Here is a 56,970-nt window from a genome sequence, read left to right as displayed (position 1 = left end):
TCAGCCGGGAAGGTTACGTTTACTTCTACATCCTCACCGATGTTCTTGCCGATCAGCTGATCTTCAAAGGTATCGATGAAGGAATGGGAACCGATCACCAGAGTGTAGTCCTCAGCCTTGCCGCCCTCGAATGCCTTACCGTCTACAAAGCCCTCGAAGTCGATCACAGTCTGGTCGCCGTCTGCAACTGCGCGGTCCTCAACGGATACCAGTCTGGAGTTCTGCTCCTGAACCTTCTTTAACTCTGCCTCTACGTCAGCGTCGGTTACTTCTGGTTTTGCTTTTTCTACTTCAATACCCTTGTACTCGCCCAGGGTTACCTCCGGCTTGGTAGCTACGGTTGCAACGTAGATGAAGGATTTGCCTTTTTCTACCTGCTCGATGGAGATTTCCGGTCTGGAAACGATCTCAAGACCGCTCTCTTTTGCAGCATCCGGATAAGAAGCGTTGATTGCCTCATCTACAGCATCCTCGTAAAATACGCCGACACCGTACATCTTCTCGATCATTGCCTGCGGTGCTTTGCCCTTACGGAAGCCAGGAATGTTAAACTTGTTTTTATTCTTGTTATAGGAAGTTTTAAGAGCTGCCTCAAACTGCTCTGCCGGTACTTCTACGGTTAATTTCGCCATGTTTTTTTCTAATTTTTCTACCTGTAAACTCATAATATGGGTTCCTCCTTACATCTATGTATGGCCGTCCCGGCAGGGCGCCACACTTCAATTCACCATTATAGCATAGACTTTTTATAATTACCAGTCCTATTTTTGCAATAACTTACGCATTTTTTCGATCACATATGGGTTTACCGGACGGATTTCCAGCTCCGGCCGTCCGAAATAATAACCCTGGAAGAGATCAGCTCCCAGAAGCAGCATAGTGTGAACCTCCTCGATCCGCTCCACACCCTCTGCAAGTACCAGGATATTGCGCTCCTTGCAGTAGTGGATCAGGTTTGCGGCAAGCTCCTGCTTGTCACGGTTTTTGTCAATTCCGCTGACCAGTCCCATATCCAGCTTTACAATGTTCACCTCCATATTCAGGAGCGTTCCCTCACTGCTGTATCCGCTTCCGAAGTCATCCAGTGCGATCATGCTTCCGGTCCGGCGGATGGTCTCCATTTTGAATTCCATATCACGGCTGCTAATGGCCTCTCCCTCCGTGATCTCCACGACAACATGTTTCAGAAAATCCGGATATTTCCGGAGCAGTTCATTCATGCAATCCGGGTCAAGAGATACATTGGCAATGGAATTGATGAAGATATGGCAGTCGGATGGTATTTCAGCCTTGTGTGTAAAAAGCCACCGGAAGGCGCCAACCCAGGTCAGTCGTTCAAACTGCGGAAGCTTTGCCTGACGCTTGGCCAGATTCAAAACCTCCTGGATATTTTTGAAATTCCTGGTTTCCGGACGCATCAGCAGCTCATATCCATACAGACTTCCGTCACGGCAGACGATCGGCTGTGCCGCAAATGGGACATCATCCTGCTCGAGAAGACGGTTGATCTCCTCCTGCCCGGACAAAAGATAGGAATTCTTCTGATAGCTTTCCAGATCAAATTCCTGAAGTACGCCCTTGGTACTGTGCTTTGCCATGTACATGGCAAAATCGGCATACCGGACAAGCGTTTCAAAATCACGGGCCTGGCGCGGATACCAGGTAACCCCCGCTGAGGCGCGCAGCGGAAGCTCATACTGGTTGGACACCTTCAAGCTGGCTGCGCACGACCTGGTGCGCAGCTCACAAAGAATACCACGCAGTTCCTCCTCACTGTTTCCGCAGAGAAACGCCATAAATTCATCGCCGGAATGGCGCTCTACCACAGCACCGTACCGGTTCAGGGTTTTCAGCTGATCTGCGAACAGACGGATATAGCGGTCTCCCATCTCATGACCATAGTTATCGTTGACATATTTCAGATTATCCAAATCCCACATCAGCATGGCACCACAGCTGATCCTTCCGCTTTGCAGAAGCTTTAGCGTATTTCTGCGGAAGGCCGGCCGGTTATAAAGCTCTGTCAGCGGATCGTAGTCACGCTCCAGCTCCAGACGTTTCTGGTTTTCCAGTTCTTCCGTCACATCAAGCAGGACGCCTGTCTCATTGCCATTTTCCGCCCGGACGATCTTTAAGCGGAAATAGCGGTCCTTTCCGTTCGCCTGCAGATGATAAAGCCGGACATCCTGGTGTTCCTTAACCCCAGGCCCCAGGATCTGCATCATCTTCCGGAAGCCGGTCTCTTCCAGGTACGTATAATCACGATCCGTCTGTTCAAGTCCGAGAAGCTCAAACAGAGTCCGGCTGCAGAATACCTTTTTCCGGTCCGACAGATACTCAAATACGCCGATGGGAACACCGGAGCCTTCCAGGATCCTGGATATACGCAGGGCCGATTCCGCCACATCTGCGCTCAGATATTCGATCGCGTGGCTCAGCTCATCCAGCTCGCTGATATAGGTTGGCTGAAGATGGATCCGGGAATCATCCTCCGCAGAGCGCAGCTGGCAGATCAGCCTGCGGATCGGCAGGCTGAAGTACGTTCCATACATCAGGGCAAACAAAATCCCGGGGATCATGGCGAAAGCACAGCCGGAAAGAAGGCCGTTCAGAAGCTTTTGATAGAAGGAGCGCATCACGCTCTGACGCCTGAGCACCACGATCTGCCAGCTCGTTCTGTAAAACGCGGAATCGCGCCCATATACCGGAAGCTCCCTGGATGCAAGATACCACCAGTCTCCGTTCTGATCCTGTGTTTTCTGAATGTCATTCCACCTGGTGGCAGTCCCGCCGATTCCGTTCATGCCTTCAAAGGACCGGTGAAAGGACATGCCGTACGCCAGGACCGGAGTCAGGACCGTTTCATTTTCTCCCCTTTTCGCGAGCATCAGGATGGTGTCCTCATCTCTGTGAAGCAGTTCATTTTTCAGAAGCGAATAAATCTGCTCCTTCAGCATGGTTCCGCCGAGAACACCGATCACCGTGCCGTCTTCTGCTGTCAGCGGTATAGAGTAACTGACCCCGTCCGTATCTGCCTGCAGTGCGCCGGATATAGGCCCCAGGAAGGCAAAGCGAGCAATATTACCTTTGAGCTTCTGTCCCTTTGTCAGAAAATACGGATTGTAAAAGCCAGATCCTGTCTCTTCTGACATGTCAAAATCAAGCTTCCAGTCGCTGGCCAATGGAACCTTAAACTGCTTTGAGACAACAGCAGCGCCACGGCAAAGCTGGAGATCGGAATTATCCGCGGCAAAGCTGCTGCTGTCCGTATCCAACACGGAAATACCGGCCTGATGGCCTTCGGCACTCCGCTGTGCAGAGGGACCGTCCAGGACCACATAAATACTGTTGCCATAGCTTCGGTGGAGCAGTTCCAGGACATCCGGCATGATTTCCCCTATGATCCGCTCATTGAGTTCCCAGTCATGGGAAATGTCTGAGGCTTTTTTCCCCTCTTCCTTAAGGACATTCTGGATCGTTGTCTGGATCGTCACAGAGCTTCGGATGTCATTCATCCAGTGCTGCAGAACCTCCCGCTCCAGAAGAAGCTCACTGTTTTCCACATCCTTTTTCAGTGAACGGATTTCTGTCTGATAAAGGCTTTGGGCAACATTTCCAGTGGATAAAAATGCCATCATAAAAATAGTCTGAAAAATCAGGATCAGGCAAAATGGAATCACAAGCCTCCACTTCATAGACCGTGTTTTTTTCATACAATCGACCTCATCACTTCAGGTTTATAAGCTGTGCTTTCGTGTCTTCACACCAGCTTTCAAATGCCTCTTCTGTATTGCATTCCGAAACCGCAGCCTCCAGGGACATTCCGGAGCTTATGAGCTCCAGAACCTTTTCCCGGTCTGCCCTGGCACGTTCCGGCAGTGTAGAATCAATCACCTTTCTCGCATCCTGGGCGCCGGAAAACGGGGTCGTCGTGTAAAGACGATATTCCTTAACCTGCGGGATCGCTGTTTTCAGCATAGTCTCTACATTCGGGTCGAGTTTCAGGTTCTGCTCCTTCATGCAGGAAATGCATCGCTCCACATCACTGGCAGTTTTTGTTACCGGAAGATATCCGGATGCCATACAGAATGGGATATTGTTTTCTTCCCTGGTCAGCCATTTTAAAAATGTGACAACGGCTTTTTCTTTTTTCTCATCCGTGCGGAACATAACCGCGCCGGCTCCCTGCTGGACTGCGCAGGAAGACGCTCCCGCAAAGCCGGGCAGCGGGAGGATGTTACACCGGATTGTCTCGGTCGAGCCATCATCATAAGTCACCTGATCCGGCGCATAGACAGCTCCGCTGGAAGATCCGACATAGGCGATCAGCTTTCCTGTTTTCAGGTCATCGCTGCGGAATCTCCCCTCCTCCAGATAATAACCGCTGATGTAAGGCACATAGAAGTTATCCCAGAGGCGGCGCATAGTGTCCGGATCCACATCCACGGATATACTTCCGTTTTCACCGGAATAAATGGTATGTCCGAGCTGATGACTTCCAATGAGAATATAATTTGCGAAGGAATCGCGCCCAAAGAAGGCCTGGCCGTCATTGGGTGTCTCCGTCTTTGCATCGGTCCATTCATAATATGCTTTTGCTGTCTGAGCAAGTCCCTCCCAGGTGGAAAGCTCCTCCAGTGAAGCACCGGTCTCGCTGGCAAACGGTTCCCAGGCGGTACTGTTGAGCGTCAGCACTTCCGTTGATTTGGCCACCGGAAAAATCATCATGGCCGCATTGGTTCCAAAATTGCCTTCCTCCAGATAGCCTGAAATATAACTGTCATACTCCTCATCCGTCAGATAAGGACGAAAGTCCGAAATTTTATCCTTTTTCCAGAGGTCATATGCCGCGTCCGCATAGGCAGAACAGAAATCCGGAAGCGGATCACTTCCGGTCTTTTCGTCCGTACTGTCACGCACTGCATCCTCAAGTTCCGATACGCTGCCTTTACTGACAGACTCCACCACGATTTTCTGTTCCAATCCAACCGTATCGTTAAACTCCTGGACCAGTCGGTCCATCTCCTCTTTCTGTGTCCCATTGTAATAGTTCCACATCGTGATCTGTACCGGTGTGTTACTTTTCACCTTTTCTGCGCCGCTGCAGGCAGTAAGCACCGCCGTGCCAAGCAAAGCCGTACAGAAATAATGACTGATATGCTTCATGATCTGATTTTCGTCCTCTCTGGCCTGTATTTATATGATCACCACCATCCGGTGATATCTCGTTTCCAAACAGCTGCAGTCCGCTGATACAGCACTGACTGTAACAAAAACACTCTTATCATACCACATGCTCTTCCGCTTTCCAACATTTTCGTGTATACTTCATGTAAAACAAAGAAAGGAAATTACTGTATTTTTCATATATATCACAAAATACAGTCCGGGAAAGTATTCTTATGGAAATTGAACGAAAGTATCTGGTCACTGCACCGCCCTCAAACTACCACACCTGGGAGGCCGTTCAGATGGAGCAGGCTTATCTCTGCACCGAGCCGGTTGTACGCGTCCGCAGGGAAAATGATTCCTATGTGCTCACCTATAAATCAAAAGGGCTTCTTGCGCGGGAGGAGTACAATCTTCCGCTTACAAAGGATGCCTATGATCATCTGCTCTCAAAGGCCGATGGCATCATCATCACAAAGACACGCTATAAAAAGCCGATCAGCGGAACCGGGCTTGTGATCGAGCTCGATGTTTTTTCCGGGACCTATGAAGGGCTGATGCTGGCGGAGGTAGAATTTCCGAATATCGAAGCTGCGGAGCAATTTGTGCCTCCGTCCTGGTTCGGGGAAGATGTAACCTTCTCCGGAAAATACCAGAACAGCAGGCTGAGCCAGACGCGCTGAATGAACAACAAAAAAGAAGCAGGGAGTTCTGCTGCAAAACTGCAGAACTCCCTGCTTTTTTCGATACGTGATCATAAAAGATTACTTCTTCGCGATGTATTTGCGGATATCCAGTGCGATCGCTACGATGATAACGATACCCTGTACAATGTACTGATAGTTGGTCGGGATTCCAAGGAACTGCATGGAGGATTTCAGCAGCTCGAATACGAGAACACCGATGACAACACCGGAGATACGGCCGATACCACCGTTTACGGATACACCGCCGATGGTGCAGGCTGCGATTGCCTCCAGCTCGTAACCCTGACCCATGTTAACGCTGGCACCGCCGGCCTTTGCGCCGAGAAGGAAGCCTGCGATTGCATACAGAGCGGCTGCGGTTACGTAGATGATGATCTTGGTTTTCTTTACGTTAACGCCGGAAACCTCAGCAGCAGCCTCATTGCCGCCGATCGCGTACATGTATTTGCCATGACGGGTATAGTTAAATACGAACCACATGATCAGACCGATCACAAATGCAATGATGAACATATACGGAAGCTGTCCGAACAGCTTGCCGGTTGCGATTGCGGTATATGCCTTACGATAGCCGCCAAGCGGTGTTGCGTTGGTATAAACCAGGCAGATACCATAGACAGCCAGCTGCATGCCCAGGGTACCGATGAAAGCCGGTACATTCAGGTAAGCGATTACGATACCGTTGATCAGGCCAAAGATGGCACAGATCAGGATACATAACAGCAGGACTCCAAATACCGGCATATCGCCCAGGTTCGGGAAAAACTTACCGCTGTAGTCTGCGGTCTGAAGTAAGGTACCTGCGATACAGGAAGCAAGACCTACCATACGTCCTGCGGAAAGGTCCGTACCTTTCGTGATCAGACAGCCGCTGACACCGAATGCAATGATGACGCGGGCTGCTGTGTTTACGGAAATATTGGATAAGTTGTTCCAGGAGAAGAAATTATCCTTCGTGATGCCGGTGAGCAGTACCAGCAGAAGCAGTACAATGATGATTCCATTGTCCAGCAGTGTTTTCTTAATATCGATATTTTTCTTATTCATGCTCGTATCCTCCTTAATTAAACTGAGTAGCCATACTCATGATATTCTCCTGAGTTGCTTCCTCTCCGGATACCTCACCGGTCAGCTTGCCGGCACACATTACCAGGATCCGGTGTGACATACCGATCAACTCCGGCATTTCGGAGGAGATCATGATGATCGATTTGCCCTGTCTGGTCAGCTCGATCATGATCTGGTAGATCTCATACTTAGCGCCGACATCGATACCACGGGTCGGCTCATCCATGATCAGCACGTCCGGATTGTTGGCCAGCCAGCGGGCAATGATGACCTTCTGCTGGTTTCCTCCGGAAAGAGACTGGATCAGCGTTTTGCTGCTCGGCGTCTTGATTCTCAGTTTTGCGACATTATCCTTTACAAGATCCTCGATCTTTTTGGTGTCAAGCATCGGGCCGATCTTCAGATAATTGTTCAGAGAGGAGATGGATACGTTATCTGCAATGGAAAGGCATCCAAGGATACCGGTTCCGCGGCGGTCCTCCGTGATCATTCCGATACCATCGCCGATCGCATCACGCGGTCTGGAAACCTGGATCGGTTTTCCGTGAACAAGCACCTCTCCACTCTTGATATGCCGCATTCCGAAAATAGCCTCCATCAGCTCGGTTCTCTGCGCTCCGACCAGTCCGCCAAAGCCCAGGATCTCCCCCTTCTTTAACTGGAAGCTGATATGCTGGAAGGATCGCTCGTGGATGCTGCACAGATCCTTCACTTCAAGGATCACATCATCCTTGATGGTATCTTCCTTAGGCGGATATACATTGGTCAGCTCACGTCCTACCATCTGGCGGACGATCTCATCATCACTGATGTCTTTTACTTCCCAGGTACCAACATACGTGCCATCACGCATGATGGTAATATCATCGGCGATCTCACGGATCTCAGCCATCTTATGGGAGATGTAGATCATGGATACGCCTCTGGATCTAAGATCCCGGACAATACGGAACAGAGCGTCTACCTCGTTATCCGTAAGGGAAGACGTCGGCTCGTCCAGGATCACTACTTTCGCATTCATGGATACGGCCTTTGCGATCTCGACAGACTGCATCTGAGCAATAGAAAGCGTGCCAAGCTTTGCTTTCGGATCGTAAGGCATTTTGATATTTTCCAGCCATTTGGCTGCTTCTTCATTCATGGTCTTATGGTCAATGTACTTGAGCGGTCCGACCGATTTCAGCGGATAGCGGCCAAGATACATATTCTCCGCGATCGTCCGCTCCGGGATCGGCTGCAGTTCCTGATGAACCATAGCCAGTCCTTTGTGTAATGCATCATCCGGATTCAGGATCGTCATCTTTTCGCCATCCAGATAGATTTCACCTTCATCCATTTTATAAATTCCAAACAGGCATTTCATCAACGTTGATTTTCCGGCTCCGTTCTCTCCCATCAGTGCGTGAACAGTACCGGGACGGACTCTTAAGTTGATCCCGTCAAGGGCTTTGACACCCGGGAAGCTTTTGCAGATTCCCTTCATTTCCAACCTGTACTCTGCCATCCCATTCTCTCCTTTCTGATTCCAGACCAGATTCAAAGCCGGTCTCTTTAAAAATCGGGTGTGTCAGACGACACACCCGAAGCATGAATCACTGTAAATCACAGGTCAGAGTCTGACTATTTGATGATGTCAAGAATATCCTTTGCATTGTCAGGAGTAACCTTTACATAGTCAACCATGTTAACCGGATCAACAGTCTCGCCGTTTAAGAACTTCACAGCCATGTCTGCTGCGGTCTTTGCCTGGCCCATGTAATCGTTGAATACGGTACCGGTCATCTTGCCCTCGGTGATATCCTGAACAGCCTCAGTCAGAGCGTCAACACCTACCAGATAGATATCCTCATTTACTTTTCTGCCTGCTGCATCGATCGCCTGCAGTGCGCCAAGTGCCATTGCATCGTTGTTACAGAAAACAACCTCGATCTTGTCGCCGAACTGGGTTAAAGCATCCTGAACGATCTGCTGGCCCTTTGCCTGATCCCAGTCACCTCTCTGAAGGAGAAGTTCTTCAACTTCCAGACCTGCATCGGTCAGTGCCTTTACAGAGAACTCGGTTCTGTACTGTGCATCTACGTTCTCCGGATCGCCCTGAACCATGATGTAGCTTACTTTGCCATCGCCGTTGATATCGCCCTTGTTAGCGGTCTCAACGATCTCTTCACCCTGATAGGTACCGGACTGTCTTGCATCTGCACCAACATAGGTTGCGCTGATGCCGTCAGAAGCCCATCTGTCTTCCTCTGCGGTATCCGGCTCACGGTTGATGTAAACAACCGGGATACCTGCATCCTTACACATATCGGTTACCTGCGGTGCGGAGGAAGCCTGTACCAGGTTCAGGATCATAACGTCAACGCCGGAAGCGATGAAGTTCTGGATCTGGTTTGTCTGCTCTGCCTGATCGCCCTTACCATCCTGGATGGTGATGTTTTCTTTCTTGAAGCCAAGCTCCTCGGTTAAATATCTCTCCAGCTCGGTACGGTACAGAGTCATGAAGTTATCATCGAATTTATAAATGGAAATGCCGACTTTCTTATCGGAAAAATCGCCGCCTGCTGCCTCTTTCACTTCTGCTGCGGTGGTCTCTGCCTCTTTTGCCGCCTCAGTAGTAGCGGCCTCGGTAGCTGCTGCGGTGGTCTCAGCCGGTTTGCTTCCGCCACATGCTGTCATGGACAGGATCATGCAGGATGCCATTGCCATTGCGGTTACTTTTTTAGTTAATTTCATAATGTAAATCCTCCCTTAAATAAAATTGTCATGTTTGTAAGCTTTTGTTTACTTTCTCCATCTGACAAGCTTATTATAATGGTGGATTGTGCATTTTTCCATAGGATTTTCTTTCCTGGATTATTGAATTTTTTCGATTATACAATTTTTTATGGATTTATTTTCTCTTTTACGACATTATTCTGCCGGCTCCAGTAATATTTTCCTTTGTCCAGCGTAATTTCGCCCGGAATTGGTTCACCCATTCCGGCTGCAGCGGCAATCGTAAAGATAGCATTCGCATAGCCGGTTTTATCCGATGACACAGTTCCCAGCATCTTTCCGCTCTGCACGGCATCCTGTCCCTGCGTAGTTCCGTCAATCCCCACAACGCTGATTTTCTTTCCTCCGGCACGGTCCAGGGCATCGATCGCTCCCAGAGCCATATCGTCGTTGTTGCTGAGAACCAGCTCAATCGTATCCGGATACAGCTCCAGCCACTGCTCCATCAGGGCCGAGGCCTGAGAGCGCTCCCAGTTGGCAATGCCTCCGGTGATTTTTTCAATAGGGACGCCCCGGTCCTTTAACGTCTGGACAGACCACTCTGTCCGGATCAGGGAATCCTGGTGATTGCTTTCTCCTTCCAGCAGTACATAGCTGATAACACCGTCCCCGTTTTTGTCCAGGGAAGCCGGATCCTTTTCATACTGGTCCGCCACGATTTCCGCCTCCAGTACCGCGGATTCTTTGGCATCCGCACCAACATAGTAAAGCCTGTCCCAGCGATCCATATCCTCCTCGACGGGCTGACGGTTAAAAAACACTACCGGTATATCAGCAGCCGCTGCCGCATCTATGATCCCAGAGGAGGTTGTGCGGTCCACCGGATTGACACAGAGCGTATCACAGCCCAGCGATATAAAGCGTTCCACCTGCTTATTCTGGACGTACTGATTTCCCTTGGCATCCTGAATGTCCAGTGTCACCTTGATGCCCGTCTCCTGTTCATATTCCTTTGCCCTCTTTTCCAGCTCCGACCGGATATTACCGATAAAGGTATCATCTGCCCGGTACAGGCTTACTCCGATGCGGATCGCATGCTTCTTCTCCGAGACTGCTCCCGCACGGCAGCCGGAAAGCAATATGCAGGCCAGGGCCATGCAGGCCGCAGAAACTATCTTCCGGTCACATTTTTTCTTATTCCTGTGTTTTTTCATTACGAACCGCCTCCTACTCAATGGGATAAAGCATTTTCTCGAATTCCGGGCTGCGCAGGTCTTCTTTCCGGATATAATAGCTCTCCAGCACCGTTGCCTCTTCCGTTTTCTGATTGGACAAAATCTCCACGGCACGCCGGACGCTTAAGTATCCGGTACTGAAATCATCTGTCACACTAAGCCCGCTTATCACGCCGCGGTCCAGATAATTCAAAAGCGGCGTGGCAGTCCCGCGGCCGTACAGACCGCTGACATGCTCCGGATATACACTGCTGTCGGCCAGGATCTGTGCCGTCTCAAGAAGCGTTTCCGCATCCAGGGCAATGATCACTGCCTGGGCGGATTCCGGGTAAACCAGCTCTTCCACGATCTTGCGGATGCTTCCGTCACCGTGACGCTCAAATTTCTTGATTTCACAGCCGCCCCCACGCAGAACCGATTCCACGCCATCCTGAAAATGCCGTCGGGCCGCCGATTTTCTGGAGCTGTAAAACAGATAATAAGGAATCTGGTTTCCATGCTCATTCAGAGCCTGTCTGGCAAGATTCTGTCCCATGGCATCGTAATCGGTGGAAACCACTGCTGATACCTTATCCCGCGGAAGCTCAGCATTGACAAGCACCAGCGGGATCTGTACCCGTTTATCCGCCAGGGCGGATTCCAGGGCAGATTCCTCCACAGGCATCACGATCAGTGCCCTCGCACCGTCCTGCTGTTCTCTTGCCATCCGCTCGATCTGCTGGGAAGAATCACCGCCCTCATACAGCGTGATCATGCTTACATCCGCATTCAGCTCAATGGCTGCCCGGTCCACGCCCTTCTTAAAATTCTGGTAAGACTCATCCGTCGTGTCATCCAGGATCACCGAAACCGGATAAATTTCGTTTTTCCGCTCCTTGATCAGAAGATCCGTAGAAGAAATCAGATACAGAAAGAGCAGTACGAACCCATAAATGACCCAGAGCCATGTATCCCGTTTTCTCATACCGCTTTCTCCTTTTCCTGAATTTCCCGGTAATCCACCGCCGGAAGATGGATGCGGATCGTGGTGCCCTCATCCGGCTCCGACTCAATAAACAGTCCGTATTCATTTCCGAAATACAGTCTTATCCGCTCATTCACATTTTTAACGCCGATCCCGGAGCCGCGCTTTGAAGAAACATGCGCGTGATCCGTCAACAGATTTTCTACCTGTTCCTCCGTCATGCCAAGACCGTTATCCAGCACGGTAAACCAAAGTCCGTCTTCCTTTTGTTCTGCTTTTATTTCAATGATGCCGTCCCCGTCCTTAAATTCCATGCCATGATAGATTGCGTTTTCCACAAGCGGCTGCAGCATCAGCTTCAGACTTGCATACCCCAGAACCTCCGGCGCCGCGTCAATGGTATAGGTGAACTTGTTCTTAAAACGCATCTGCTGGATCATCAGATAGTTGCGCACATGCTCTAATTCATCCCGCACGGGAATGATACTCTTTCCCTTGCTTAAGCTGATGCGGAAGAAACGGGCCAGGGCCGTAACCACCCGGACCGCCTCCGACTTCTGTTCGTTCTCAATCATCCACACGATGATATCCAGGGTATTGTAAAGAAAATGCGGATTGATCTGGGACTGGAGCGTGTCAAATTCGCTTTTGCGCTTGGATTCATGCTCTGCCACAATGTCCTGCATCAGCACCTTGATCTGGCGCGCCATGTCACCTATGGAACGCCCCAGATGCCGGATCTCATAGGATCCGCCCTGATAAACCTCCACATCCAGGTTCCCGTTCTCCAGCGCGTTGACTGATTTTTCCAGCTCCCGGATCGGGATGGTAATGCGGGAGGAAATCGATGCATTGATGATCATCAGCATAAACAGGAACAGCGCGATCAGAAATACCATAAACAGTTTGGTCTTTAACGTATTCAGATAGCTTTCTTTTTCAGGTGTAACGCCCACCAGCTTCCAGCCTGTATAGCCCACCGATTTGACCGTCACATCCCGGATCTCGCCCTGATAAGACTCCCGGCAGTTGCCATCGCGGTAACCGGCAGCAGCCCGGAAATTTTCCTGCATCTGCCCCGCGTCGATCAGCTGCATCTGCGGGTGGTAGATCAGCTGTCCGCCCGGACTCACCAGATAAAGGTAGCCGTGATTTCCCATGGTGATGCTGTCTAACAGCTGCTTTAAGCTTCCATAGGTAATGTCGATCAGTAAAATACCCTGCTCGGCCGAAACGCCCTTCGTGATCTCCACCGCACGGGTCATGGTAATGACCCAGGTATACTGGTTTTCATCACTGTCAAAAATATACTGTACATGCGGCGTCGTAAAGTGCAGATTTTCCGTGCGCTCCAGCGTATCCGTAAACCAGTCCTCCGCTGTCACATCCAGCCCGGTCTTTAAGCGTGCTGCCGGAAAGGTATCGATCAGCTCTCCCTGCCTTGAAAACAGCGCAATATTAGACACACAGTCCCGGTTGTTATCGTAAAGAAGGTTCAGCTCGTTATGGATACTCTCCGTGGAAAGATCCGCATTCTTTATGACGTCATAATAGAGGGAATCCGACAGCTTCATAATGGTACGCAGGTAGGAATCTACCGAATGGTTTACCTGAGCCAGCATCGTCTGGTTTTCCTCCTGGATGGCCGCCGTCATCTGCCCTACCAGACGCCCGTAGAACGAAATCCCCATCAGGATCAGGGCCGTCAGCGCACTGATGGTGAAATACAGATAGATGGTAGAGCGGATGCTGACACGGCTGAAAAATTCCGTCAGTTTTTTCTTTGCCATAGCGCCTCCTCATCAGCCATTCTGGGTGCCGCGGTATTTCGTCGGTGAAATACCGAAGCGCTTCTTGAACACGTAGCTGAAATAATTCTGCTCCTGATATCCCACCTTCTGGGCAATCACATAGGTCTTGTCATCAGTCTCATTTAAGAGCTCCACTGCCTTCTGCAGACGCACCTCCGTCAGGTAGGCAATGTACGTCTGGCCCGTTACCTTGCGGAACATCGTGGAAAAATAAGCCGGACTCATATGAAGCTCCCGGCAGATCATTTCCACAGAAAGAGAGGGATCCTGATAATGGTTTTCAACGTAGCGCCGCGCTTCCAGGATCACCTTCTTGGTGGTATTGTCACGTTCCCGGTTTATGCCCTCATGGATCCTGAAAGATACACCCAGGATCCACGATTCAAATTCCTCCGGCTTTCCAATGGCTGCCTGGATATCCAGATACTGTTTTTCCGTATCAAAAATCTCACGGGTGGTGAGATCATACTGCTGCATCAGACGGGTCACGCAGTTAAACAGAGAAAGCATGTACAGCTGCTGCTGTCTGACATGTACCCGGGCATCATCCATGCGTGTCATCAGACTGTGTATGGTTTCCCGGATTTTTTCCTCCGGGCCGAATTTCACCGCTGTGATGAAATCATTTTCATCCGCATTGTCAAATTTCAGTTTGCCGCGGCTTACCGGTTCTACATCATTGATATAAATCGTCTGGCCCACACCGACAATACTCCGGTAGCCCAGTGCATCCACCGCAGACTGATACACCCGGCTGAGTTCGGAAAGCTTCTGGCAGCTGTGTCCCACCGCAATGGTCACCGTGACCTCCAGAACTCTCCGGCACTCCTTGCAGATATCTCCCAGGTGATCCAGAAGACCGGTCTGGGAATTGTTCTCATCAATGGCCGCGATCAGAGTAATGCCGGCCGACGAGTTAAAGATGGTAAACCGGCAGTAATCTCTTAAATGGTCCTCCGCGATCTGCCGCACGGAGATCGGGATCAGCTCCTTTTGCAGGGCGTTCGGTCCTTCCGCGTTATCTGCCTCAATATGGATCAGCGCCGTCAGCCATTTTTTTGCATGAAGAATGTCTACACTGTATTCCTTAAGCTTCTCTTCGATCATACCGGCATCGGCAGTTCCCCTCATCAGATCGTTTAAGAATACCGCACGGAGGATCGGCAGACTTTTCTGATAGCTCTCCCGCAGAAGAGCCGCATCGCGCCGCTGGCTGATCTCCTCATCCAAATTTTTTCTGACCCGGGTGAGGATTTCAGAAAGCTCCTCCACGTTCACCGGTTTTAAAATATACTCCGTCACGTTCAGCTTAATGGCCTGCTGCGCATACTCAAAGTCATCGAAGCCGGAAAAGATCAGCACCTTCATGGACGGGTACTTCTGCCGGATCCGTTCTGTCAGCGCCAGACCGTCCATAAACGGCATACGGATATCCGTCATGACTACCTCCGGCTCCAGCTGTTCAATCTTTTCCAATGCCTCTGCTCCGTTCTCTGCATCTCCGACCACCTCAAACCCCAGGTGATTCCAGTCAATCTTTCGTATGATGCCCTTGCGCACTTCCTCCTCATCGTCCACAAGGATGATCCGATATAAGTTCATGATCTGCCTTCTCCTTTGATTATTTTCCTGTTTCCTCCAGAATCTGCTCCAGAGTATGGACCAGGATCTGGTTTTCCTTCTGTCCGCTTACGCAGATCCGGTAATATCCACAGGCAAGTCCCGTAAAATTGCTGCAGTCCCGCAGCAGGATCCCCCGCTTTAAACATGCCTCATACAAGTGGAGAGGCCTTGGCTCTTGCCCGTAAAAAAACAAAATAAAATTGATATCGGAATCGTAAACCAGAAATCCCATTCTGCGAAGCTCCCGGGTAAGATATACCCTTCCTGCTTTTAAAAGCTCCCTTGCTTCGTTTAAATAGACGCTTTCCCGCAGTGCCGCGCATCCTGCCTCCTGGGCCGGCACGGAAATGCTCCAGGGCTGGCGTCCTGCAGAAAGCCTGCGCAAAAGCCCGCGGTCCGCACAGATCCCGTAGCCCAGTCTCAGCCCCGCCATTGCATAGGTTTTGGTAAACGCTCTCAGAATAAACAGCCCCGGAAAATGCTCTGCTTCCGGTACAACACTGTATGCTTCCGGGTGATCCAGAAGGTCACAGAAGCATTCATCCAGGATCAGCCTGGTTGCGGTCTCCTCACAGCGCTTTGCGATCTGCAGGATCTGCTCCCTGGGAACGGCATGCCCGGTCGGATTATTGGGATTGCAGAAAAAGATGAGGTCCGTATCCGGCGTGATCTGCTCACAAAGCTGCTGCACATCCAGAAGAAAACCGGTTTCCGGGTAAAGACGGCTGTAGCGGATCTCACAGCCTGACCGGGCAAGTGCCTGCTCGTACTCTGCAAATCCCGGTGAAAGCAAAAGTGCCTGCCTTGGCTTTATAGTCTGCACCAGCCCGTAAATGAGATCGGCCGCACCGTTGGAGCAAAGGATCCTGTCTGCCGCAATCTGATGATAATCGGCAAGTGCTCTCGTAAGCGCTTCACACTGCGGATCCGGATAGCGTCCCCAGTCCTCCACGGTTTCTTTCAGCCTCCGTTTCACCCCCTCCGGCATGCCAAGGGGATTCAAATTGATGGAGAAATCATACCGGACCGGATTTCGGTAAATATCTCCGCCGTGCCGGACCGCCTTGTCCGGCTGACAGGTGGTTATCTGCTGTTTTTTCATAGTTCCATACCTCCCGGTGCGAACATACAACAGATCAGCGCCACTGCCGCCGCACAGACTACCAGAGTCAGAACCGAGGCCACATACATCAGGCGGTTGGCTCTCGGGATATCCTCCGGTTCTATCGGGCGTAGGGCATCGCCGATGGTAGGCTTATGATACAGCTCGCCAAAATACCAGGCATCCCCCGCCAGCTGCACGCCCAGTGCCCCGGCGCAGGCCGATTCACTCTGGGCCGAATTCGGGCTCTTATGGTTTCTGCGGTCCCGTCTCCAGATTTTAAATGCGTTTTTGCCGCTCATTCCGGGGATCAGGCAGGCCGCCGCCGCAAAGGCCAGGCCGGTAAGCCTCGCCGGAATATAATTGACCAGGTCATCCAGCTTCGCCGCCGCGCGGCCGAAATACAGGTACTTCTCGTTTTTATACCCAACCATGGAATCCATGGTGTTGACTGCCTTATAAAAGAAGCCCCCAACCGGACCGAAAAAGAGCAGAAATAACAGAGGGGCAATGACACCGTCCGACGCATTTTCCGCCACAGTCTCCACCGCCGCCCTGGTGACGCCCTCTGCCGTCAGTCTCTCTGTATCACGCCCAACGATCATGGATACCGCATAGCGGGCGCCGTTTAAATCCTTCTCCTTCAGTCGCCGGTATACCTTCATGCTCTCCGTTTTCAACGAGCGGGCCGCAAGGATCCAGCCATCCAGCACACACATGAGGACAAAACGGAGATAAGGATGGATGAAGCCTGCTGCCAGCAGAAGCACTGCCGTGATCACCACCGTCATACAGGGAATGGTCACGGCCAGCGCCGCCCCGGCCAGAAGCAGATTCTGCGGGGTATCTGCCGTATTCTTTCGAAGCTTCTTTTCCATACGGGAGATCAGGCTGCCGATCCCGCAGACCGGGTGCCAGAGTCCCTGCGGATCTCCCACGATAAAGTCGATCAGAAAGCCAATACAGGCTGCTGCCGCATATTCCATCCAAAGCTGTGTTAATCTCATGCTGCTTTACATTCCTTTTTTCTTTTATTTGATCCGGACTGCAATGCCGCACTGCATCCGGTAAACCTCTGCTGCCGCTGCCGCTAACATCTGTCCGGCATGGCCCACGGCCTCGCGGTAGTTCCGCTCTGACTTCTCCAGCGGGACTATGCCGCAGCCCACCTCATCCAGCGTGATCACCGCGGGCGGGTCTGTGAGAAGCTGTCGAGTAAACGCTTCCGGATCTTCCCCGGCTTCCAGTACCGCGCGGATGCGGTCCTGAAAATCGGCAAGGATCCTTCCGTCTTTGCAGATCTGTGCTGCATATGCTTTCTTTCCCTGAAAGCTTCCTCCGATAATCAGAATCATGCTATGTAAACTCCTTACTGTAGTTTCCTTTTTCGCGGCAGGCCCTGTACATCTCACCGAATTCATGTCGGAGCACTGCCAACGTCATGCCTGCCTACAGGCGGCCGCACACGGCCAGTGCCGCAACCATCACCAGCTCTGCGGTCTGTAAAAAGTATCCGGCCAGATCACCGGTGGTTCCGCCAAATTCATGCATGGCCATGTGATGATACCAGAGAAACACTGCCGCTGCTGCCACTGTCAGGACCACTGCCGTGACGGTACCGGATACCAGAAATACAAACGCAATTCCCAGCAGAAGCCAGACTGCCAGCACTGCTTTGACTGCCGGTGCTCCGTTTCCGGTTCCTTTGGCAAACGTAGCTGCCAGTCCATCCTTTCTTGCCTTTGGGAAACAGAGAACCGAAAGACCGCTCAGGGCCCGTGTCATCACATAGATTCCGCCAATGGCCGGAAAGGCCTCCAGACGAAGCTCTGAAAAGGCTGCCGTGTACAGCAGCAGATAGACACCGCACCCGGCAATGGCAAAGGCTCCGGCGTGGGGATCCTTTAAGATTTCCAGCTTTCGTTCCCGGCTCTGGAAGGAACTTCTGGCATCCGTCACATCCAGAAATCCATCCATGTGAATGCCTCCGGTGATGAGCAGCGGGACAGCCGTTCCCAGAAGGGAAAAAGCCAGAATACCAAGCCCGGCCTGCACGGACAGCCAGCAAAAGGCGCAGACACACGCGCCGATCACCGCACCGATCAGCGGGAAAAAGCAGAAGGCGTACTTCATACCGCACTCACTCCACTCCACAAAGGGCATAGGGATGCGGGAATACATGGAAAACGCGATCACAAAGCTTTCCAGAATTGAAGGCAGTTTTTTCTCATTGCTGCTCATTCGCATCTTCTCCTTTCCGGCGGATGGGAATTCCATACACAACTTCTGTTACGGCATCCGCCTCCTCTGCCATCCGGATATTAAGATTTCCGAGAAGTCTTATGTAGCGGAAGGTCTCTGCGTCATAACGGCATCCGTCTGAAAAAATCTCGTTCGTCACGATGATCAGATCTTCGGTCTGTTCCTTTAAATTCTGAATGCCCTGTTGGATCCGGTCCAGGATTTCCGCATCTGTTCCGCCAAGCTCAAACTGCTCATTGGCTAACAGGTTGGACATGCACTCCAGCATCAGGCTTCCCTTTTCCGGCAGGCGTAAAGCATCCAGTGTGTGGAAGGCTTCGATGGTCTGAAAACCCTTTCCCTCCCGCATGGCACGGTGCTTTTTAACCCGTGCCGCTCCTTCCGCGCCCCAGGGATGCATGGTGGCGATATAATATTTTTCTGCGCTCTTTGCAGGTACAAGCAGATCTTCCGCGTAGGCGGATTTTCCGCTGGCGGAAGCGCCGGTCACAAGATGCATCATGTTGTTTCCTCTCCCTCAGGACCGGATAAAAAGCTCAGGATCAGATCCGGTCCGGATAAATAATAAAGATGCGGAAAGCCCGCTAGCAGACTGTCCGTCCGGTACATACAGTCCCAGCCGCGGTCCGACTGCGGTTTTTCTGCCCGAAACGCTGATCCCGGTGCGGTGCTCTCCCAGTAGTGGAATTCATGCCCTTTGATCCGTACTGCGCCATTCTGCGTCAGAGAAATATATCCGAAACGGCCAAGTTTTTCTGTGCGGAACCCGTCTGCGTGGATCAGTCCGGCCATAGGCCAGCAGTTTCCTATTTCATCCTCCAGGTGCTCCTGAAGATACAGAAATCCGCCGCACTCCGCCAGAATTTTGATGCCCTCTGCATGAGCGTTTCGGATGGCCGCAAGCATCGGCTCATTGGCAGACAGCTCCTTTGCGTAGAGCTCCGGGTATCCGCCGCCCAGTAAGATGGCATGAATCTGCTCTGGCAATGCCGCATCGCGGAGCGGGGAAAATGGGATCAACTCCCATCCCTGCTGTCTTAAAAAGTCCAGATTTTCCTGATAGTAAAAGCAGAAGGCCTCGTCCATAGCCACCGCCATGCGGCGGGTAGGAGGTTCACTCTCCGAGTCTATGGGGCGGATCTCATCCTGTTTTGTTTCTTCCTGGTTCAAATCTGTCTGGTTGGATTGCTCAGTTTTTCCGGCTTCCGGCAGTTTCTCTCCGGAGTATCCCGCCAGCTCCAGAATCCCATCGACATCCAGATACTCCTCCAGCTGTTTCGCAAAGGCATTCAGATGCCCGCGCAGTTCACTCTGCTCCTGCGGCATCGTGAGTCCCAGATGGCGGCTCTTGATGTCCATGGTCTCACAGACCGGCACCGCGCCAAGATAACGCACGCCCAGCTTTTCAATCTCCGGACGCAGGCGTTCGCCTACCATTTTGTTCGTTTTATTTAAGATCACACCGCAAATATGGCTGTCCTTCCGATAGTCCAGAAATCCTTTGATTTGCGCCGCCAGAGAAAGGCTGCTGCCTTTTCCATTCACCACAAGAATGGCCGGAGTATCGGTTATTGTTGCCACCTCATAGGTGCTGGCAGAAGTAGAATTGCCGCCAATCCCGTCATAATAGCCCATCACGCCTTCCAGAACGGAAAGCTCCGCGTCTGCCGCCCGTTTTCGAAACAGCGCCCACAGCTCCTCTTGCGAAAGAAAGAAGCTGTCCAGGTTGCAGCTGTCGATACCCAGAACGTATTTGTGAAACATCGGGTCGATGTAGTCCGGGCCGCATTTGAAAGAACGGCAGCGGATGCCGCGGTTCTGAAACAGGGTCAGAAGGCCGGTGGTAAGAAGAGTCTTGCCGCTGCCGCTTCCCGGAGCTGCCAACAGGATACGGGGAAAATCTGCATCTTGCTGCGCGCGTCCGTTCTGTCCGGGCGCTACCGGCACGTTCTGTGATTGCTGTGTCTGTTGCCCCTGTGCCGCAAGGATATAGATCGGATTCTGCGCCTGCATCATGTGGTACGGGCCGCGCTTTGCCGCCCGGGATACCTGCATGCAGACCACCTCCGGCTCCCATCCCTTTTTCTGAAACCATGCCATGGCCTGATTCAGGCTCTCCAGGGCGATCACATTGATCACGAGCTGAACTGCCGGGTTTAATTCCGTCACCAGATCCAGGATTTCCTCCATATTGCCGCTGCTTCCGCCAAGGAACACCCGGTCCGGGGCCGGGTATCCAGCCAGTGACTCTGGTGCTTTTCCCGGAACCACGGTAAGATTGGTTAAGCCCGCCTTTTCCGCGTTTGCCCGGATCAACGCGCAGCCCTCTTCCTTCTGTTCAAAGGCATACACATGGCCCTTCGGCACCTTAAGTGCCGCCTCCACGGAAACAGATCCCGTGCCTGCCCCAATATCATATACAATGCTGTTCGTCTGCAGTTCCAGCCTGGAAACGGAAACTGCCCGTACTTCACTTTTTGTCATGGGGATCTCTCCCCGGATAAACCATTCATCTCTCATCTTTTTCCCGCTCCAGAAATACAGCCGTCAGACTGTTCGTCTCAATATCTGTCATTTCTTCTGCTGTTCCGTAGATTTTACGTTCGTCCTCATATCCCATACGGACACCCGCGTAAATTCTGGTATTTCCCATGTCAGCATCCTTCAGGATCCGGCAGATCTGTCTCAAATTCATACTGCTGTCCAACAGCAGAAATACTTTTTCATGCTCCTTGAGGAGTGCCGCCGCATCGCAGTCCCGCCCATGGGCACTGGCGAGACAAGCATCGTCCCAGGATATCCCAAAACGCGCCGCAAGGGCCGATACAGAAGAAATGCCCGGATAAACCGTTACCTCATAAGGACTGGATTCCACTTCATCAAAACGCGCTTTCAGTTCCCGCATCAAGCCGCGGCTTCCGCTGTAGAATCCGGTATCCCCGGAGCAAACCACCACGGCATGCTGACAGGCTCTATTTTTTTCCAGCCAGTCCAGAATCTTTTCCGGCTGGTAATAGGTTTCCTGATGTTTTTCGCGGATCCACGGTGCCAGGTCTGCGAGCATCCGGGACGCACCGAACACAATATCACTGCGCTCCAGCACTTCACAAGCTTCCAGGGTAAGCTGCTTTGCGCCGCCCATGCCCATGCCGATCATACTGAGAAAACGTCTGCCCGTGCCATCTGCTTCGCTGTCTTCCGGCGGCCTGGCCGTCCGGTACGCATCCATCTGTCTCTTTGCCTCTTCCAGCGAGATTCCTTCCTCGTGGACCGGCCGCCGGATCACGACCACGGAAACGCCGCACTGCCTTGCAGCCTCTATTTTCTCCGCAAAGCCGCCGCGCTTTCCGGCTTCCTTTGTGACAAGCCACCCTGCCTGCACGGTACGCAGCAGCGCATAATTCAGTTCCACCGAAAACGGTCCCTGCATGGCAATGATGTGGGCGCCGTGAAGGCCAAGATCCTCACATTTTTTAAGGACCTGACTGTCCGGAAGGACCCGTGCAAAGATGCGTTCCCGCAAAACCGGATCCCCGGCAAACGCTTCCAGTTCCTTGCTTCCGGTGGTAAGGAGAACCGGGCGGCCATCCTGTTTCAGACACGCAGCTGCCTCACTTACAGAATCCACCACAAATACAGGCGCCAAATCCTGTCTGTCTTCCTGCATCCCTGAGTCCTGTCCTGCAGCTTTCTCAGTCTCTGATCCCCTTAAAATCCGCTGATAAGAAATTGCAAGCTCCCGGCACAGCGCTGCCACCTGCTCCGTCACCACTCTGGCATAGGGATGGGTGGCATCCAGCACAAGCTTCGGAGCTGCTTCCAGCAAAAACTGCCGCATGGCAGCTTCATCCAGCGCTCCGGTATGTACCTGAACCAGATCACTTTCTCTCAGCAGACTTTCCCCGTAACCGGATACCACACTGACCAGAACCGGAATGTGACGCGCCTCAGCATACTCTGCCAGCTCCCGTCCCTCGGATGTCCCTCCAAATATCACAACAGATGCATGTCTCTGCATGGTCATTCTCCTCCTGTATTTTCTGCCACAGCCACCGTCACGCCGTTGTGTACCTGTTTTTTCACGATCAGGCGTCCGCCTGTTCCCGCACAGCAAAGAGCCGACCGCTCACAGACATTTCCGACTCCGGTCACCTGACGCACAAACCCGGACTCCGAAAAGTCTCCCTGCACAGCCGCCAGTTCTTCACTGCTGTATGTAGAAAAAGGAATGCCAAGACCAGTTGCTGTTTCCAAAAGTCCGGCCTCGTCCTTCTTTAAATCAATGCTCGCTACCCCGGACACTCCGTGTATGTCCAGATGATGCTCTTCGAGAGTTTCCCGCACTGCTGTTTCTATGACATCTCCTGGCGTACCCCTGCGGCAGCCAATACCAAGTACCAGCTTCTTAGGAATCAGACGCAGAAATATGCCCGGCGCCTCCTGCCTGCGGCAGGTTACCCAGACATTAAGCCGGTGAACCACGTCTGCCTCATACCCGGTTCCCTCCGGCTGCGGAATCGGATAATCGCTGAAATATCCGATCGTTTCTCCCTCCAGGATCGCCGCCGCAATCTCCTTTGCCAGTATCCGGTCTGTCAGCACAAGGCCGTGATCCGCTGCCCAGACATCAATCGCAGTGCGCCCCCGCACGTCGGAGGCCGTCGTCACAACCGGTACTGCATTCAGGATTTCTGCCGTCCATTCCGTCAGACGGTTTGCTCCGCCCACATGCCCAGAAAGAAGGGAAATGGCAAACTGTCCGGCCTCATCCACCACAATCACAGCCGGATCAGTCAGCTTATCTTTCAAGTATGGAGCAATCAGCCGCACCGCAATCCCGGCTGCCCCGATAAAGATCAGTCCGTCACATGCGGCAAACTGCTGACCGGTCCATTCAGAGAGCGAACCTGAGACAGTCTGTAACGCCAAATTCGTATTTCCTGTTTTTCTTCCAGTATATCCCCGGCATTCCACTCCGGCGACGTTCATCGCGTCCATCAGTTTTTCGCAGACGTTCTCGCCTCTCATGGTAAAGCTGATCACTGCAAGTTTCATAAAGAGTCCTTTCCCCGGCCGGATGTCTTCAGCCAGGCATCAAATGCTTTCTGCCAGTTTTCTGTCGCTCCGAGCAGCTGATGTGCAGTGGAAAAGGTAACTGCTTCCACTGTAATATGACCGCCGCTCCAGGTTTCCATCCAGTGCTTAACACAGAGAGCAGTCCGGTCAAGAAGCGGCTTTGCAAGCTCCTGTTCTTTTAACAGCGCCAGCGCGTCATCTGTGGTATTGCAGGCACGGATCTGTCCCTGCAGCTTAGGATGCCCCAGTTCTTTCGTCAGCAGCGCCATCTGTTCCATGCGGCCGTCTCCATACCTGGAATGGGTATTTTCCACACCTGCAGACACCTTGATCAGCTTACCGATGTGCCCCACAAACAGCAGCTTCCGAAAGCCCTCCATCTCTGCCATCAGCACCGCTTCCTTTACAAAGTTGCTGCAAAGAACGGCGCTTCCCATCGGAACACCCAGCTCCTTCTTTAAAAATTCTTCGCCATAGTTTCCGGGCGCCATCAAAAGCACCTTTGCCCCGTTCACTGCTTTCATGTGAATTTCCAGACGAATGGTTTCCAGCAGTGCCTCCTCGCTCATAGGCTTTACAATTCCGGTAGTGCCAAGAACCGAGATACCGCCCTGAATTCCCAGCTTGGGATTGAAGGTCTGGAGTGCCAGCTGCTCCCCTTCCGGGATCCAGATGGTAACGATCAGATATTCCTCAAAGGCAGCTGTTTGCACAACATCCGCCACCGCCCCCAGGATCATGCTGCGCGGTACCGGGTTGATGGCATAATGTCCCACCGGACAGCTAAGCCCCGGCTTTGTCACCATGCCGATACCCCGGCCGCCGTTTAAATAGAGCTGTGGGTATTCCTTCAGATAATATCCGGCACCCGCATGGCACAGGGATTCAAACTCATTCCGGTCCACCTGACGCACGCTGGCATAAATGTTTGTTCCGTTCGTCACATCCGGATCATCCCCGGAATCCTTCTGCACAAAAAAGCAGAACGCCGGAGACTCCGTTTTCTGCTCCGGCTCATACCGTGTTACCGGGATCCGGCAGACAGTTCCGCCCGGAAGGGTAAGTTCCGAATAGTCCGAATCCGCTTTTCCACATAACAAAAAAGCGGCCGCCGCCTTCGCCGCAGCCGCCGCACAGGTCCCGGTTGTATATCCATTCCTCAGTCTTTTCTCTGCCACTTGTTTTCTCCGTTTCAGCATACGCTTTTTTGTACACTGTAATCGGTTTTTATTATACTTGCTTTTGCGTGGTTTGACAAGCATCAGACCTGGGCGTTTCTCTCAGTTTCCTTCTGCATCTGCTTCTTCCTTTTTGTGATGAGGCCGCCGATCCTGCCGCTTTCCTTGGAGGTCAGGCAGCGCCAGCCATCCTTCAGGACCCGGTCTCCCAGGCCAAGCTCCTCCGCAATCTCAAATTTCAGCTGTTCCTCCGGGGTCATATGTTCCGGATCAAAGGGCTTCTTCTCTTTTTTCTTAGACATAACGGGCACACTCCTTTTCTCTGGAAGTGTGCCCGTTTCGCTGCGCTTTATTCATAAATTGTAAAAACCTATTCTTCATCCGGGTTCAGCGGCATAATGACCGCTGCAATAATATAGGCAATCAAGCCTGTTCCGGAGCAGGCAATCAATACCCATATCAAACGCACAACGGTCGGATCCACACCAAAATATTCTCCAAGACCGCCGCAAACGCCGCATATTACTCTGTTTGTACTGGAACGATACAGTTTTTTATTCATATCCATCTTTCATTCCTCCCAGCATATTCACACCTAATACTCTATATAATCATCCAGATGTTCCTCAATCTCTTCTGCATGATGGTAATACTCTCTCAAATAGCTATTCGCATTCCTGGCTCCGCCCTTCATAAGACCGGCTGTAATGATTCCCGTGCCGAAAAGGCAGAACAGGATGCCCACCACTAAAAACCACTTAACGCAATTTTTCATAAGCTTTCTTTCCTCCCCGAAGCAGTCCCTTCAGAATGTTTACAATCGTCCGAATGCACCATGGCACAAATTTTCCGTATGTAAGAATCGATAACGCAATTCCGATCAGCACACAGCCAAACGTGAATACTGCAAATCCAACAACGGTAATACCGCCCCATAAGTCGGAGACCAGGATAGCTGCACCCATTACCGTCAGAATCACAGTGCCAAAGCAGGCCGCTATGGTCAGGAAGCCGATTCCAAGCACTGCTATGGCGATAAGAGCAAGCAGCGTGGAGATCGCGGCAATGGCTCCGCTTCCCATGCCGAGGATAACCGGAAACAAAACTAAGACCAGAAGCAGCGGAAGAAGAATTCTCCGGCGTGTTCCTTCTTTTTTTCGTGACCGTCCATGTTCATACTCTGTCCGTTCCCGTCCCGCTGTCTGTGCATGACCGTCATCATTTCTTTGTCTGTTTTCCTCCAGCACCTCCGGAAGATCTTTCCGTTTTACCACCTGGTACCCAGGCTCCCGGAAACGCTCATCCTCAAACCCATTCTCGCTAAAAATGCCGCCGTCTTCCAGATCCACTTGTAAATTGCTCCGGATGATGGAGGCGATCCGTTCCGGGCTTCCGAATTCCCGCAGTACTTCCTGCTCCCGCTCCGTTCCGGCCTCATCGAGATAATCACGGTAAAAGGCTATTCCGTCTTCCCGGTCTTCTTGCGAAAGATCCTGCAGCAGATATTCCAGCTTTTCCATAAACTCCGCTCTACTCATGTTTTATGACCTCCTCAAGTATTCTGGATATCTTCTGTGCGTAAGTATTCCATTCTCCACGGTAAAGATTCAGCTGAAGCCTTCCGCTCTCCGTGATCCGGTAGTACCGCCGGTTTCTTCCGTCGATTGCCAGATCATAGCTTTCGAGACATCCGTCCTTTAAAAGACGCCGCAGCACCGGATAAAGGGTAGACTCTGAAATGTCCAGCACCTCACGCACCTCCTGGGTGATGCGGTAGCCGTAGGTTCCATTCTGATCCCTGGAGGCAACGGACAGCACAATGGCATCCAGAAGTGCCGCGCCCGTATTAAAAACCATATGATCCCGCCTTTCCTTATAGTGTAATATTGTAAAATTCCATATATTATACAATGTATAATATTACTGATGGATATACTATATAGCATATAATATTATTTGTCAAGTGGTTATTTTTATAAAGAAAAGCAGGTACGCTCTGGTTTTGCCCGGCCGTACCTGCTTTCTTTTTGTTCGTCCTTATCTGGAGAAGGCATCAGCCCTCCAAAAAAGTCAGAATGTCTTCCGGAGTTTTGCGCTTCGGCTTTTCCGGGTCAATGTCACGGTAGCCGACAGCGATCACAGCTACTATCTGCTCTGTCTCTGGAATCTGAAGCATCTCATGGATCTTCTCTGCGTCACGGATTCCCATGATCAGGGTGTCCAGACCAAGCTCTTTTGCCTTTAAGATCAGGTTCTCATTCTGCAGGCCAAGGTCGTAATAGCCCCAGCCGTTTCCGCATTCATTATCCGGCGCTCCGGTCTCTCGGTTATAACCTGCCCGGTTTTTGACAAATGTAGTCACAAGATAAGAAGCACCTTTGGAACTGTCCCGGTTAAACTGCGGCAGGCAGCTTTCAGAAAATTCCTCACACTTTGCTTCCTCTAAAATGGCGTAATAACGTGCAGTCTGGCTGTTTTTCCAGGATGGTGCCTGAATCGCAGCCTGTACCATAGCGGTGATCTGCTCCTTCGTTGCACGTCTACTGCTGTCATATTTACGGATGCTTCTGCGCTCTTCGATCAGTTTTTCAAATTCCATTGTCATATCCTCCTGCTCATTTTTTTACCATCATAAGTAACTGTTCAGTACCTTCACAGTCACGAGCAAAAATCCATGAAAAATTGCCTGCGGCAATGGGATTTTTGCCTACCCGCCTATGTTTTCTTACGGTCAGCGCAGTAAATGCGCAGACCTACTGAACAGTTACCATCATAACACATTTAGAGCAGTTCTTGTAGAAAAAACGTTTTTTTCGATCAATGCAGAATCCGAAAATGTCCAATAAGCGGAAGTTCTTTTGCTTTTCCTGTAACAGCATTTGCCACTCCCATGCAAAACAGCACCAGAATCAGCAGATATCCTACTCCGGACAGTGAAAGCAGGAAGCGAAACTGCCACCAGTATCGGTCAAATACCAGATTCAGCATTGCAGATATAAACTGCCATCCCATCGACATAAGCAGTAACATAAGTCCCTGGTTTGCATGAAATCTGGCGTACTTTGAGTCCTTCGCGCACAGGATTGGCAGCAGCACCAGGAGCGAGAAATACGAAAGCACAGCCATGAGCTTGTTTTGTTCTACATCGCTCTCCTGAAATTCTCTGCTCAGATCACGCATCTGACCTGCCTGATCCCACGAAAATGTACCGGAACTGCCGCCTCCTGATTGCGAAACGGAAGTACCCGCGCCTCCCTGCTCTCCAACCGGTGTGCCGCACCTGGGGCAAAACCTCGCCCCCTCATTCAGTTTTTTTCCACACTTTGCGCAAAATACCATACTCCTTCTCCTTTCTGTGGATTTCTCTATGGCAATCGTTATAGACTCTGCGCTGCGGAAATTCTGTTACATTACAGCGTTTCCGCACTTTGCGCAAAAGTCTTTATGCCCGTATAACAGATAAAACTGGGAAAATACATAGAATGTATGTAAGAGAATGAAAAGACACTGTCTGAAAAACAGACTGTACATAGATTGAAACCAAGTATAACATGAGAACCTGTTTATCACAATCAAAACAAGAAAGCTCTCATCGCAAAAAACTACAAAATTCTCCTTCCGATCCCGATACAGCAGAAATATTCCGTAAAAGACACACGTAACATTTCTGCTGTGCCAGTGTTATTATATTTATTTTTTCTCCGCCGTAAATACAATGTCCTTCAGTTTACGTTTCGGCACATAATGAACATCCTGTTCATCACGGTAGTAATTCGTACTTTCTTCTGGCTCCACATCTTCCAGGACAATTTTTTCTTCCGGTTCGCCAATTGCCACCACCAGCACCGGCACGTAAGATTTATCCAGGTTCAGGATTTCCCTGATATTCTGCGCATGAAAGCTTCCGATCATGCAGCCGCCAAGCCCCTTCTCCGCGGCTGCCAAAAGCATAGTCTGTGCTACAATTCCGACATCCTTTTGGAACCGTGTCATAGAATCATTAATCTTTGTATCCTGCAGAATCACAATAAAAGCAGGTGGTTCCATGCCGGGATGCGGCAGCTTCATATGTGTAATTGCGCCGGCCCAACGGGTCTGTTCCTGAATCCTTGCCACTTCATCCGGTTCCCATGCGAGATAATAACAAAGAGGCTGAATATTGGCCGAAGAAGGACAAAGTCTTGCAATGTCCACCAGTTCCATAAGTTCCTCTTTTGTTACTTTACGACTTTTGTTGTATCCACGATAACTACGATTTTTAAGCACCAAATCTGTTAACATGATATAGCTCCTTTCCAATTCTGTCTCCTGTCACATCCATTTGCAGTGATTCCGAAGCACCATTTTCTCCATAGTAGCACGATTGTTTTCACATTTCCAGCACTTGAAAAAAGATGCTGGAGACACATGTGTGCCCAGTAACAAAAAAGCACCATGACACGGAACTTTTCATTCCACGTCATAGTGCTTTAAAATTTTATTTAATTCAGATTACTCAGCGTCTGCCTCGTTCTGCTCAGCCGGAGCCTGCAGAGCTTTCATGCTTAAGCTGATCTTTCTGTCTTCGCCGTTGAAATCAACAACCTTAGCCTCGATCTCCTGACCGATGGTCAGAGCATCTGCCGGTTTGTCAACGTGATCTCTGGAGATCTGGGATACGTGAAGCAGAGCGTCTACGCCCGGCTCTAACTCAACGAATGCGCCAAAGTCAGTCATACGAGCAACACGACCGGTTACTACGTTGCCTACAGCGTACTTCTCAGCTGCGTCAGCCCACGGATTCTGCTCCGGGAACTTTAAGCTCAGAGCGATCTTCTCGCCGTTGATATCTTTGATGAGAGCCTTTACATGATCGCCGGTCTTGAATACCTTCTTCGGATTCTCAACACGGCCCCAGGACATCTCGGAAATATGAAGCAGGCCGTCAGCGCCGCCCAGGTCTACGAATGCACCGAAATCGGTAACGTTCTTAACAGTACCCTCTACGGTGTCACCTGCATGGATGCGCTCGAAGAGCTCTTTCTGAAGCTCAGCCTTCTTAGCAACCATAAGCTGCTTTCTGTCACCGATGACTCTTCTTCTCTTCGGGTTGAACTCAGTGATAACAAAATCGATATCCTGACCTGCGTATTTGGTTAAATCTTTCTCATAAGTGTCAGATACCAGGCTTGCCGGGATGAAGACTCTAGCCTCATCAACAACAACGCTTAAGCCGCCGTCCAGTACCTGTGCAACCTTTGCGGTAAGAACCTCGTGGTTTTCGAAAGCCTCTTCCAGTCTCTTGTTGCCCTTGTCTGCAGCCAGTCTCTTGTAAGACAGTGCAACCTGGCCCTCGCCATCGTTTACCTTAACAACTTTTGCTTCCATCTCGTCGCCAACCTGAACCTGGGTTCTGAGATCTACGTTTGCTTCGTTGGTGTACTCACTTCTCGGGATGATACCATCAGACTTGTATCCGATGTTCAGGACGATCTCGTCCTCTTTCACATCAATGACTTTACCAGTGACGATCTCTCCCGTACGTATTGTCTTTAATGATTCCTCCAACATTTGTTCAAAACTTAATTCTGACATTAGTATGAACCTCCTCAATAATTTGATTCGGGGTGGATGCCCCCGCTGTAATACCTACGCTGCGCACAGAATTCACACATTCAGGGTTGAAATCGCCGAGTGACTGGATAAAGTAAGTATTCTTACATTCCTTTTGGCATATCTCGTAGAGTTTCTGTGTGTTGGAACTATGCCTGCCGCCTATGACAATCATAGCATCCACTTCAGAAGCAATACGTCTAGCTTCCACTTGTCTTTCCTGTGTTGCATTGCAAATCGTATTTAAAACAAGTATATCATAACCCTTTTTCTCGAATTTTTCAACTAAATCTTGAAATTTCTTGTAATTAAATGTCGTTTGTGATACGACACACAGCTTTTCTCCGATCCCCACCGGAAGATTCTCGATCTGCTCCGGCTTTTCCACCACCAGAGTGGTGTCATTGCCCCATCCGCGGATGCCCTGCACCTCCGGATGCTCCGGGCTTCCGATGATGATGACACGGCGTCCTTCTGCCGTCTGCTGCTCCACGATCCGGTGGATCTTTTTCACAAACGGACAGGTTGCGTCCACCACCGTGATATGGTGTGCCTCAAGCAGCTCATAAATATGCTTCCCGACACCATGGGAGCGGATGATGACAATTCCGTCCTTCAGGGCGGCAAGCTCTTCCTCGGTGTTCAGCACCCGCACGCCCTTCTCCTCGAGATCCTTTACTACAAACTCGTTGTGAATGATGGGACCGTAGGTGTAGACCGGCTTTTTTGCCTTTTCGATCTGCTCATAGACCTGCTCTACCGCACGCTTCACACCGAAGCAGAACCCGGCTGTCTTCGCAACGATAACCTCCATCAGGCTTCCTCCTTCAGTCCGCGTGCTTTTGCGGTATCGATGATGGCCTGCACCACCTGCTCCAGGGTCATCTCGGAGCTGTCAAGAAGCACTGCATCCTCCGCCTGCTTAAGCGGCGCAGTCTCCCTGGTCATGTCGCGGTGGTCTCTCTCAATGATATCTTGCTCAATTTCTTCCAGATTACACATGGTACCTTTTTCTGTTAATTCTTTGTAACGGCGCATGGCACGGACCCGGCTGCTGGCCGTTAAGTAGATCTTGGCCTCTGCGTCCGGAAGAATGCAGGTGCCGATATCACGGCCGTCCATGATCACGTTGCGGCTGGCCGCAAGGCTTCTCTGCAGCTCTAACAGATGGGCGCGCACGGCCGGATACACACTGACAGCCGAAGCGGTATTGCCCACCTCCTCCGTGCGGATCAGGCCGGATACATCCTCACCGTTTAAGATGACCTGCTGTGCTCCGTCCCGGTAGCAGATGGTGATGTCCGCGTTCTTTACAGCCTCACTGACTGCCGCCTCATCGGCAGTATCCACGCCGCTGCGCAGCAGATACAGCGCGATGGCACGGTACATGGCACCGGTATCCACATAGATAAAATCAAGTTTCTTTGCCACCAGCTTTGCGATGGTGCTCTTTCCGGCACCGGCCGGGCCGTCGATCGCGATATTAAATGCATGTTTTTCCATAGCTTTTTCGTCTCCTTGTTTCTATCGTTTCATTCCTTACTGTGGAATGGAAATTCCTGCCAGGTATCCGGTAGACCAGGCAATCTGCAGATTAAACCCGCCGGTCACCGCGTCAAGATCCAGCACCTCGCCCGCAAAATAAAGTCCTGCCGTCTTTTTTGACTCCATGGTGGACGGATTTACCTCCCGCACGGACACGCCTCCCTGGGTGATGATGGCCTCCTTATAATCCCGCAGTCCCACCAGAGTGATACAGAAATCCTTCACAGCACGCACCAGCTGATGGCGCTCCTCCCTGGTGATCTCGTTCACCTTTTTCTCCGCGGGAATGCCGCTTCTTTCAAGGATAACCGGAACCAGCTTGGCCGGAAGCAGATGGTTTAAGGAATTCTTGTACTGCTTATTCTTAGCCTCCTCAAAATCCCGCAGGATCCTGGCATCCAGCTGTTCCTCGGACAGCGCCGGCTTTAGGTCAATGGAAAGGGTAAGCGGTCCTTTTTTCAGCGTGGAGGCAACATAGCTGCTGGCAGAAAGAAGTACCGGTCCGCTGACTCCGAAATGGGTGAAGAGCATCTCGCCAAACTCCTCATACAATACCTTCTTTCCGTTCCGGATCTGTACGCTGATGTTGCGCAGGGACAGGCCCTGCAAATCCTTACAGACTGCTTCCTTTGCCTCAAAGGGCACCAGGGCCGGGGAAAGCTCGGTAATGGTATGTCCCAGCTCCGTCGCGAAACGGTATCCGTCGCCGGTAGAGCCCGTAGACGGATAGGACAGTCCGCCGGTGGTCACGATCACGGCATCGGCCGGGACCACCTTCTGTCCGCGTTTTAAGCGCACGCCGGACACATGCCCGTCCTCTGCAAGGACCCCGGACACCTCCTCATGAAGCTCCACCTCCACGCCCAGTTCCCGAAGCGCCACCGTCAGCGCGTGGATGACATCGGAGGACTTATCCGAAACCGGGAACACGCGGCCTCCGCGCTCCGTTTTTAACGGGCAGCCATGCTTCTCGATCAGGTCCATGACATCGGTATTGGTAAAGGTGTAAAAGCTGCTGTATAAAAACTTGGCATTGTGGACCACATTCCGGAACAGCTCCTCCGTATCGCAGGCGTTGGTCACATTGCAGCGGCCCTTTCCTGTGATGTAGATTTTCTTACCAAGCTTTTCATTTTTTTCATAGATGCAGACCTTATGGCCCGCACCGGCTGCGGCGATCGCCGCCATCATGCCTGCGGCACCGCCGCCGACGATGATCACATGACTCATACTGATTATTCCTCCGTCTGCAGTCCCAGAGCAATTCTCACGGCACTGCGGTATGTATTCAGTTCTTCAAACTGATAAAAATAGCGTACGCATTCCTGATAGCTTCCGGGGCTGTCCACAGGCATCTCTGCCAGAACGTACATGGCAAACGCATCCGCAAGCTCCGGCAGGGTTTCCTGCGTCCGGGTGATGCTGCTTCCGGGCTCTGCCTCCATGATCCCCCGTGTTCTGGCTTCCAGGCTTTTTACAAGAGCATCATATCCGGCTGCGTAGTGCTCCGGCTCTGCTGCGGCAAGAAGCTGTCCATAGGTCCGCTCCAGCGTTATCAGCGTTCCGGTGCGGTCCCTCATGCCGCCGTCTGCCCGAACGAAATCCGCCGGGTCAATGTGTACTTCCCAGATGTCAGAAGTCTCCGCGTCTTTCACCACCGAAGCCGTGCTGCCGCCTTCGCCGTCTGACTCGAACACCAGCTGTGCGGCCGGGCAGGCTTCCTCCTGCGGGCAGAACATGGTACTGCACAGATCCTTCAGGGACTTTAATTCCGGCGTAAGGGCCTGTTCTCCCTCCGGCTGCGTTCCATCCGGGTTAAAACGCGCGATCGGTTTCAGCTGCGGCGTATAAGCGCAGATTTCAATTTCAAAGCTTTCTTTTCCGGGGATCAGCTCCAGCTGCATTCCCCTCTGCTCATCCAGCCAGACGCAGTCCAGGCCATACGGGCCAAGATTCTTTTTGTGCGGCTCTCCGTACAGCAAGGAAAGCTGCTCCTGCATTTCCTTCGCAGTCAGCCGGTTCCCGCCGGGTATCAGGCTGACCAGATCAAGCTGCTCATCCGTAAAATAGCAGCTGGTCTTAAACGGCTGATCCATGTCAAACCAGTTCATGGAAAACTGATATCTCTCAATGGGACGGTTCTTCGCATCCCGGGTTACCACAGCCATCTTTCCCGGAATACCAAACAAAGCCTGAAGCCGGTCCGGCGATACCCCGAACGGAATTCTCTGTCCCGGATCCTGGGAATAGATAAAATCATTCCAGTTATTCTCAAAATGTGCCTTTGCGCGCATGGACGGGGTATCCAGGCTCATGATCCCGGATACCGACTGACACAACGTATCCACGATCTGCGACAGACACTCCGCGTCCACCGTGTCTACGGTATCGAGCGGCGTCCCAAAATCAAAGCTGTCGAAGCGCTGTCCTACCTGGACAGCCGGGATCCCGTAAGAGGCAAAGATACCATTCTCCTGCCCCGCCTGCTCCGCAAACTCCCACTCCCGTCCGGTGACTCCGCCTGCAGCCTCCCGGATCAGTTCTCCCAGCATGGTCCCTCTGCCATCCTGGGTAGCCAGAACCGTGTCCTGGGTATCAACCGCGCCGCACGGACCAATGGTGATCACGCCGATGAGCCGTTCCCGCTCCCGCTTGCTCAGGCTTTTGGCATACATCCGCGCTCCCAGCGCGTCCCTCTCATGGGCCGACAGACTGACGAAACGGAGCTCCGTATCCGTAGGAAGGCCGGAAAGGAGACGGGCTGTCTCCAGAAATACCGAAACACCGGATGCATTCTTTCCGGCACCCGGACTGTCCGGAAGCGAGTCATGCCAGGTACAGACCAGCAGAATATCCGCATCCGGATCCTCCGCCTCACGCACCGCCGTCACATTGGTGCCGATGATCTCCGCATGCTCCGTCTTCTGGCGGAAGCGCTGACGGCTTACCGCATAACCGTAGTCCTTTAAAAGCTTCTGGATATAGCGGGCAGCACTGTCCTCCTCCCGGCTTCCGGCCGGACGCGCAGAAGCGGAAAGGATGCCCAGCGATTCCTGCAGATAAAAGGAATTTACCTCCTCCACCACCGGGATCTCATCCGGAACCTCCTGCATGGTTCCGCCCTGCCGCTGCGGCAGCACTCTGGTAGACGGACCGGCGCAGCCGGACAACAGCGCAGCAGTCAAAAGCAGCAGGCCCTGTTTCGGGACCTGGCATCTTGTTCTGTTCATGAAACTCCCCTCTTTGTTCTTATCTTTCCTGATTCCCGTAAAACACCGGTCCGCAGGTCAAAACTTAACATCCAGTATAGCACATTTTCTCCCACAACGAAAGAGGGAACCGCGCGCCGGCAAATGTCCTGCGTGAGATTCCCTCATGTTTCGGAGCCGGATCAAATATCCGGCATATCGTTTAGATTGCTGCGGTGATGAAGATGTCGTAAATAGCCTTGATGGCGGTCTCAAAATCAGAATTCTTCACACCAATGATGATGTTGAGTTCACTGGAGCCCTGGTCGATCATCTTTACATTGATGCGGGCATGTGCCAGTGCGGAGAAGATTCTTCCGACTGTACCACGGGTGCCCTTCATACCTCTGCCAACCACTGCGATGAGAGCAAGGTCTGCTTCCAGATCTACCAGATCCGGCTCTACCGCGCGGTGGATACCGGCAATCACAGACTGCTCGTACTCTTCAAATTCGTCCTGGTGTACCATAATGGTCATGGTGTCGATCCCTGACGGCATATGCTCAAAGGAGATTCCGTACTTCTCGAACACACCAAGAACTTTCCTCCCAAACCCAACTTCGGAATTCATCATGGCCTTCTCAATGTTGATCGCGCAAAAGCCCTTTCTTCCGGCAATACCGGTGATGGTGTAGCGCGGCTTTCTGCAGGTGCTCTCTACGATCAGAGTGCCCTTGTCCTCCGGACGGTTGGTGTTGCGGATGTTGATCGGGATACCCTCTTTTCTTACCGGGAAGATAGCGTCCTCATGCAGCACGCCTGCGCCCATGTAAGCCAGCTCGCGGAGCTCCTTGTAGGTGATGGTCTCGATGACCTCCGGATTTTCCACGATGTGCGGGTCGGTAACCAGGAAACCGGAAACATCGGTCCAGTTCTCGTACAGGTCTGCGTGGATCGCGCGGGCCACGATGGAACCGGTCACATCGGAACCGCCGCGGGAGAAGGTCTTGATGCTGCCGTCGTGCTTTGAACCATAGAAGCCCGGGATAACGGCACGATCAACATGCTCCAGACGCTCGGAAAGTTCCTTGTTGGTGAGTTCTGCCTCAAAGTTGCCATGCTCATCAAAGAAAATGACCTCTGCCGCGTCAATGAACTCGTAGCCGAGATAATTTGCCATCACAATGCCGTTTAAGTACTCGCCGCGGGAAGCTGCGTAGTCTTTGCCGATTCCCTTTACGAAATTCTCCTCGATGGTAGCAAACTCATGATCCAGATTTAAGTTCAGCTCCAGGCCGTCAATGATCTCCTGGTAGCGTGCCTTGATCGCCTCCAGGATCTTTTTGTAGGATGCTCCGGCAGATGCAGCCGCATAGCACTCATACAGCATATCCGTAACCTTGGTATCCTTGCTGTTTCTCTTGCCCGGTGCGGACGGGATCACATATCTTCTAGTCTTATCTGCACGGATGATATCTCCGACTTTTTTGAACTGACGGGCACTCGCCAGAGAACTGCCGCCAAACTTCACAACCTTCTTCATATCGCTGTCTCTCCTCATAATGTTCCCGGATCTTTCCGGGGCAGTTATTCCAAATAATACTTTAAATCGCACTTTCTGTCAATACCCGACAAACCGAAAAACGGGGCGCCGCCATCTATGCTGCACCCCGTCAGGATCTATCGCTTATTACTTAAAATACTTCACGCCGCTCTCAAAGATCTTCATATCCTGCTCACCGTAGATGTTCATGGCTACCGCCTCACCGCGGCGCTCAGAATGAGCCATCTTACCCAGGATACGTCCATCCGGGCTGGTAATGCCCTCGATAGCCATATAAGAGCCGTTCGGGTTCCAGAACTCATCCATGGTAGCGTTTCCGTTTTCATCCACGTACTGGGTAGCGATCTGGCCGTTTGCTGCCAGCTTCTTTAACCACTCATCGTTTGCGACGAAACGGCCCTCACCGTGAGATGCCGGATTGCAGTATACGCCGCCAAGCTCAGCGCCGGCAAGCCACGGGGACTTGTTGGTGACAACCTTGGTGTATACCATTTTGGAAATATGGCGTCCGATGGTGTTCATGGCCAGAGTCGGAGACTCAGCGGTCTGCTCACAGATACGTCCCTCCGGAACCAGGCCAAGCTTGATGAGAGCCTGGAAGCCGTTGCAGATACCGAGCATCAGACCGTCACGCTCGTTTAAGAGCTTCTCGATCTCCTCACGGATGACTGCGTTGCGGAATACCGTCGCGAAGAACTTCGCGCTGCCCTCCGGCTCATCGCCGGCAGAGAAGCCGCCCGGGAACATCACGATCTGGGCTTTCGCGATCTCCTTCTTATATTCCTCTACGGAATCACGGATATCCTCCGCGCTTAAGTTCTTAAATACCTTCGTTACAACCTTTGCGCCGGCACGCTCAAAGGCCTTTGTGCTGTCGTACTCACAGTTGGTGCCCGGGAATACCGGAATGAATACAGTCGGCTGTGCCAGCTTGTGGCTGCATACATAGAGCTTGTCTGCCTTAAACAGCTCAGACTTCACCTCAGTCTGCTTTACACCGGAGGTGGTCGGGAATACATTCTCCAGGGTCTTAGTCCAGGAGCCTAAGGCCTCATCCATGGAAATGGATACCGGGCCGTACTCGAAGACTGCCTTGTCGGTCACCTCACCAATCACGGTATAGCGGATGGAAAGCTCACTCACCTTGCCGTCCGGAACCTCGCAGACGATATTGCCCCAGCCTGCGGCAAAGAAATCTCTCGGATCTACGTTATGCTCGATCTTCACGCCAAGCTTGTTGCCAAAGGCCATCTTGCTGACAGCCTCAGCCAGTCCGTGCCCCTCTACCGCATAAGCGGAAAGAATGCGTCCAGCCTTGATATCTGCGTTTAATTTCTCATAGCCATCCATGATCTGCGCGTAATCCGGCAGGTCATACTGGTCTTTTTCGATCTGGAATACAACGATCTTGCTGCCTGGCTTCTTAAACTCCGGAGTGATGATATTCGGATAATGGTCCACATCCACCGCAAAGGAAACCAGAGTCGGCGGAACGTTGATCTCTCCGTGCTTCTCATCGTTGAAGGTACCGGACATGCTGTCCTTGCCGCCGATGGACGGAAGGCCGAAGCCAAGCTGTGCGTTGTAAGCACCAAGCAGGGCTGCAAACGGAGCGCCCCAGCGGGTCGGATCCTCAGTCATGCGCTTGAAGTACTCCTGGAAGGTGAAGCGGATCTTTCTGAAATCACCGCCGCTTGCCACGATCTTCGCTACGGAAGAAAGCACGGCATAAACAGAACCGTGATACGGGCTCCAGCTGGACAGATACGGATCATAGCCGTAGCTCATCATGGTAACGGTATCGGTTTTTCCCTTCAGTACCGGAAGCTTCGCAACCATAGTCTGGGTCTCGGTCAGCTGGTACTTGCCGCCAAACGGCATAAATACGCTGCCTGCGCCGATGGAGCCGTCAAAACGCTCCACCAGACCCTTCTGGGAACATACATTTAAGTCGGATAAGACGTTCAGCCAGGTGGCCTTCACATCTGCTACTTCTTTCTTAACAAACGGATTGCCCTCTTTGACCGGAGTCTCCAAAACAACCTTTGCCTCCTGATGGGCACCGTTGGTGTCCAGGAACGCGCGGCTTACATCTACGATGGTCTTGCCTCTCCAGTTCATGACAAGGCGCGGCTCACTGGTAACCACTGCAACCGGGATAGCCTCCAGGTTTTCCTCGGCAGCAAAGCCCAGGAATTTGTCTACGTCAGACGGATCCAGGACCACAGCCATACGCTCCTGGGACTCGGAGATAGCAATCTCGGTACCGTCCAGGCCGGCATACTTCTTCGGAACCTTGTCCAGATCGATCTGCAGGCCTGCCGCGAGCTCACCGATCGCTACAGAAACACCGCCCGCACCAAAGTCGTTGCACTTTTTAATGATCTCACTGACCTCCGGACGGCGGAACATACGCTGGATCTTGCGCTCAGTCGGAGCATTACCCTTCTGGACCTCTGCACCGCAGACCTCAATGGAAGCCTCGGTATGTACCTTGGAGGAGCCGGTAGCACCGCCAATACCGTCACGGCCGGTACGGCCTCCTAACAGAACGATGATATCGCCCGGGTCAGAATTCAGACGCTTCACGTATTTTCTCGGAGCAGCGCCCATGACAGCACCGATCTCCATACGCTTTGCGACATAATCCGGATGATAGATTTCTTTTACATAGCCGGTGGCAAGACCGATCTGGTTGCCGTAGGAGCTGTAGCCATTTGCCGCGCTGTTGACCAGCTTTCTCTGCGGCAGCTTGCCCTTTAAGGTCTCAGACAGCGGGCGGGTCGGATCTGCAGCACCGGTCACGCGCATAGCCTGGTATACATAGGTACGGCCGGAAAGCGGGTCACGGATAGCGCCGCCCAGACAGGTTGCGGCACCACCGAAAGGCTCAATCTCAGTCGGGTGGTTGTGGGTCTCGTTCTTGAAGTTAACCAGCCACTCCTCGGTCACGCCGTCAATCTCAACCGGAACTACAATACTGCAGGCATTGATCTCGTCAGATACCTCCAGATCCTCAAGCTTGCCCTCTGCACGCAGCTTCTTCATGGCAAGCAGTGCCAGATCCATCAGGCAGACAAATTTGTCATCACGGCCCTTGTAGAGCACCTCGCGGTCAGCCAGGTAATTTTTATAGGTAGCCTCGATCGGAGCCTTGTAATCTCCGTCGGTGATGGTCACGTCCTTTAATTCCGTGGAGAAGGTGGTGTGACGGCAGTGATCAGACCAGTAGGTATCCAGCACCCGGATCTCGGTCACGGTCGGGTCACGATGTTCCTCCCCTGCATAGTATTTCTGGATATGCTCAAAGTCACGGAAGGTCATAGCCAGGTTTAAGGAATCGTAAAGCTCCTTTAACTGCGCAGTATCAAAATCAGTAAAGCCCTCGAAGGAAGCTACATCTGCCGGGGTCTCAAATACCGTCACCAGAGTCTGCGGCTTCCTGCTTCCTGCCTCACGGGAATCGACCGGGTTGATGCAGAATGCCTTGATGGCAGCAGTCTGCTCCTCAGTCAGCTTACCGGAAAGCACATAGGTGGTCGCAGTTCTGATGACCGGCTCCTCGGTCTCCTTTAACAGCTTCACGCACTGCTCTGCGGAGTCTGCTCTCTGGTCGAACTGGCCTGGCAGGTACTCTACGGAAAATACGGTATCGCCCTCTTCCTTCGGGAAGTCCTCTTCATATACATAGTCTACCGGCGGCTCGGAAAAAATGGTAACGAGCGCCTGCTTATAGGTCTCCTCAGACAGATTTTCAATATCGTAGCGGATCAATACACGGACCCCTGTCACGGTGTCTATGCTCAGATAGCTGCCGATCTCCTCGCGAAGTTCTCCGGCCTTTACGGCAAACTCCGGTTTTTTCTCTACATACACGCGTTTTACACTCATGTGGTTCCTCCTGTACTGTATTTCTCCTTTTTTGTTTGCGATTCATAACAGAGACTGATAAATCTCATTCAAATAAATAATACCACAAGATATATTATAAATAAAATTAATATATCTTATGGCATTTATCATTGTAGCTAATCAATTATATCCTGTAAGACTACACTTCCGCATCCGGGCTGACACTCATGGCGTCCAGGGTCAGCTTCATGATGTCCCTGATCTCATCCTCGGTCATCTTCATCTTTTCCGCAAGCTCCGCTACCGTAGCCTCCCGTCCAAGCTCCTCGGCCATGCGCTTTGAAACCTCTTTTAAGACATTCACGCGGGCAAGCATCTCCTCTTCCACCTTAGTCTCAAGTCCCTGCTCCTCAAGGGCTGCCCGGATCATCTCATCCGCAAGGGCTTTGACCTGGCTTTTGAAATCGCCCTCCCGGTACTGGTCGGCCGCCATGATCAGCGCCATGTTCGCCTCCTGCACCAGATCTCCCATCGGAAGGCCCTGGTCCGCGTAAGCCTTTGCAGTCTCCGCGATAAACGGAAGATAGCCCTCCATCAGACGAGTGCGGACCGTGGTGTCTCCACTCTTAAGCTTTTCTAAAAGCAGGCTTTCCTCCTCTGTGTCCATAGGACGGATGGCTGCGATCTCATCTAAATATAACTGGTATACATCATCATGCATTGCCCGACATCTCCTTTTGTCTGATAAACTTTTTGCGAAACAATTCCTCCGGCAGCGGACGGCTGAAATAATATCCCTGAATGCGGTCCGGCTCCAGCATAAGTATCCGCTCCAGCTCTTCTTGGGTCTCAATCCCTTCAATACATACATAGATCCCAAGACGCTTAGACATCTGGATCATCTGGGCCAACAGATTGAACTCATAGGAATCAGCCAGAGCCTTCCGGGTGAAGGACCGGTCAATCTTAAGTCCATTCGGTGTCAGGTCTCCCAGACAGTGGAAGTTGGAATATCTGGTTCCGAAATCATCCAGAAGCACCTTCACGCCAAGAGCCTTTAAGCCCTGCCATACCTTCCGGAAATGCCCGCCCGGATCCAGATAGCCGCTCTCTGTCAGCTCCACGCCCATGCACTCTGCCGGAAGCCCGGATTCTTCCAGCGCCTCCCGGACCTCCCGAAGTACATTGGCCTTTGCCACCTGAACATAAGATACATTCACCTGTACCCGCATACCAGGGCAATCCTTCTGCCATTTTTTGCAATCCGCAGCTGCTTTGTGGAGCAGCCACCGTCCTGCCGGAATAATGAGTCCGCTCTCCTCCAGGATCGGAATGAATTCCGCCGGTGAAACCATCCTCTGCTCCTTCTCACTGCTGTCATGTGGACTGACTGCCTCAGCCGGAATGTAAAAGCGCATCAGTGCCTCAGCTGAGACCAGGTGATGCTCCGGGGCATTCATCACCGGCTGATAATAAACCTCAAAACCCTCATAGCCGTTGTTCACCGCATATAAAAGCTGCTTTGCCAGCCTCTGGCGACGCCTCCAGGCCTCATAATCGTGCTCCGCGAACACATATGACTCATTCTTTCCGGCCCGTTTTGCCTGATTCAGGGCAAACTCCAGATATTTGAGGAGCTGGTCATAATCATTAGCACGGCCCCCTGTCCCGATGATCCCGGCCGATACCGTAAACAATATCTGATACTGGTGGGCTTCCACCCAGCTGCTGATTTCCGTGCGGATCCGTTCATAAAGCTGCTTTGCATCCCGGATGCTCCGCCCGCTTAAGTCCGCAATGATGAACTGGTCCGAAACCAGCCGGAACAGCCTCTGCTCCGGCTCCATGACCCTCTGGATGCAATCTGCAGTTTCCTTTAACAGGTAATCTCCGAAATTCATGCCAAAGCTGCTGTTTACCACACCCAGATCATCCATTCCCAGACGCATGACAAAGCCGTCCGGAAGAAAAGCCGGAAACTCCTGGGCATACTGCCAGAGTCCGCCTGCACCCAGAAGGCCGCTGACATTATCTGCCTTCTGCTTTTTGCCGATCTCATTGATGCATCCGATCAGATACCTGGGGGAGCCATCCTGCTCATAAAGCACCAGACCCCTGCAGTTAATCCAGACCGGATCTCCATGCCGGTCCAGCCAGCGGTAATCCATGTTGTGGTCACTCTTCTCACCGGACCGGATCCGGTCCAGATCTTCCCACAAAGCCGGCAGATCCTCCGGATATACAAACTGCCGGTGCAGTTCCCGAGAGTTAAAAAAATGATCTGCAGGCAGCCGGAAACGCTGTACCGCCGTGGAAGCTATAAGGAAAGAATCCTCCTTCAGATCCAGCACATAGGGATAATCATCCATGGTCGGGCTGAACAGCTGAAGGATATATTCGATAGTTTTCTTTGATATGCCGCGTATTACTTTTCTCATTCGATCTCAGCCTTTTCTTAATCTTGCGGATAGGTCAGCCTGCTGTCATCTATGTTGTCCATTACCTCCCGCAGGAAACGGTCTGCAAGCCATTTTGCCATGGAAAGGTTCATATCGAGGTAATTGCCGCAGTCCCTTGCGCTGGCTCCCGGCACCTCGCCCTCAAAATCACGGATGAACGCAAACATTTCCCGCATAAGCGGAACGATGTCGCAGGACTGGTAATCGCCGGTCAGCAGAAGATAAAAGCCGGTGCGGCAGCCCATTGGGCCAAAATAGATCACGCGGTCCTTAATTCCGTCGTGATTGCGCAGAAACGTAGCTGCCAGATGCTCTATTGTATGAATCTCCGCGGTATTCATGACCGGTTCAAAATTGGGTCTGGTCATGCGAATATCAAAGGTCGTGATGATGCCATCCCCGGCCTTGTCCTTTCTGGACACATAAATTCCCGGAAGAAGTTTTAAATGATTGATGGTAAAACTTGTGATTTTTTCCATGATGCAATCTCCTTATGCATGTTCTCAGCGCAGATCCTCCATGCCCGCAGATAAAAACGCAATATCTGCCACACACAGAGGCGCATATGTATTGTAATAAAAACCGGCCGTAAAATCAACAAAAATCCCGATGCTGTTTCCTGATTTTTTTTACACGGGACGGAAGCTTTCGCAGCCTCCAGAGACACCAGCCCACCAGCGCTCCCGCCGTATTCGTGACCACATCATCCAGCTGACAATACCCCCGATGGGTAAGCAGCTGGATCCATTCCAGAAGCACTGAGCTTGCAAATGCCGTCAGCACACAGACCCAGGGCCGTTCCAGCTTCCGAAAGCAGGCAGGCGCCAGGATTCCGAAAGGCAGGTACATCAGGATATTTTCGATAAAATATGCACGGCTGACTGCCGAGCGGCCCCAGGTCTCAAACAGGGTAAGGTCCAGGGAATAGCGGCTGCCCGGCTCCCGGGAAAAAAGAGCCGTCTGCAGCAAAACCAGCAGATACACCAGCAAAAGGACCCGGCACAGACCATTTGCTGAAATCTGAAACCGGATCCTCCATCCTGTCACCCTCCGGATCCCCAGGAAAAATCCCGCTGCCAGCACGCCCGCAGCGAAAATAAGCAGTAAATAGGAAACCGGCTCAAAGAAATCTATGATAATACAACGCAAAACATCAAAAAACATTCTATTCTCCAATCGAAGCACAAACTCTCATGCTCTATCTGCCGGAGTCCGCATGACCTCTTAAGATTTCTCCGGCCAGTGCGCTCAGGCCCTTTGCCACATCCACAACCCTCTCTTCATCCTGCTGCCTGTATGCTTCCTCCAGCTGACTTCTCATTTTTTTCCGTTTTTCCTGAATCATCGTCATATTTTCCATGACCGAACACCTCACAAAATTTATGATAATATGCTGAAATTGTAACAGCGCAGGCCTGTATTCTCAACTGAAAAGGCATAATTATGCAGATGAATGACGATATTTTAATTGCGTCATTTATTGCTTCGAGCATTTTAAGTTATAATATAGGGATGCCCAATCTTCTCTTTTACCTTGTCCGGCACATCGATCAGTCCGAACCGATAGAACATCCCGTAGATGTAAGTCACTCCCCGGATATCCCCCAGCGCTTTCGGGCGGTCTACCACCTCTCCCACCTTTTTCATATTCCGTAGTGCCAGCAGCACCGAACTCCACGCCAGGCTTTTACTGTTCTCCCGGCGGTCGATCCACAGCTCTTTTGTGTATTGTCCATTCCGACCCTTCCGTATTTCATAGGTAAAGGGTAAGCCGGAATAGGTTGTAAAACGCACACCCGAATACAGCAAGACCGTCTCCCACAGGTGCTCCTCTGTTGGCTCTGATCTCAGTTTTCTTATTGCTCTGTATCTCCGCTGCCGCTCTGCTCCAACACTAATCTTCTCTTTTTCTGCTGTACTCGAAAAGTACACGCCTTTCTGATATGGTAGGTACGAGGTAACAGAAGCTTTAGAAAGATTCATAATATTTGCGGTTGAGCGGATTGCTTCTTTATAGTTCTGTGTTTCTCGATACTCCTCAAAGGTATCCTGTACCTTCTCCGCTGCTTCCGATTGATAGACACCGGCCGTAATGAGCAGCTTTCTTACTTTGATTGGATTCAGAGTTAGCACATCTGCAATGGCTCGGAGGGAGCAGTCCTTCTCATAAAGCGCCACAGCCGCATCCATCTGTTCTTTCAGATTCTCCCCGGCATCATACTCCGGCTTTTGTTTTTTTCGGCCGCCGCCAGGCTTTCTGGCTTTATATGTTCTTTTCTCTCCCATAGCTCACAGCACCAGTTCATACAATTTGAACGTCATCTCTCCGACCACATCATAATAAAGGGTCTTGGTATGAATATATCGAAAGCCCAGTTTCTGATACAGCCTTTCGGCCGTTGTGTTGTTCTCGATCACATCAAGTCGCAATGCCATCTTGCCAGCTTTTCTTTCCTGTTCAATCACATTCTCTACTAATCTCCGCGCCAGTCCTTTTCCACGATGATCCGGATGAACTGCCAAAACATGAAGAACAATTATATCATCCGAATCAACCTGCCACGGAGCATCTGCATACCCTTCGACCTTTTCATCGTTTGCTATGACACACGCTGCGATTTCCTCACCATCTGCCAGCACATACAGGTCTCCCTTATCGATGCTGTCCAGTATCATCTCATCAGATGGGTGGATTCCTTTCTTCCAATGTGGAAATGACGGGTCATCCTGGTCTTGGTCGATCAAGTTCCAGTACAGGGATCTTATTTTGTAAAAATCTACTTTTTCTGCCTTACGGAATATCATTTTGTCCACCCCTTTACTCATGCAGCTCCAACGGCAGTCCATCCGGATCATGGAAGAAAGTCATCTTCTTGCCGGTGTAATCGTCAACCCGAATCGGCTCACATTCAATTCCCACCTCCGCCAGCTCATTCACTGTCTGTTCCACGCTATCCACGCAGAACGCAAGGTGACGCAGACCACAGGCCTCCGGGCGGTTCACACGCTTCGGAGGATTTTCCTCAGCGAAAATCTCCAGTTCTGTGTATTCATTGACACGAAGATCCAGCTTCCAGTCCTTTCGCTCCGGACGGTAGTTTTCTCTAATGACAGAGAATCCCAACTTGTTTACATAGAAATCCTTAGCTGCTTCATAGTCAGATACAATGATTGCAATATGATGTATTTTGGATAAGTTCATTTTGTGTCACACTCCATTTCTTTTATTTTTGTTCTTCTTTTATTTTCGTTATAAACTATACGGCAACCTTCAAAAAACACCGTGTGAACTCCTGGAGTTCAGTTTGTCCACACGGTCGATTTTATTTCAGTTTTTCGAGGATTTCATCCGCACTCATGCCGCTTGCCAGCAGCTTCTTCAGCACTGCTTCGGCTTCAGCCTTCTTACGTTCTCTCACCTCTATTTCAGTTTATTTTCCCTTCATTTTTTCTCACACTGTGAACATCCTCTCCCAGTACATCATAAGTCTGCAAATAAATCAGCGTTATACACACCCGCCTCCAGCATTTTCCGGAAGCTTTCCTTCACCAGTGCCACATCCTCTTTATAGGTCATGCCGTACCAGGTGTCGTTGGTCGGAAGGACTTTTACGGAGATCTCGCCCTTTTCCAGCAGTTCTCCGATATAGATTGGAATCAGGTATTCGGATTTCAGCGGATTCTCCGGAACAGTTTTCTCAAAGAACTCCTCAAAGCCCTGCTCCAGCTGTTTTAAAAAGTCCGGTGTCAGTCCCCACATATTCATGGAAACCAGAGAATTGCAGTCAAGCACTTTTCCGTCTGCCTCCGCGCCGTCCGCAGTCTTTACAATGTTCTTGGTCTCATCGACCTCGGTCAGGTTATTGTCTGCATCCATCTTGCAGACACCACGGGTCACGCCGCCGTGATCGGAAAGGGTATTCTTCAGCACAAAGCCTGCCATACAGGAGGTTCCGCCCTGTACCAGATATTCATGAATAATGCGGAAGCCCTCTTTTCCGTAGTAATCGTCTGCGTTGATGACAACGAACGGAGTATCCAGCAGATTTTTCGCTGCCAGGATTGCCTGACCGGTTCCCCACGGTTTGGTTCTGCCTTCCGGAAGTTCTCCCGGAATATCGTGAATATCCTGGAATGCGTAATCTACGGTTACCTGATGTGCCGCACAGACTGCCGCAATACGGTCTCCGATCACCTCACGGAACTCCTGCTCAATGTCCCTGCGGATAATAAATACCACGCGGTTAAAGCCCGCCTCGATCGCATCATGGACAGAGTAGTCCATGATGATGTGACCGCTTGCGTCGACCGGCTCTAACTGTTTGATGCCGCCGCCGAAGCGGGAGACGATTCCTGCAGCCATAATCAATAATGTCGTATCCATAATCATTTCCCCTTTTGTATTTTTTAATCGTTTATCGTTTCCGGTTCAACAACCTGATTGACCGAGGTATTGCCCCAGGTAACAATCTCACCATTTGAAGCAACTTTCCACTCGCTATCTCCGCCGTCTTTTACTTTTCTGTTTCGAACTTGTCCAAAATGCCGGAACTCGCAACATCAAACAGATTGCGCGCAGTTGCAGTCTGGACATCAGCGAGACATCCCGCATTAAAGATATGTTGGGTTTACTTTCGCTCTATTTTGATAAACCACTGATCCTTATCAATCGCCAGCTGGACAAACAGACAAAGCAGATGGTGTGCGGCTATGCACTCGGACATTATCTGGAGCATCAGCTTCTTATGGACTTGCATACTCTGAACAAATTTCTGACCATTAAGGATAAGCACATCCTTCTTTATGAGCATAACGCTTTCACATCCCACCTGATGCTGGACAGTGATGAAGTCTATCAAATGACGAAACGTGGGCTGGACGCTGCGCAAATTGCTGTAGCTAAGCGGATTCACCTCAATCTGGTGATGGTGAAACTTCTTGAGTTGCATCATCTGGGATACGATCTAAGGCACTATCACGCCCAGCACCACGCGTTTATCAAACAGTTCAACCTTCCTGCACATTTTCAGTTTGATGTTGCCGCCGGATGAACTTATGTTCTTATAACCCTAAAACCCGTAATGAACGGCGCGTTACGCCTGTCCATCACGGGTTTTTCGTGTTATTTCAGTTTTTCGAGGATTTCATCAGCACTCATGCCTTCAGCAAGCAGCTTTTTCAGAACAGATTCTGCCTCTGCTTTCTTTGCTTCCTCTGCAGCCTTAGCATCTGCCTTTGCTTTCTTTTCTTCCAGAGTGGCCACTTCTTATTCGGCCTTCCTCAAAGCAGCCTTTTTTGCTTTCAAATCAGCCTTCAAAGTGTCAATGTTGGCGGTGATGGATGCAATCTCGGCTGTGAGTGCTTCCTTCGCGGACTGCTTTTCCGCAATCTGCGTTGCAAAATCAGCAGTCACAGTTTTGGGCTTATTCTTGCTACCTTTGGTTCTGGGCATAGGTGATAACCTCTTTCCTGTTATGATGGTTTAATTATATCACTGTGGGATAATAAATGAAATATATAATATCGTCCATAATGATAGCACCTATTTGTTTTTCTACATTTATTCGTTATCACATCTCTGCCGATCACAGATCGTTGCCTGCTACTCACCACGAAGAGGTGTGTGATTATCCGAGCAGCATCGGGAGCCACCGCTCCCAATATTCCACATAATTCTATTCTTTTACAGACGCTTTTTTTTCTTCGTAATTCCGTAGTACATTAAACCGCCAATCATTCCACCGACTGTGTTATAGAACAAATCAGACAGTTGGAATGTACCGAGCCTTAAAAACAGCTGTAGCACCTCAATGCTTATCGAAAAAATGAACGCTACCTTTCCGCTATACCACAGTATCTTCTTCCAGCTACTGCTCACTTTCTCTTGAAATGTCCATATAACCATGCTGGTGAACGGCACCATCATGATCACGTTCTCAATGCACTCAGTTGTAAGTTTCTGCTCACCGTTCATGGTCTCCCAGATGCCCCAGCCACCCATGACATTTGACAGAGGATTTAGCCACAGGTTCCGATTCAGTAGCGTTCGGAACAAGATCATCGATGTCACGAAAACTAGTAAGAACATCTTCCGAAAGAACACGCTCTCTTTAAATTTCTGATACCAAGTCACTATGGCGCTCTTCCATCCTTTGCCTGCTGCGGTAGGCTCATACGCATACAGATAGAAAAACATGGCCAAAAAGGAAAGAAGAAGCGAAAAGCCAAACGGCTCATATAGCACAGTCATGATGTTTGTGAGGATCTTCCCGAATAAATCAATAGTTTCTTTCATCATTGTTTAGAAATCACTGAACAGGTCAGCCTTGTACACGCCGTTTTCCAGCATCTTCTTGAAGCTGTCCTTTACGGCTGCGACATCCTCATGATATGTCATACCATACCAAGTGTCATTGGTTCTCAGAACCTTTACGGACATTTTTCCCTGTTCCAACAGTTCACCGATGAAGATAGGAATCAAATACTCCGCCTTCAGAGGATTGCCCGGAACCTCTTTCTCGAAGAATTTTTTGAAACCTTCCTCCAGCACATCCAAGAACTCTGGAGTCAGGCCCCACATATTCATGGATACCAGAGAATTCACATCCACAGCCATGCCGTCTGCTTCTGCCCCAGTTGCAGTTTTTACAATATTCTTGGTTTCCACAACCTCGGTCAGGTTGTTCTGCTCATCCATCTTGCAGATGCCACGAGTCACGCCACCGTTATCAGACAGCGTGTTCTTCAGCACAAAACCCGCCATGCAGGACTTTCCGCCATTCACCAGATACTCATGGACGGCCTTGAAGCCTTCCTTGCCATAGTAATCATCTGCATTGATCACAATGAACGGTGTATCAAGAACCTTCTTTGCAGCAAGCACAGCCTGACCGGTTCCCCAAGGTTTTGTACGACCTTCCGGCAGAGTACCCGGAATATCGTTAATATCCTGGAAAGCATAGTCAACAGTTACATTATGAGAAGAGCAAATGGAGGCAATGCGATCACCGATGACCTCTTTGAATTCCTTTTCGATATCCTTGCGGATAATAAATACTACATGATTGAAACCTGCCTCGATTGCATCATGGATCGAGTAGTCCATGATAATATGTCCAGCATCATCCACCGGCTCTAACTGCTTGATTCCTGTTCCGAAGCGACTGCCAATACCGGCTGCCATAATAAGTAATGTTGTTTTCATCTCTCTTTTTCCTCCAGGTTTTTTCATATTTCTCTGTTAATAAAAGCTCGATAGTCTAACAATGCTTGACGCTTTGCGCCCTCAATACATCCAAATACATTTTTACGCAATCATATATTTTTTTACGAATACTATCAATTCCCATACAAGTCAAACTTAGCAGAGTAGCATACAAAAGAATAAAAAACAATTTCCAACAAACACCTATTGATTCTAAAAAACATAATGGTAAAAAAAAAACAATCAATTCAAATCGTCCACTCGTTGTTACGTCAACTTTGTTCTTAAGCCCAAGTCCATGCACTATTCCATGATGAGTAACAATCAAAACCATTAGAAATATTTTAAAGCAATCAACATTTCTGTTTCTTGCCCCCCAGAGTTAATTGTATGAGACATCATTATGTATTCCTTTCATTATGCCTACAATATGTTCATTATAATAACATCGATAATAACCTTATTCTCGATTTTCTCACCGTAAATTCATCAATCAAACATTCATGCAAAAACCATATTAGAATCATACTTGTTTTTTCACAATTCTGCATATCTTCTTTTTTATTAATTGCATAATTCCAACGGCTTGCACTGAAAGTTTCGCACAAGTATAATTATGTTTTGCTATAGCATTGATTCCTATTCTATCTGCTAGTCCTAAGTAGCAACTATACTCCTGATAACAGACACAGTTTGATTTAACTTTTTCATAAAGAGAGGAGGTTCGTTCTTTTTCTCTTATCATATGCTGAAAAATTGTATAATTCCATCCAAGATATTGTATCGCTAAATTTTTCACCACATCTTTTGGTAGCAGTGACGCATCATCCAGCATCAATTCATAAGATACTAACGCCCCACTCATTTTTTCAAGAGATGAATTCCTTGTTGCACTTGTAGTAAGAATTCTATAATGATACATTGGCAAATCGCAGTAGCAAACTCTGTTTACAGATTTTAGAACCTCCCACGAAAAAATGGAATCCTCACACATTACAATATCTTCACGGAACAAACGATTTCCAATTACTTCCCTTTTCCAAACCTTGTTCCAAAGATATCCTTCTACTGACTTTTCATTACGTGTTACGCTTTCATATATCGCACTTTTCCCTATAAAGACAATCGGGTCTGGTATTATTTTATGCAATCCAATAATTTTACCTCTATCAAGATTGTACTCCTTTACATAAGAACACGCTGATACATCTGAGTTTGTCATGTCAAGATTCTTGATTAGCAACTCAGACATATCTTGATCAAATAAATCATCCGCATCCATAAAAGCAATCAAATTTCCTTTTGCGTTAGCTATTCCGGCATTTCTTGCTGCTGAGCAGCCTTTATTATTCTGGTGGATTACTTTTACTCTTTTATCAACACTGCAATATTTATCACATATTTCACCGGATGAATCGGTTGAGCCATCATCGACTAAAATCAATTCAATATTTTTATAGCTTTGTCCTAAAATCGAATCAATACAGTCGTTTATAAACTTTTCAACGTTATAAACAGGGACAATAACACTCAATAATTGCATATCTCATTCCTCCCACATCATTATTTGATTTGCTTTAAGCTGCCCAAAAGGTATTGCTCTTAGAACAACTTTTTTCTCTTTCTCCACAGCATATTTTGCTGTTTGACCCAGAGTTTTCATCTTATTCGAATCATAATATTTTATTCCTATACGATTCTTACGAAAAACTCTCCGATACCACTGACACCATCCAATCCAAAATGGCGAAAGCTCGAAGTGATGCCAAATTCACCGAAGCCAAATTGAAAAAGGTCAATGAACAGATTCGTTATTTAGGACAGTATCTTTCTACAAAATCAGTCTATGGTGATTTTTTGAAATCCGGCAATAAGAAATCTGTCCGTCAGGCTCATGCAGAGGATATTGCCAAATATGAAGAAGCCATCCACATTCTAAAGCAGCACTCCCCAGATGGAAAGTTCCCTACCATGAAAGACCTCCGGGCTGAAAAGGAGCAGCTTACCATTCAGAAAGATGCGCAGTATGACACATACCACTATTTCAAAGATTACCACAGGGAACTCCAGACTGTATGCGCCAATGTTGACAGCATTCTTGGTAATGCGCAAATTCAGCAGCGAGAACAGCAACATACTCGCAAACACGAGCCTTCTCTCTAATCAGTCTTTCTAAACCGGACACAAGCAAAAACAGCCAGCGTATCATGTGGTACATTCCACACAACACGCTGGCTATTTCTTACACACTATGTATAATATTGGCCATATTCTTTGCACAGAGTTTTCCATTATCATCTTGTGCAATCACATAAATTTTCTCACCATGCTCTTGAAGATGTTCCTGTGTATTCCAAACTTCTACTAATATAGATTTTATATCAGATAGCAAAACTCCCGCGATCGCAAAAATCCCAATTTTGTACCGATAGCAGTGCATCATACAGGTTATCGTATGAAAATCCTTTTGAATGCCACTTTTCTTATTTATTGTCTTCAATTCAACCACACAGAAATTTTCACCCATCTTACCTTGCTGATGAATCACAAAATCAGGGTTAAATGGTTCTTTAATAATCTTGTGTCCACTTTTATCTATCTCACCATTTATAGTAAACTCACTTCCGAATTTCTGCTCTTGTATCAATCTCATTTGATGATAAAGCTCATAGGCATAAACTCTTTCCCTTCTTTTTATTTCCTTGTGTCCCACATAATCCACTGCTATTTTAACATTTAAGTATTCGTCATCAACATTATTCATAGCTTGAAGAACAAACTCTACGCAGCTTTTTGCATTCATTGCAACAACACCCTTTTAACAAGAAGTAGCTCATCCCTGCTTTATAACGATGCCATTTTTAATCTGTGCTTTTCAAATTTTCCTGTTCAAAAAGAATCCGAAGATTGCTATGGCGATTCAGTGAATTAGTTCCCTCTCGAATAAACGTCCATGTCTGTGTATAGCCTCCGGGAACAGCCACTTCCTCAGACTCTATGAAGGCAACGAAATCCATTGGGTTCTCTTCATACCTGTCTGCAAAAGCATCGGCCAGTTCTACTTTTTGATCGTCTGTCAGTTCAGTTGCCACATTATGCAGAACGTGTTCCATATTTCTTGAGAAATAGTAAATTGAATAAGGGATACTCGACTTCATTTTTCCAGTAGAGCACAAAGAAGCCACTACACTGCTTTTCTTTTGATTCCGTTCCTGAATATACTTGACCTCGCCCGTTTCAATGTGATCCTCAAAATACTGAATGCCTTTTTCCGTTCTGGTCTTTACCAAATTGTCAGGAATAAACGCACCGTCCGTATCTATCAAATGAACAATCTGCAAAATATCGCTTTCTTTATATGCGTACTTCTTCATCTCCGCTGCAATTCGCTTTGCTACATAACTTTTCGCATTATTTGCAGTAATCGCATCTTCCGTTGTAATATCTCCATGAATCACATGGAAATGAACTTCTGCAGATGAAAAAATTTGTTTTAGCACAGAACTAAGTGCATCCTCGTCGGTCGGGCCTTCCACAATAACGAAGATAACTTTCTTAGCTTTCGACATGAGCTTCCACCGCCTTTCCTGCACGACGGAAGGCGCGACCAATCGCCACACTATCCGTTTCTTCGTACATTTCTTCTTTCTGGCCTCCTAGCGTCAGACTGCGCAAATACAGGTCACGAAGATTATTGTTGGTCTGCACATTCTGCAGGCGGATATATCGGTTGCAGGGATTTGTCGTCGAGAATAGGATGCTCTTCTTTCCAAGCATCTCCAATGCCCTCAGATTGTGTGAGGTAAAAATCAGTTGTCCCTTTCCTCCATCAGAAAAAACCGCTAGTAATTCTCCGAGAAGATACTCAAACACCCCGGAATCCAATTCATCGATTACCAGACACATAGATGGATTGTTATAAACGCAAATCAGAACATTTAAGAAAGAAACAATTTTTACGATACCCTCTGATTCATATTTAAGCGGAATGGAAATATCTCCGCGTTTAGACAATAATTCAATTTTATACCCAGTATCTCCATTGTCCAACAGCTGCTCTCCGAAGTTATGAACCTCTACTTCCATGCCTGGGATAACATTTTTCAGTACAATGTTCATACCATCAATAATTGTCTGCGCAAGCTGAAACTGTCTTTTGGTAACAACGGACGGTTCGTCAATCCGTATGGGCAAATCTCCCGTTGTAATATGCTCTCCATCCCTCAGATAAAATGCAACAGGCAGTACCAGATTCATACTGATTGGGCCAGAGTGTTCGTTGTTGATCACGAACAAATTCACCAGAGCATACTTTTGTAATATTGCAAAAAGACCGCTGTATTCTCCCATTACATCTTCTTTGCACTGAGAAAACACCCGGTATCCCTCTTCTCCGAAAATAAAAGACTGATGGGATTTGATCGAGATTGCCTGTGCAACATTCAGGGCAACCCGCACCTTCTTATCATTTGCAACCAGCTTCTTATAACGATACTCTGGTGCAAACGTAACATCCTCATTATCATACTGATAATCAATCAAGGTGGATTCAACAGCACGGATGCTCTCTTTTCTCGGAACAACCGTCATGCGTTCATGTGAAATCACAAATCCATCCGCATCTTTTTTTAAAGCCACACTGTAGTTTACAGTTTCTTTCTGTACTTCCTCAGCTACAGAAAAGCTCACATCAATTTCACACTCTTCTTCGCCTTGCGCAATGTACTCTTTCGCATCAGCAGGGAGTTTTTCTCCGCTCAAAAGTGTTTTTACAAAGCGAAGAGCCTCAACAACAGATGTCTTTCCTGATCCGTTCTGTCCATACAGACCCAAAACATCCGCCTTTTCTGAAAACAGTTCTTTTCCACTGTATGCAGGCATTTCAACAATGCCCTTTTTCACATTTTTAAAATTGTTCAGCACAATTTTATTGATTCGCACGATGTTATGTTTCATTGAAACCCCTCCCTTTCTATTTCATTATATCATCTCGTGTGTTTTTGTCAATAGAAAAGTACATTCGATACATTTTTATCGTTTTTATTCGTTCTATTTTTTCTTTTGCTTTACAAATATCTTGTACATTTAGCTTGATGTCTATTCATTCTAAAGTAAAAAGGTGGCCCCTTTTTGGAGCCACCTCTTTGAAAACACTTATTGTTAGTTTTTTCGGCTTCTTTCCTGTTCCTGCTGCGGCGCATTGTCTTTTTGTCGCCGCTCAGCCTGCTTAATATGCAGCCGATCAAGCACCGACCACCTGCCGCCAATGCGCCGGGGCTTTTTCGGTACATTGTTGACGCAGCCATCTATCATATTGTAGTTTTGCTCTGTGCCGGATTCTTTGGCGCGTTCCGCTGTACCGTTTTCAAAGAACTTCTGATGGTGCAGCAGTTCAGGCTTTGGGCCCTGCAGGAAAGCACGCATCTTTCTGGTAGCTTCTCCATCGAAACCTAAAGCTGTCTGCGTCACAAAGGCTCCACTCTCGTGAAGAATAATGCTCGGCGGCGAATTTTTTGTTTGTTCACTTCTCATCTGAACAAACCGCTGACCATCGACCTCTACTTCATCCGATACCATCCATGTGCCTTTTTGTCCTGCCACCTGATAGCCGCCCTCATCAAGAATCAGGTATGTGCCACTCTGGGGCTTTGGGAAAAAGCCGTTGAATCTCACCAGCCTATCCTTATCAACATAGAAAAAAGAGGTTTTGCCTGCCTCAGTCAATCCAATCACATCACTGACCCCAAATTTTCTAATTTTGAATTTGTCCGGGTTAATGCTTTCCATCTTTTCACGAATCGCTTCCGCGCCCATTCCTCGCGTAGCCGTACCAGAATAGCCCGTGCCATAATTGTCTGCGGTTATCATAAAGCCATGCTGAATCTGGTATTCATAGCTGCGGCAGCGATACTCACGATTTTTCTCGGAATTGTCGATCTGGTAAATCACAAATATATCTGAACTCATTTTCCTGCATCATCCTCCGGCCTATGCCATTCCAGTTCCAAACCCTTGAACTGCTGCTCATTCAACCGCTGCATCTTCGGGATGGTCTGCTGGACAAGCGCAGACATCTCTGCATCCTCTGCTACAAGCGGCTGAACTTCCAGCAACACCTGAATCGTATCTTTGAGTGTCGGCTGCTCAAACATCGCCATCAGCATCAATTCCAGTTCATCAAAATGCACATTGCTCATAACTCAATATCTCCCCTCTTTTTGCTTTTCTGCGGTTTAGGCTGATTCTGTGCAGGCTGCTCCTGTTTCTTGGCTTTCAGACTGCGCAGGGCATCCAGAACAGACTTTTTCGTACTGCCGCGTTCCTGCTCTTTACTCTGCTGCCGTGCCGCCATCAGCTTTTCCATATCAGAGATAGCCTGCTGCACCAGCTTATCATCCCTGAAGTAGTTGATGGAATTGATGTTCTCGCGCTGCACTTTATCGTTCACGACCAGCTCATACATTCCAACAAAGCCACCATCTTCCTCGATGCAGAATCCAATGCACTTGTCAGCATTCATCCGTTCGGACGGAATCTTGTCATAGGCTTCCAAGGCTTCTTCCATGGTCAGATGGTCGTGAAACTCTCCCGCAAACGTAAACTCCAAACACTCCGCAACATAAAAGCTGAGCGTTTCTTCCGGCGCAGGTCTTTCT

General features: G+C 49.8%; 56 protein-coding genes and 1 pseudogene (1 of these 57 only partly in view). 3 read left to right on the top strand and 54 right to left on the bottom strand.

The features are described from left to right. The 3 genes from tig to ACMP1L_RS10485 all read right to left on the bottom strand — a co-directional run. A protein-coding gene (tig, locus tag ACMP1L_RS10495; RefSeq protein WP_118731631.1) for a trigger factor crosses the window boundary here: on the bottom strand, nt 1-665 show its 5' portion. The gene continues 622 nt to the left of window position 1, outside the view; 665 of the gene's 1,287 nt are visible here — the first part of the coding sequence; it begins with the start codon at nt 663-665; the stop codon falls past the left edge of the window. Nucleotides 666-761: 96 nt separating this feature from the next. After that, nucleotides 762-3,713, bottom strand: coding sequence for an EAL domain-containing protein (locus ACMP1L_RS10490; protein ID WP_418452991.1), 2,952 nt, complete (start codon nt 3,711-3,713; stop codon nt 762-764). A 13-nt stretch (nt 3,714-3,726) separates the two neighbouring features. Then, nucleotides 3,727-5,166 (bottom strand): extracellular solute-binding protein, encoded by a 1,440-nt coding sequence (locus ACMP1L_RS10485; protein ID WP_418452990.1) that lies wholly within the window; start codon nt 5,164-5,166, stop codon nt 3,727-3,729. A 236-nt stretch (nt 5,167-5,402) separates the two neighbouring features. Between ACMP1L_RS10485 and ACMP1L_RS10480 the strand changes: the two genes are divergently transcribed. Then, the gene (locus tag ACMP1L_RS10480) at nt 5,403-5,852 is read left to right on the top strand and encodes a CYTH domain-containing protein (protein ID WP_418452989.1); all 450 of its coding nucleotides are present in this window, start codon (nt 5,403-5,405) and stop codon (nt 5,850-5,852) included. 81 nt (nt 5,853-5,933) lie between these two features. On the opposite strand, the gene ACMP1L_RS10475 is transcribed toward ACMP1L_RS10480, so the two are convergent. The 40 genes from ACMP1L_RS10475 to ACMP1L_RS10280 all read right to left on the bottom strand — a co-directional run bounded on the left by ACMP1L_RS10475 (nt 5,934) and on the right by ACMP1L_RS10280 (nt 47,494). Next, the gene (locus tag ACMP1L_RS10475; protein ID WP_118532382.1) at nt 5,934-6,923 is read right to left on the bottom strand and encodes a galactose/methyl galactoside ABC transporter permease MglC; all 990 of its coding nucleotides are present in this window, start codon (nt 6,921-6,923) and stop codon (nt 5,934-5,936) included. Nucleotides 6,924-6,936: 13 nt separating this feature from the next. Next, the gene (locus ACMP1L_RS10470) at nt 6,937-8,448 is read right to left on the bottom strand and encodes a sugar ABC transporter ATP-binding protein (protein WP_118731626.1); all 1,512 of its coding nucleotides are present in this window, start codon (nt 8,446-8,448) and stop codon (nt 6,937-6,939) included. Between the two features lie 116 nt (nt 8,449-8,564). After that, entirely contained in the window at nt 8,565-9,677 is a 1,113-nt protein-coding gene (locus ACMP1L_RS10465) for a galactose ABC transporter substrate-binding protein (RefSeq protein ID WP_418452988.1), read from the bottom strand. A 149-nt stretch (nt 9,678-9,826) separates the two neighbouring features. Beyond that, entirely contained in the window at nt 9,827-10,873 is a 1,047-nt protein-coding gene (locus ACMP1L_RS10460) for a galactose ABC transporter substrate-binding protein (RefSeq protein ID WP_118731625.1), read from the bottom strand. Nucleotides 10,874-10,886: 13 nt separating this feature from the next. Next, nucleotides 10,887-11,858 carry a substrate-binding domain-containing protein gene (locus ACMP1L_RS10455; RefSeq protein ID WP_418452987.1) on the bottom strand — a complete coding sequence of 324 codons (972 nt, stop codon included), beginning with the start codon at nt 11,856-11,858 and terminating at the stop codon, nt 10,887-10,889. Then, nucleotides 11,855-13,648: a histidine kinase gene (locus ACMP1L_RS10450; RefSeq protein ID WP_418452986.1), complete on the bottom strand. Its 1,794-nt coding sequence runs from the start codon at nt 13,646-13,648 to the stop codon at nt 11,855-11,857. The genes ACMP1L_RS10455 and ACMP1L_RS10450 overlap by 4 nt, the downstream gene beginning before the upstream one ends. 12 nt (nt 13,649-13,660) lie before the next feature. Then, nucleotides 13,661-15,271 carry a response regulator transcription factor gene (locus ACMP1L_RS10445; RefSeq protein WP_418452985.1) on the bottom strand — a complete coding sequence of 537 codons (1,611 nt, stop codon included), beginning with the start codon at nt 15,269-15,271 and terminating at the stop codon, nt 13,661-13,663. 19 nt (nt 15,272-15,290) lie between these two features. Then, nucleotides 15,291-16,394 carry a threonine-phosphate decarboxylase CobD gene (gene cobD / locus ACMP1L_RS10440; RefSeq protein WP_418452984.1) on the bottom strand — a complete coding sequence of 368 codons (1,104 nt, stop codon included), beginning with the start codon at nt 16,392-16,394 and terminating at the stop codon, nt 15,291-15,293. Next, on the bottom strand, nt 16,391-17,401 hold the full coding sequence (cbiB, locus tag ACMP1L_RS10435; protein ID WP_418452983.1) for an adenosylcobinamide-phosphate synthase CbiB: 1,011 nt from the start codon (nt 17,399-17,401) through the stop codon (nt 16,391-16,393). Before cbiB ends, cobD begins: the two co-directional genes overlap by 4 nt. A 24-nt stretch (nt 17,402-17,425) precedes the next feature. After that, on the bottom strand, nt 17,426-17,749 hold the full coding sequence (locus ACMP1L_RS10430; RefSeq protein ID WP_418452982.1) for a bifunctional adenosylcobinamide kinase/adenosylcobinamide-phosphate guanylyltransferase: 324 nt from the start codon (nt 17,747-17,749) through the stop codon (nt 17,426-17,428). A 94-nt stretch (nt 17,750-17,843) separates the two neighbouring features. Further along, complete coding sequence (locus tag ACMP1L_RS10425; protein WP_418452981.1) at nt 17,844-18,635, bottom strand: adenosylcobinamide-GDP ribazoletransferase; 792 nt, start codon at nt 18,633-18,635, stop codon at nt 17,844-17,846. After that, on the bottom strand, nt 18,622-19,158 hold the full coding sequence (locus ACMP1L_RS10420) for a bifunctional adenosylcobinamide kinase/adenosylcobinamide-phosphate guanylyltransferase (RefSeq protein WP_418452980.1): 537 nt from the start codon (nt 19,156-19,158) through the stop codon (nt 18,622-18,624). Before ACMP1L_RS10420 ends, ACMP1L_RS10425 begins: the two co-directional genes overlap by 14 nt. Beyond that, nucleotides 19,155-21,176 (bottom strand): cobyrinic acid a,c-diamide synthase CobB, encoded by a 2,022-nt coding sequence (locus tag ACMP1L_RS10415; protein WP_418452979.1) that lies wholly within the window; start codon nt 21,174-21,176, stop codon nt 19,155-19,157. The genes ACMP1L_RS10420 and ACMP1L_RS10415 overlap by 4 nt, the downstream gene beginning before the upstream one ends. Further along, entirely contained in the window at nt 21,166-22,674 is a 1,509-nt protein-coding gene (gene cobK, locus ACMP1L_RS10410) for a precorrin-6A reductase (protein ID WP_418452978.1), read from the bottom strand. Before cobK ends, ACMP1L_RS10415 begins: the two co-directional genes overlap by 11 nt. A 2-nt stretch (nt 22,675-22,676) precedes the next feature. Next, the gene (locus ACMP1L_RS10405) at nt 22,677-23,711 is read right to left on the bottom strand and encodes a cobalt-precorrin 5A hydrolase (RefSeq protein ID WP_418452977.1); all 1,035 of its coding nucleotides are present in this window, start codon (nt 23,709-23,711) and stop codon (nt 22,677-22,679) included. After that, the gene (gene cbiD / locus ACMP1L_RS10400) at nt 23,708-24,910 is read right to left on the bottom strand and encodes a cobalt-precorrin-5B (C(1))-methyltransferase CbiD (protein WP_418452976.1); all 1,203 of its coding nucleotides are present in this window, start codon (nt 24,908-24,910) and stop codon (nt 23,708-23,710) included. Before cbiD ends, ACMP1L_RS10405 begins: the two co-directional genes overlap by 4 nt. Nucleotides 24,911-24,993: 83 nt before the next feature. After that, complete coding sequence (locus ACMP1L_RS10395) at nt 24,994-25,212, bottom strand: alpha/beta-type small acid-soluble spore protein (RefSeq protein WP_118731615.1); 219 nt, start codon at nt 25,210-25,212, stop codon at nt 24,994-24,996. A gap of 68 nt (nt 25,213-25,280) precedes the next feature. Further along, complete coding sequence (locus tag ACMP1L_RS10390) at nt 25,281-25,472, bottom strand: PspC domain-containing protein (RefSeq protein ID WP_118731711.1); 192 nt, start codon at nt 25,470-25,472, stop codon at nt 25,281-25,283. A 33-nt stretch (nt 25,473-25,505) separates the two neighbouring features. After that, on the bottom strand, nt 25,506-25,685 hold the full coding sequence (locus tag ACMP1L_RS10385) for a hypothetical protein (RefSeq protein WP_418452975.1): 180 nt from the start codon (nt 25,683-25,685) through the stop codon (nt 25,506-25,508). After that, nucleotides 25,669-26,448, bottom strand: a complete 780-nt coding sequence (locus ACMP1L_RS10380; RefSeq protein ID WP_118731613.1) for an HAAS signaling domain-containing protein — start codon at nt 26,446-26,448, stop codon at nt 25,669-25,671. Before ACMP1L_RS10380 ends, ACMP1L_RS10385 begins: the two co-directional genes overlap by 17 nt. Next, nucleotides 26,441-26,767 carry a PadR family transcriptional regulator gene (locus ACMP1L_RS10375; RefSeq protein WP_418452974.1) on the bottom strand — a complete coding sequence of 109 codons (327 nt, stop codon included), beginning with the start codon at nt 26,765-26,767 and terminating at the stop codon, nt 26,441-26,443. Before ACMP1L_RS10375 ends, ACMP1L_RS10380 begins: the two co-directional genes overlap by 8 nt. Before the next feature lie 196 nt (nt 26,768-26,963). Further along, nucleotides 26,964-27,509 carry a nitroreductase family protein gene (locus ACMP1L_RS10370; RefSeq protein WP_418452973.1) on the bottom strand — a complete coding sequence of 182 codons (546 nt, stop codon included), beginning with the start codon at nt 27,507-27,509 and terminating at the stop codon, nt 26,964-26,966. Between the two features lie 218 nt (nt 27,510-27,727). Beyond that, a complete protein-coding gene (locus ACMP1L_RS10365) occupies nt 27,728-28,249 on the bottom strand; it encodes a zinc ribbon domain-containing protein (RefSeq protein WP_418452972.1) in 522 nt (173 codons plus the stop codon). Between the two features lie 351 nt (nt 28,250-28,600). Beyond that, entirely contained in the window at nt 28,601-29,191 is a 591-nt protein-coding gene (locus ACMP1L_RS10360; protein ID WP_118731608.1) for a nitroreductase family protein, read from the bottom strand. A 210-nt stretch (nt 29,192-29,401) separates the two neighbouring features. Further along, complete coding sequence (gene rpsA / locus ACMP1L_RS10355) at nt 29,402-30,484, bottom strand: 30S ribosomal protein S1 (protein ID WP_118731607.1); 1,083 nt, start codon at nt 30,482-30,484, stop codon at nt 29,402-29,404. Next, the gene (ispH, locus tag ACMP1L_RS10350; protein WP_118731606.1) at nt 30,465-31,316 is read right to left on the bottom strand and encodes a 4-hydroxy-3-methylbut-2-enyl diphosphate reductase; all 852 of its coding nucleotides are present in this window, start codon (nt 31,314-31,316) and stop codon (nt 30,465-30,467) included. The genes rpsA and ispH overlap by 20 nt, the downstream gene beginning before the upstream one ends. Continuing rightward, nucleotides 31,316-32,005, bottom strand: a complete 690-nt coding sequence (gene cmk / locus ACMP1L_RS10345) for a (d)CMP kinase (protein ID WP_118731605.1) — start codon at nt 32,003-32,005, stop codon at nt 31,316-31,318. The genes ispH and cmk overlap by 1 nt, the downstream gene beginning before the upstream one ends. Before the next feature lie 36 nt (nt 32,006-32,041). Continuing rightward, nucleotides 32,042-33,277, bottom strand: a complete 1,236-nt coding sequence (locus tag ACMP1L_RS10340) for a BaiN/RdsA family NAD(P)/FAD-dependent oxidoreductase (RefSeq protein ID WP_418452971.1) — start codon at nt 33,275-33,277, stop codon at nt 32,042-32,044. Nucleotides 33,278-33,282: 5 nt separating this feature from the next. Continuing rightward, entirely contained in the window at nt 33,283-35,277 is a 1,995-nt protein-coding gene (locus ACMP1L_RS10335; RefSeq protein ID WP_418452970.1) for a M28 family peptidase, read from the bottom strand. Nucleotides 35,278-35,458: 181 nt separating this feature from the next. Further along, nucleotides 35,459-36,778: an aspartate kinase gene (locus ACMP1L_RS10330; protein WP_418452969.1), complete on the bottom strand. Its 1,320-nt coding sequence runs from the start codon at nt 36,776-36,778 to the stop codon at nt 35,459-35,461. A 147-nt stretch (nt 36,779-36,925) separates the two neighbouring features. After that, nucleotides 36,926-40,690, bottom strand: coding sequence for a phosphoribosylformylglycinamidine synthase (locus ACMP1L_RS10325; RefSeq protein WP_418452968.1), 3,765 nt, complete (start codon nt 40,688-40,690; stop codon nt 36,926-36,928). A gap of 160 nt (nt 40,691-40,850) precedes the next feature. After that, nucleotides 40,851-41,372 (bottom strand): sigma-70 domain-containing protein, encoded by a 522-nt coding sequence (locus tag ACMP1L_RS10320; protein ID WP_118731600.1) that lies wholly within the window; start codon nt 41,370-41,372, stop codon nt 40,851-40,853. Next, nucleotides 41,365-43,089, bottom strand: a complete 1,725-nt coding sequence (locus tag ACMP1L_RS10315; RefSeq protein WP_418452967.1) for an EAL domain-containing protein — start codon at nt 43,087-43,089, stop codon at nt 41,365-41,367. Before ACMP1L_RS10315 ends, ACMP1L_RS10320 begins: the two co-directional genes overlap by 8 nt. Nucleotides 43,090-43,106: 17 nt before the next feature. Beyond that, on the bottom strand, nt 43,107-43,589 hold the full coding sequence (locus ACMP1L_RS10310) for an S-ribosylhomocysteine lyase (RefSeq protein WP_418452966.1): 483 nt from the start codon (nt 43,587-43,589) through the stop codon (nt 43,107-43,109). 115 nt (nt 43,590-43,704) lie between these two features. Further along, nucleotides 43,705-44,274, bottom strand: a complete 570-nt coding sequence (locus ACMP1L_RS10305) for a VanZ family protein (protein ID WP_418452965.1) — start codon at nt 44,272-44,274, stop codon at nt 43,705-43,707. 34 nt (nt 44,275-44,308) lie between these two features. Next, nucleotides 44,309-44,470 carry a hypothetical protein gene (locus tag ACMP1L_RS10300; RefSeq protein ID WP_207665284.1) on the bottom strand — a complete coding sequence of 54 codons (162 nt, stop codon included), beginning with the start codon at nt 44,468-44,470 and terminating at the stop codon, nt 44,309-44,311. Between the two features lie 134 nt (nt 44,471-44,604). Continuing rightward, nucleotides 44,605-45,396, bottom strand: a complete 792-nt coding sequence (locus ACMP1L_RS10295) for a hypothetical protein (protein ID WP_418452964.1) — start codon at nt 45,394-45,396, stop codon at nt 44,605-44,607. A gap of 3 nt (nt 45,397-45,399) precedes the next feature. Then, nucleotides 45,400-45,915, bottom strand: coding sequence for a GNAT family N-acetyltransferase (locus tag ACMP1L_RS10290; RefSeq protein ID WP_418452963.1), 516 nt, complete (start codon nt 45,913-45,915; stop codon nt 45,400-45,402). 13 nt (nt 45,916-45,928) lie between these two features. After that, complete coding sequence (gene gloA2 / locus ACMP1L_RS10285) at nt 45,929-46,312, bottom strand: SMU1112c/YaeR family gloxylase I-like metalloprotein (protein ID WP_118509634.1); 384 nt, start codon at nt 46,310-46,312, stop codon at nt 45,929-45,931. A 279-nt stretch (nt 46,313-46,591) separates the two neighbouring features. Continuing rightward, on the bottom strand, nt 46,592-47,494 hold the full coding sequence (locus ACMP1L_RS10280) for a nucleotidyltransferase family protein (protein ID WP_418452962.1): 903 nt from the start codon (nt 47,492-47,494) through the stop codon (nt 46,592-46,594). A gap of 94 nt (nt 47,495-47,588) precedes the next feature. Between ACMP1L_RS10280 and ACMP1L_RS10275 the strand changes: the two genes are divergently transcribed. Further along, nucleotides 47,589-48,161, top strand: a complete 573-nt coding sequence (locus ACMP1L_RS10275; protein WP_418452961.1) for an ImmA/IrrE family metallo-endopeptidase — start codon at nt 47,589-47,591, stop codon at nt 48,159-48,161. A 71-nt stretch (nt 48,162-48,232) separates the two neighbouring features. Here the strand turns inward: ACMP1L_RS10275 and ACMP1L_RS14085 are convergent, their stop codons facing one another. From ACMP1L_RS14085 to ACMP1L_RS10255, 5 genes are all read right to left on the bottom strand, one after another. Beyond that, nucleotides 48,233-48,373: a hypothetical protein gene (locus tag ACMP1L_RS14085; protein ID WP_475544541.1), complete on the bottom strand. Its 141-nt coding sequence runs from the start codon at nt 48,371-48,373 to the stop codon at nt 48,233-48,235. A gap of 3 nt (nt 48,374-48,376) precedes the next feature. After that, nucleotides 48,377-48,562, bottom strand: a complete 186-nt coding sequence (locus ACMP1L_RS14080; RefSeq protein WP_475544540.1) for a hypothetical protein — start codon at nt 48,560-48,562, stop codon at nt 48,377-48,379. A gap of 231 nt (nt 48,563-48,793) precedes the next feature. Next, a complete protein-coding gene (locus ACMP1L_RS10265) occupies nt 48,794-49,408 on the bottom strand; it encodes a VanZ family protein (RefSeq protein ID WP_418452960.1) in 615 nt (204 codons plus the stop codon). A gap of 3 nt (nt 49,409-49,411) precedes the next feature. Continuing rightward, a complete protein-coding gene (locus ACMP1L_RS10260) occupies nt 49,412-50,314 on the bottom strand; it encodes a sugar phosphate nucleotidyltransferase (RefSeq protein WP_418452959.1) in 903 nt (300 codons plus the stop codon). A 523-nt stretch (nt 50,315-50,837) separates the two neighbouring features. Then, entirely contained in the window at nt 50,838-51,857 is a 1,020-nt protein-coding gene (locus ACMP1L_RS10255) for a glycosyltransferase family 2 protein (RefSeq protein ID WP_418452958.1), read from the bottom strand. A gap of 53 nt (nt 51,858-51,910) precedes the next feature. On the opposite strand from ACMP1L_RS10255, the gene ACMP1L_RS10250 reads away from it, so the two are divergent. Continuing rightward, nucleotides 51,911-52,477 carry a hypothetical protein gene (locus ACMP1L_RS10250; protein WP_418452957.1) on the top strand — a complete coding sequence of 189 codons (567 nt, stop codon included), beginning with the start codon at nt 51,911-51,913 and terminating at the stop codon, nt 52,475-52,477. Nucleotides 52,478-52,556: 79 nt separating this feature from the next. Here ACMP1L_RS10250 and ACMP1L_RS10245 read toward each other — a convergent pair whose 3' ends face one another. From ACMP1L_RS10245 to ACMP1L_RS10220, 6 genes and pseudogenes are all read right to left on the bottom strand, one after another. Then, nucleotides 52,557-53,117: a hypothetical protein gene (locus tag ACMP1L_RS10245; RefSeq protein ID WP_418452956.1), complete on the bottom strand. Its 561-nt coding sequence runs from the start codon at nt 53,115-53,117 to the stop codon at nt 52,557-52,559. A gap of 58 nt (nt 53,118-53,175) precedes the next feature. Then, complete coding sequence (locus ACMP1L_RS10240) at nt 53,176-53,883, bottom strand: hypothetical protein (protein WP_418452955.1); 708 nt, start codon at nt 53,881-53,883, stop codon at nt 53,176-53,178. After that, nucleotides 53,870-55,270, bottom strand: coding sequence for an AAA family ATPase (locus ACMP1L_RS10235; protein WP_418452954.1), 1,401 nt, complete (start codon nt 55,268-55,270; stop codon nt 53,870-53,872). The genes ACMP1L_RS10240 and ACMP1L_RS10235 overlap by 14 nt, the downstream gene beginning before the upstream one ends. A gap of 204 nt (nt 55,271-55,474) precedes the next feature. Next, nucleotides 55,475-56,281 (bottom strand): YodL domain-containing protein, encoded by an 807-nt coding sequence (locus tag ACMP1L_RS10230; RefSeq protein WP_418452953.1) that lies wholly within the window; start codon nt 56,279-56,281, stop codon nt 55,475-55,477. Then, nucleotides 56,278-56,511 (bottom strand): transposon-transfer assisting family protein, encoded by a 234-nt coding sequence (locus ACMP1L_RS10225; RefSeq protein WP_418452952.1) that lies wholly within the window; start codon nt 56,509-56,511, stop codon nt 56,278-56,280. The genes ACMP1L_RS10230 and ACMP1L_RS10225 overlap by 4 nt, the downstream gene beginning before the upstream one ends. Then, nucleotides 56,508-56,970 (bottom strand): annotated as a pseudogene (locus ACMP1L_RS10220) (DUF3849 domain-containing protein); the annotation flags it as partial. The pseudogene ACMP1L_RS10220 and the gene ACMP1L_RS10225, both read right to left, overlap by 4 nt.

Source organism: Ventrimonas sp., from assembly GCF_048380235.1.
Lineage (GTDB): Bacteria > Bacillota > Clostridia > Lachnospirales > Lachnospiraceae > Brotaphodocola.
This window is presented reverse-complemented; position numbering and strand designations above follow the sequence as displayed.

What these genes read in the sequence shown, in the direction of transcription:
- ACMP1L_RS10490 (WP_418452991.1), bottom strand. Translation starts at nt 3,713, where the DNA reads ATGAAAAAAACACGGTCTATGAAGTGGAGGCTTGTGATTCCATTTTGC.
- ACMP1L_RS10485 (WP_418452990.1), bottom strand. Translation starts at nt 5,166, where the DNA reads ATGAAGCATATCAGTCATTATTTCTGTACGGCTTTGCTTGGCACGGCG.
- ACMP1L_RS10480 (WP_418452989.1), top strand. Translation starts at nt 5,403, where the DNA reads ATGGAAATTGAACGAAAGTATCTGGTCACTGCACCGCCCTCAAACTAC.
- ACMP1L_RS10475 (WP_118532382.1), bottom strand. Translation starts at nt 6,923, where the DNA reads ATGAATAAGAAAAATATCGATATTAAGAAAACACTGCTGGACAATGGA.
- ACMP1L_RS10470 (WP_118731626.1), bottom strand. Translation starts at nt 8,448, where the DNA reads ATGGCAGAGTACAGGTTGGAAATGAAGGGAATCTGCAAAAGCTTCCCG.
- ACMP1L_RS10465 (WP_418452988.1), bottom strand. Translation starts at nt 9,677, where the DNA reads ATGAAATTAACTAAAAAAGTAACCGCAATGGCAATGGCATCCTGCATG.
- ACMP1L_RS10460 (WP_118731625.1), bottom strand. Translation starts at nt 10,873, where the DNA reads ATGAAAAAACACAGGAATAAGAAAAAATGTGACCGGAAGATAGTTTCT.
- ACMP1L_RS10455 (WP_418452987.1), bottom strand. Translation starts at nt 11,858, where the DNA reads ATGAGAAAACGGGATACATGGCTCTGGGTCATTTATGGGTTCGTACTG.
- ACMP1L_RS10450 (WP_418452986.1), bottom strand. Translation starts at nt 13,648, where the DNA reads ATGGCAAAGAAAAAACTGACGGAATTTTTCAGCCGTGTCAGCATCCGC.
- ACMP1L_RS10445 (WP_418452985.1), bottom strand. Translation starts at nt 15,271, where the DNA reads ATGAACTTATATCGGATCATCCTTGTGGACGATGAGGAGGAAGTGCGC.
- cobD (WP_418452984.1), bottom strand. Translation starts at nt 16,394, where the DNA reads ATGAAAAAACAGCAGATAACCACCTGTCAGCCGGACAAGGCGGTCCGG.
- cbiB (WP_418452983.1), bottom strand. Translation starts at nt 17,401, where the DNA reads ATGAGATTAACACAGCTTTGGATGGAATATGCGGCAGCAGCCTGTATT.
- ACMP1L_RS10430 (WP_418452982.1), bottom strand. Translation starts at nt 17,749, where the DNA reads ATGATTCTGATTATCGGAGGAAGCTTTCAGGGAAAGAAAGCATATGCA.
- ACMP1L_RS10425 (WP_418452981.1), bottom strand. Translation starts at nt 18,635, where the DNA reads ATGAGCAGCAATGAGAAAAAACTGCCTTCAATTCTGGAAAGCTTTGTG.
- ACMP1L_RS10420 (WP_418452980.1), bottom strand. Translation starts at nt 19,158, where the DNA reads ATGATGCATCTTGTGACCGGCGCTTCCGCCAGCGGAAAATCCGCCTAC.
- ACMP1L_RS10415 (WP_418452979.1), bottom strand. Translation starts at nt 21,176, where the DNA reads ATGAGAGATGAATGGTTTATCCGGGGAGAGATCCCCATGACAAAAAGT.
- cobK (WP_418452978.1), bottom strand. Translation starts at nt 22,674, where the DNA reads ATGCAGAGACATGCATCTGTTGTGATATTTGGAGGGACATCCGAGGGA.
- ACMP1L_RS10405 (WP_418452977.1), bottom strand. Translation starts at nt 23,711, where the DNA reads ATGAAACTTGCAGTGATCAGCTTTACCATGAGAGGCGAGAACGTCTGC.
- ACMP1L_RS10395 (WP_118731615.1), bottom strand. Translation starts at nt 25,212, where the DNA reads ATGTCTAAGAAAAAAGAGAAGAAGCCCTTTGATCCGGAACATATGACC.
- ACMP1L_RS10390 (WP_118731711.1), bottom strand. Translation starts at nt 25,472, where the DNA reads ATGAATAAAAAACTGTATCGTTCCAGTACAAACAGAGTAATATGCGGC.
- ACMP1L_RS10385 (WP_418452975.1), bottom strand. Translation starts at nt 25,685, where the DNA reads ATGAAAAATTGCGTTAAGTGGTTTTTAGTGGTGGGCATCCTGTTCTGC.
- ACMP1L_RS10380 (WP_118731613.1), bottom strand. Translation starts at nt 26,448, where the DNA reads ATGAGTAGAGCGGAGTTTATGGAAAAGCTGGAATATCTGCTGCAGGAT.
- ACMP1L_RS10375 (WP_418452974.1), bottom strand. Translation starts at nt 26,767, where the DNA reads ATGGTTTTTAATACGGGCGCGGCACTTCTGGATGCCATTGTGCTGTCC.
- ACMP1L_RS10370 (WP_418452973.1), bottom strand. Translation starts at nt 27,509, where the DNA reads ATGGAATTTGAAAAACTGATCGAAGAGCGCAGAAGCATCCGTAAATAT.
- ACMP1L_RS10365 (WP_418452972.1), bottom strand. Translation starts at nt 28,249, where the DNA reads ATGGTATTTTGCGCAAAGTGTGGAAAAAAACTGAATGAGGGGGCGAGG.
- ACMP1L_RS10360 (WP_118731608.1), bottom strand. Translation starts at nt 29,191, where the DNA reads ATGTTAACAGATTTGGTGCTTAAAAATCGTAGTTATCGTGGATACAAC.
- rpsA (WP_118731607.1), bottom strand. Translation starts at nt 30,484, where the DNA reads ATGTCAGAATTAAGTTTTGAACAAATGTTGGAGGAATCATTAAAGACA.
- ispH (WP_118731606.1), bottom strand. Translation starts at nt 31,316, where the DNA reads ATGGAGGTTATCGTTGCGAAGACAGCCGGGTTCTGCTTCGGTGTGAAG.
- cmk (WP_118731605.1), bottom strand. Translation starts at nt 32,005, where the DNA reads ATGGAAAAACATGCATTTAATATCGCGATCGACGGCCCGGCCGGTGCC.
- ACMP1L_RS10340 (WP_418452971.1), bottom strand. Translation starts at nt 33,277, where the DNA reads ATGAGTCATGTGATCATCGTCGGCGGCGGTGCCGCAGGCATGATGGCG.
- ACMP1L_RS10335 (WP_418452970.1), bottom strand. Translation starts at nt 35,277, where the DNA reads ATGAACAGAACAAGATGCCAGGTCCCGAAACAGGGCCTGCTGCTTTTG.
- ACMP1L_RS10330 (WP_418452969.1), bottom strand. Translation starts at nt 36,778, where the DNA reads ATGAAGAAGGTTGTGAAGTTTGGCGGCAGTTCTCTGGCGAGTGCCCGT.
- ACMP1L_RS10325 (WP_418452968.1), bottom strand. Translation starts at nt 40,690, where the DNA reads ATGAGTGTAAAACGCGTGTATGTAGAGAAAAAACCGGAGTTTGCCGTA.
- ACMP1L_RS10320 (WP_118731600.1), bottom strand. Translation starts at nt 41,372, where the DNA reads ATGCATGATGATGTATACCAGTTATATTTAGATGAGATCGCAGCCATC.
- ACMP1L_RS10315 (WP_418452967.1), bottom strand. Translation starts at nt 43,089, where the DNA reads ATGAGAAAAGTAATACGCGGCATATCAAAGAAAACTATCGAATATATC.
- ACMP1L_RS10310 (WP_418452966.1), bottom strand. Translation starts at nt 43,589, where the DNA reads ATGGAAAAAATCACAAGTTTTACCATCAATCATTTAAAACTTCTTCCG.
- ACMP1L_RS10305 (WP_418452965.1), bottom strand. Translation starts at nt 44,274, where the DNA reads ATGTTTTTTGATGTTTTGCGTTGTATTATCATAGATTTCTTTGAGCCG.
- ACMP1L_RS10300 (WP_207665284.1), bottom strand. Translation starts at nt 44,470, where the DNA reads ATGGAAAATATGACGATGATTCAGGAAAAACGGAAAAAAATGAGAAGT.
- ACMP1L_RS10295 (WP_418452964.1), bottom strand. Translation starts at nt 45,396, where the DNA reads ATGGGAGAGAAAAGAACATATAAAGCCAGAAAGCCTGGCGGCGGCCGA.
- ACMP1L_RS10290 (WP_418452963.1), bottom strand. Translation starts at nt 45,915, where the DNA reads ATGATATTCCGTAAGGCAGAAAAAGTAGATTTTTACAAAATAAGATCC.
- gloA2 (WP_118509634.1), bottom strand. Translation starts at nt 46,312, where the DNA reads ATGAACTTATCCAAAATACATCATATTGCAATCATTGTATCTGACTAT.
- ACMP1L_RS10280 (WP_418452962.1), bottom strand. Translation starts at nt 47,494, where the DNA reads ATGGATACGACATTATTGATTATGGCTGCAGGAATCGTCTCCCGCTTC.
- ACMP1L_RS14080 (WP_475544540.1), bottom strand. Translation starts at nt 48,562, where the DNA reads ATGCCCAGAACCAAAGGTAGCAAGAATAAGCCCAAAACTGTGACTGCT.
- ACMP1L_RS10265 (WP_418452960.1), bottom strand. Translation starts at nt 49,408, where the DNA reads ATGATGAAAGAAACTATTGATTTATTCGGGAAGATCCTCACAAACATC.
- ACMP1L_RS10260 (WP_418452959.1), bottom strand. Translation starts at nt 50,314, where the DNA reads ATGAAAACAACATTACTTATTATGGCAGCCGGTATTGGCAGTCGCTTC.
- ACMP1L_RS10255 (WP_418452958.1), bottom strand. Translation starts at nt 51,857, where the DNA reads ATGCAATTATTGAGTGTTATTGTCCCTGTTTATAACGTTGAAAAGTTT.
- ACMP1L_RS10245 (WP_418452956.1), bottom strand. Translation starts at nt 53,117, where the DNA reads ATGAATGCAAAAAGCTGCGTAGAGTTTGTTCTTCAAGCTATGAATAAT.
- ACMP1L_RS10240 (WP_418452955.1), bottom strand. Translation starts at nt 53,883, where the DNA reads ATGTCGAAAGCTAAGAAAGTTATCTTCGTTATTGTGGAAGGCCCGACC.
- ACMP1L_RS10235 (WP_418452954.1), bottom strand. Translation starts at nt 55,270, where the DNA reads ATGAAACATAACATCGTGCGAATCAATAAAATTGTGCTGAACAATTTT.
- ACMP1L_RS10230 (WP_418452953.1), bottom strand. Translation starts at nt 56,281, where the DNA reads ATGAGTTCAGATATATTTGTGATTTACCAGATCGACAATTCCGAGAAA.
- ACMP1L_RS10225 (WP_418452952.1), bottom strand. Translation starts at nt 56,511, where the DNA reads ATGAGCAATGTGCATTTTGATGAACTGGAATTGATGCTGATGGCGATG.